58 protein-coding genes (1 of these 58 running past the window's edge) are annotated in these 54,287 nt (G+C 65.5%); 21 read left to right on the top strand and 37 right to left on the bottom strand.

Annotated features, from left to right (window positions below; genetic code table 11):
• Window positions 1-20 precede the first annotated feature (20 nt).
• Window positions 21-947 carry a LysR family transcriptional regulator gene (locus DNK34_RS15515; RefSeq protein WP_131175852.1) on the bottom strand — a complete coding sequence of 309 codons (927 nt, stop codon included), beginning with the start codon at window positions 945-947 and terminating at the stop codon, window positions 21-23.
• A 111-nt stretch (window positions 948-1,058) separates the two neighbouring features.
• Between DNK34_RS15515 and DNK34_RS15510 the strand changes: the two genes are divergently transcribed.
• Window positions 1,059-2,075, top strand: a complete 1,017-nt coding sequence (locus tag DNK34_RS15510; RefSeq protein WP_131175853.1) for a zinc-binding alcohol dehydrogenase family protein — start codon at window positions 1,059-1,061, stop codon at window positions 2,073-2,075.
• A 573-nt stretch (window positions 2,076-2,648) separates the two neighbouring features.
• Here the strand turns inward: DNK34_RS15510 and DNK34_RS15505 are convergent.
• The 5 genes from DNK34_RS15505 to DNK34_RS15485 form a co-directional block, all read right to left on the bottom strand.
• Entirely contained in the window at window positions 2,649-3,533 is an 885-nt protein-coding gene (locus DNK34_RS15505; protein ID WP_131175854.1) for a ChaN family lipoprotein, read from the bottom strand.
• Between the two features lie 11 nt (window positions 3,534-3,544).
• Window positions 3,545-4,312 (bottom strand): heme ABC transporter ATP-binding protein, encoded by a 768-nt coding sequence (locus DNK34_RS15500; protein ID WP_131175855.1) that lies wholly within the window; start codon window positions 4,310-4,312, stop codon window positions 3,545-3,547.
• Entirely contained in the window at window positions 4,312-5,349 is a 1,038-nt protein-coding gene (locus DNK34_RS15495; RefSeq protein ID WP_131175856.1) for a FecCD family ABC transporter permease, read from the bottom strand. Before DNK34_RS15495 ends, DNK34_RS15500 begins: the two co-directional genes overlap by 1 nt.
• Complete coding sequence (locus DNK34_RS15490; protein WP_131175857.1) at window positions 5,346-6,233, bottom strand: heme/hemin ABC transporter substrate-binding protein; 888 nt, start codon at window positions 6,231-6,233, stop codon at window positions 5,346-5,348. The genes DNK34_RS15495 and DNK34_RS15490 overlap by 4 nt, the downstream gene beginning before the upstream one ends.
• 130 nt (window positions 6,234-6,363) lie before the next feature.
• Window positions 6,364-7,431 carry a hemin-degrading factor gene (locus tag DNK34_RS15485; protein ID WP_278248879.1) on the bottom strand — a complete coding sequence of 356 codons (1,068 nt, stop codon included), beginning with the start codon at window positions 7,429-7,431 and terminating at the stop codon, window positions 6,364-6,366.
• Window positions 7,432-7,662: 231 nt separating this feature from the next.
• On the opposite strand from DNK34_RS15485, the gene DNK34_RS15480 reads away from it, so the two are divergent.
• A complete protein-coding gene (locus DNK34_RS15480) occupies window positions 7,663-7,980 on the top strand; it encodes a Rieske (2Fe-2S) protein (protein WP_131175859.1) in 318 nt (105 codons plus the stop codon).
• 204 nt (window positions 7,981-8,184) lie between these two features.
• Here DNK34_RS15480 and sfsA read toward each other — a convergent pair whose 3' ends face one another.
• Together sfsA and DNK34_RS15470 are read right to left on the bottom strand one after the other, a co-directional pair.
• Complete coding sequence (gene sfsA, locus DNK34_RS15475) at window positions 8,185-8,901, bottom strand: DNA/RNA nuclease SfsA (RefSeq protein WP_131175860.1); 717 nt, start codon at window positions 8,899-8,901, stop codon at window positions 8,185-8,187.
• The gene (locus tag DNK34_RS15470; RefSeq protein WP_131175861.1) at window positions 8,891-10,072 is read right to left on the bottom strand and encodes a pyridoxal phosphate-dependent aminotransferase; all 1,182 of its coding nucleotides are present in this window, start codon (window positions 10,070-10,072) and stop codon (window positions 8,891-8,893) included. Before DNK34_RS15470 ends, sfsA begins: the two co-directional genes overlap by 11 nt.
• A 312-nt stretch (window positions 10,073-10,384) precedes the next feature.
• On the opposite strand from DNK34_RS15470, the gene dksA reads away from it, so the two are divergent.
• From dksA to DNK34_RS15455, 3 genes are all read left to right on the top strand, one after another.
• Entirely contained in the window at window positions 10,385-10,828 is a 444-nt protein-coding gene (gene dksA / locus DNK34_RS15465; RefSeq protein ID WP_131175862.1) for an RNA polymerase-binding protein DksA, read from the top strand.
• Window positions 10,829-10,891: 63 nt separating this feature from the next.
• On the top strand, window positions 10,892-11,779 hold the full coding sequence (gene gluQRS / locus DNK34_RS15460) for a tRNA glutamyl-Q(34) synthetase GluQRS (RefSeq protein WP_131175863.1): 888 nt from the start codon (window positions 10,892-10,894) through the stop codon (window positions 11,777-11,779).
• Between the two features lie 51 nt (window positions 11,780-11,830).
• Window positions 11,831-12,364: a hypothetical protein gene (locus DNK34_RS15455; RefSeq protein WP_131175864.1), complete on the top strand. Its 534-nt coding sequence runs from the start codon at window positions 11,831-11,833 to the stop codon at window positions 12,362-12,364.
• Between the two features lie 269 nt (window positions 12,365-12,633).
• Here the strand turns inward: DNK34_RS15455 and DNK34_RS15450 are convergent, their stop codons facing one another.
• A complete protein-coding gene (locus DNK34_RS15450; RefSeq protein ID WP_242675216.1) occupies window positions 12,634-13,524 on the bottom strand; it encodes a lipase family alpha/beta hydrolase in 891 nt (296 codons plus the stop codon).
• 173 nt (window positions 13,525-13,697) lie between these two features.
• Here DNK34_RS15450 and DNK34_RS25870 point away from each other — a divergent pair, with 173 nt between their 5' ends.
• Window positions 13,698-13,829 carry a hypothetical protein gene (locus tag DNK34_RS25870; RefSeq protein ID WP_278248877.1) on the top strand — a complete coding sequence of 44 codons (132 nt, stop codon included), beginning with the start codon at window positions 13,698-13,700 and terminating at the stop codon, window positions 13,827-13,829.
• A gap of 159 nt (window positions 13,830-13,988) precedes the next feature.
• The gene (gene osmE / locus DNK34_RS15445) at window positions 13,989-14,342 is read left to right on the top strand and encodes an osmotically-inducible lipoprotein OsmE (protein ID WP_131175866.1); all 354 of its coding nucleotides are present in this window, start codon (window positions 13,989-13,991) and stop codon (window positions 14,340-14,342) included.
• Window positions 14,343-14,478: 136 nt separating this feature from the next.
• Here osmE and cysN read toward each other — a convergent pair whose 3' ends face one another.
• From cysN to DNK34_RS15425, 4 genes are all read right to left on the bottom strand, one after another.
• Window positions 14,479-16,377 carry a sulfate adenylyltransferase subunit CysN gene (gene cysN / locus DNK34_RS15440; protein ID WP_131175867.1) on the bottom strand — a complete coding sequence of 633 codons (1,899 nt, stop codon included), beginning with the start codon at window positions 16,375-16,377 and terminating at the stop codon, window positions 14,479-14,481.
• A gap of 70 nt (window positions 16,378-16,447) precedes the next feature.
• Window positions 16,448-16,792 carry a four helix bundle protein gene (locus DNK34_RS15435; protein WP_131175868.1) on the bottom strand — a complete coding sequence of 115 codons (345 nt, stop codon included), beginning with the start codon at window positions 16,790-16,792 and terminating at the stop codon, window positions 16,448-16,450.
• A 38-nt stretch (window positions 16,793-16,830) separates the two neighbouring features.
• The gene (gene cysD / locus DNK34_RS15430; protein WP_131175869.1) at window positions 16,831-17,748 is read right to left on the bottom strand and encodes a sulfate adenylyltransferase subunit CysD; all 918 of its coding nucleotides are present in this window, start codon (window positions 17,746-17,748) and stop codon (window positions 16,831-16,833) included.
• Between the two features lie 232 nt (window positions 17,749-17,980).
• Window positions 17,981-18,739, bottom strand: coding sequence for a Nif3-like dinuclear metal center hexameric protein (locus DNK34_RS15425; protein WP_131175870.1), 759 nt, complete (start codon window positions 18,737-18,739; stop codon window positions 17,981-17,983).
• A gap of 110 nt (window positions 18,740-18,849) precedes the next feature.
• On the opposite strand from DNK34_RS15425, the gene algW reads away from it, so the two are divergent.
• The gene (gene algW / locus DNK34_RS15420) at window positions 18,850-19,995 is read left to right on the top strand and encodes a Do family serine endopeptidase AlgW (protein ID WP_131175871.1); all 1,146 of its coding nucleotides are present in this window, start codon (window positions 18,850-18,852) and stop codon (window positions 19,993-19,995) included.
• Window positions 19,996-20,170: 175 nt separating this feature from the next.
• On the opposite strand, the gene hisC is transcribed toward algW, so the two are convergent.
• From hisC to DNK34_RS15370, 10 genes are all read right to left on the bottom strand, one after another.
• Window positions 20,171-21,223, bottom strand: a complete 1,053-nt coding sequence (gene hisC / locus DNK34_RS15415; RefSeq protein WP_131175872.1) for a histidinol-phosphate transaminase — start codon at window positions 21,221-21,223, stop codon at window positions 20,171-20,173.
• 109 nt (window positions 21,224-21,332) lie between these two features.
• The gene (gene hisD / locus DNK34_RS15410; protein WP_131175873.1) at window positions 21,333-22,643 is read right to left on the bottom strand and encodes a histidinol dehydrogenase; all 1,311 of its coding nucleotides are present in this window, start codon (window positions 22,641-22,643) and stop codon (window positions 21,333-21,335) included.
• 286 nt (window positions 22,644-22,929) lie between these two features.
• On the bottom strand, window positions 22,930-23,565 hold the full coding sequence (gene hisG, locus DNK34_RS15405) for an ATP phosphoribosyltransferase (protein WP_131175874.1): 636 nt from the start codon (window positions 23,563-23,565) through the stop codon (window positions 22,930-22,932).
• A 4-nt stretch (window positions 23,566-23,569) separates the two neighbouring features.
• Window positions 23,570-24,835: a UDP-N-acetylglucosamine 1-carboxyvinyltransferase gene (murA, locus tag DNK34_RS15400; RefSeq protein WP_131175875.1), complete on the bottom strand. Its 1,266-nt coding sequence runs from the start codon at window positions 24,833-24,835 to the stop codon at window positions 23,570-23,572.
• Between the two features lie 15 nt (window positions 24,836-24,850).
• Window positions 24,851-25,090 carry a BolA family protein gene (locus DNK34_RS15395; RefSeq protein WP_131175876.1) on the bottom strand — a complete coding sequence of 80 codons (240 nt, stop codon included), beginning with the start codon at window positions 25,088-25,090 and terminating at the stop codon, window positions 24,851-24,853.
• A gap of 317 nt (window positions 25,091-25,407) precedes the next feature.
• Window positions 25,408-25,719: an STAS domain-containing protein gene (locus DNK34_RS15390; protein WP_131175877.1), complete on the bottom strand. Its 312-nt coding sequence runs from the start codon at window positions 25,717-25,719 to the stop codon at window positions 25,408-25,410.
• On the bottom strand, window positions 25,716-26,348 hold the full coding sequence (locus DNK34_RS15385; RefSeq protein ID WP_131175878.1) for an MlaC/ttg2D family ABC transporter substrate-binding protein: 633 nt from the start codon (window positions 26,346-26,348) through the stop codon (window positions 25,716-25,718). The genes DNK34_RS15390 and DNK34_RS15385 overlap by 4 nt, the downstream gene beginning before the upstream one ends.
• 11 nt (window positions 26,349-26,359) lie before the next feature.
• On the bottom strand, window positions 26,360-26,833 hold the full coding sequence (gene mlaD, locus DNK34_RS15380) for an outer membrane lipid asymmetry maintenance protein MlaD (protein ID WP_131175879.1): 474 nt from the start codon (window positions 26,831-26,833) through the stop codon (window positions 26,360-26,362).
• Complete coding sequence (mlaE, locus tag DNK34_RS15375) at window positions 26,833-27,630, bottom strand: lipid asymmetry maintenance ABC transporter permease subunit MlaE (protein ID WP_131175880.1); 798 nt, start codon at window positions 27,628-27,630, stop codon at window positions 26,833-26,835. The genes mlaD and mlaE overlap by 1 nt, the downstream gene beginning before the upstream one ends.
• Window positions 27,630-28,439, bottom strand: a complete 810-nt coding sequence (locus DNK34_RS15370) for an ATP-binding cassette domain-containing protein (RefSeq protein WP_131175881.1) — start codon at window positions 28,437-28,439, stop codon at window positions 27,630-27,632. Before DNK34_RS15370 ends, mlaE begins: the two co-directional genes overlap by 1 nt.
• Before the next feature lie 247 nt (window positions 28,440-28,686).
• On the opposite strand from DNK34_RS15370, the gene DNK34_RS15365 reads away from it, so the two are divergent.
• From DNK34_RS15365 to DNK34_RS15320, 10 genes are all read left to right on the top strand, one after another.
• The gene (locus tag DNK34_RS15365; protein WP_131175882.1) at window positions 28,687-29,661 is read left to right on the top strand and encodes a KpsF/GutQ family sugar-phosphate isomerase; all 975 of its coding nucleotides are present in this window, start codon (window positions 28,687-28,689) and stop codon (window positions 29,659-29,661) included.
• The gene (locus DNK34_RS15360) at window positions 29,661-30,182 is read left to right on the top strand and encodes a KdsC family phosphatase (RefSeq protein ID WP_131175883.1); all 522 of its coding nucleotides are present in this window, start codon (window positions 29,661-29,663) and stop codon (window positions 30,180-30,182) included. Before DNK34_RS15365 ends, DNK34_RS15360 begins: the two co-directional genes overlap by 1 nt.
• Before the next feature lie 9 nt (window positions 30,183-30,191).
• A complete protein-coding gene (gene lptC, locus DNK34_RS15355; protein ID WP_131175884.1) occupies window positions 30,192-30,761 on the top strand; it encodes an LPS export ABC transporter periplasmic protein LptC in 570 nt (189 codons plus the stop codon).
• A complete protein-coding gene (gene lptA / locus DNK34_RS15350; RefSeq protein ID WP_131175885.1) occupies window positions 30,748-31,290 on the top strand; it encodes a lipopolysaccharide transport periplasmic protein LptA in 543 nt (180 codons plus the stop codon). Before lptC ends, lptA begins: the two co-directional genes overlap by 14 nt.
• A gap of 2 nt (window positions 31,291-31,292) precedes the next feature.
• Window positions 31,293-32,018 carry an LPS export ABC transporter ATP-binding protein gene (gene lptB / locus DNK34_RS15345; protein ID WP_131175886.1) on the top strand — a complete coding sequence of 242 codons (726 nt, stop codon included), beginning with the start codon at window positions 31,293-31,295 and terminating at the stop codon, window positions 32,016-32,018.
• Between the two features lie 176 nt (window positions 32,019-32,194).
• Window positions 32,195-33,703 (top strand): RNA polymerase factor sigma-54, encoded by a 1,509-nt coding sequence (locus DNK34_RS15340; RefSeq protein ID WP_131175887.1) that lies wholly within the window; start codon window positions 32,195-32,197, stop codon window positions 33,701-33,703.
• Window positions 33,704-33,825: 122 nt separating this feature from the next.
• On the top strand, window positions 33,826-34,134 hold the full coding sequence (gene hpf, locus DNK34_RS15335; protein ID WP_131175888.1) for a ribosome hibernation-promoting factor, HPF/YfiA family: 309 nt from the start codon (window positions 33,826-33,828) through the stop codon (window positions 34,132-34,134).
• A gap of 15 nt (window positions 34,135-34,149) precedes the next feature.
• Window positions 34,150-34,614, top strand: a complete 465-nt coding sequence (gene ptsN, locus DNK34_RS15330) for a PTS IIA-like nitrogen regulatory protein PtsN (protein ID WP_131175889.1) — start codon at window positions 34,150-34,152, stop codon at window positions 34,612-34,614.
• Between the two features lie 2 nt (window positions 34,615-34,616).
• Window positions 34,617-35,474, top strand: a complete 858-nt coding sequence (rapZ, locus tag DNK34_RS15325; RefSeq protein ID WP_131175890.1) for an RNase adapter RapZ — start codon at window positions 34,617-34,619, stop codon at window positions 35,472-35,474.
• Between the two features lie 12 nt (window positions 35,475-35,486).
• Window positions 35,487-35,759, top strand: a complete 273-nt coding sequence (locus DNK34_RS15320; RefSeq protein WP_131175891.1) for an HPr family phosphocarrier protein — start codon at window positions 35,487-35,489, stop codon at window positions 35,757-35,759.
• Window positions 35,760-35,777: 18 nt separating this feature from the next.
• On the opposite strand, the gene DNK34_RS15315 is transcribed toward DNK34_RS15320, so the two are convergent.
• The 6 genes from DNK34_RS15315 to pmbA all read right to left on the bottom strand — a co-directional run bounded on the left by DNK34_RS15315 (window position 35,778) and on the right by pmbA (window position 41,384).
• The gene (locus DNK34_RS15315) at window positions 35,778-36,671 is read right to left on the bottom strand and encodes a ZIP family metal transporter (RefSeq protein WP_131175892.1); all 894 of its coding nucleotides are present in this window, start codon (window positions 36,669-36,671) and stop codon (window positions 35,778-35,780) included.
• A gap of 34 nt (window positions 36,672-36,705) precedes the next feature.
• Window positions 36,706-37,317, bottom strand: a complete 612-nt coding sequence (locus DNK34_RS15310; protein WP_131175893.1) for a superoxide dismutase — start codon at window positions 37,315-37,317, stop codon at window positions 36,706-36,708.
• 17 nt (window positions 37,318-37,334) lie between these two features.
• Entirely contained in the window at window positions 37,335-37,784 is a 450-nt protein-coding gene (locus DNK34_RS15305; RefSeq protein WP_131175894.1) for a hypothetical protein, read from the bottom strand.
• A 63-nt stretch (window positions 37,785-37,847) separates the two neighbouring features.
• A complete protein-coding gene (fumC, locus tag DNK34_RS15300; protein ID WP_131175895.1) occupies window positions 37,848-39,224 on the bottom strand; it encodes a class II fumarate hydratase FumC in 1,377 nt (458 codons plus the stop codon).
• Window positions 39,217-39,612 (bottom strand): FagA protein, encoded by a 396-nt coding sequence (locus DNK34_RS25740; protein ID WP_242675217.1) that lies wholly within the window; start codon window positions 39,610-39,612, stop codon window positions 39,217-39,219. Before DNK34_RS25740 ends, fumC begins: the two co-directional genes overlap by 8 nt.
• A 425-nt stretch (window positions 39,613-40,037) precedes the next feature.
• Window positions 40,038-41,384: a metalloprotease PmbA gene (gene pmbA, locus DNK34_RS15290; protein ID WP_131175896.1), complete on the bottom strand. Its 1,347-nt coding sequence runs from the start codon at window positions 41,382-41,384 to the stop codon at window positions 40,038-40,040.
• Window positions 41,385-41,536: 152 nt separating this feature from the next.
• Here pmbA and yjgA point away from each other — a divergent pair, with 152 nt between their 5' ends.
• The gene (gene yjgA, locus DNK34_RS15285) at window positions 41,537-42,055 is read left to right on the top strand and encodes a ribosome biogenesis factor YjgA (RefSeq protein WP_131175897.1); all 519 of its coding nucleotides are present in this window, start codon (window positions 41,537-41,539) and stop codon (window positions 42,053-42,055) included.
• 79 nt (window positions 42,056-42,134) lie between these two features.
• Here yjgA and tldD read toward each other — a convergent pair whose 3' ends face one another.
• The 8 genes from tldD to mreB all read right to left on the bottom strand — a co-directional run bounded on the left by tldD (window position 42,135) and on the right by mreB (window position 53,091).
• Window positions 42,135-43,577, bottom strand: a complete 1,443-nt coding sequence (tldD, locus tag DNK34_RS15280; protein ID WP_131175898.1) for a metalloprotease TldD — start codon at window positions 43,575-43,577, stop codon at window positions 42,135-42,137.
• 2 nt (window positions 43,578-43,579) lie between these two features.
• Entirely contained in the window at window positions 43,580-44,428 is an 849-nt protein-coding gene (locus DNK34_RS15275) for a carbon-nitrogen hydrolase family protein (RefSeq protein ID WP_131175899.1), read from the bottom strand.
• A 43-nt stretch (window positions 44,429-44,471) separates the two neighbouring features.
• Entirely contained in the window at window positions 44,472-48,302 is a 3,831-nt protein-coding gene (locus DNK34_RS15270) for a YhdP family protein (RefSeq protein WP_131175900.1), read from the bottom strand.
• A 31-nt stretch (window positions 48,303-48,333) separates the two neighbouring features.
• A complete protein-coding gene (rng, locus tag DNK34_RS15265) occupies window positions 48,334-49,791 on the bottom strand; it encodes a ribonuclease G (protein WP_131175901.1) in 1,458 nt (485 codons plus the stop codon).
• A 49-nt stretch (window positions 49,792-49,840) separates the two neighbouring features.
• Window positions 49,841-50,476, bottom strand: a complete 636-nt coding sequence (locus tag DNK34_RS15260; RefSeq protein ID WP_131175902.1) for a Maf family protein — start codon at window positions 50,474-50,476, stop codon at window positions 49,841-49,843.
• A gap of 36 nt (window positions 50,477-50,512) precedes the next feature.
• A complete protein-coding gene (mreD, locus tag DNK34_RS15255; protein WP_131175903.1) occupies window positions 50,513-51,001 on the bottom strand; it encodes a rod shape-determining protein MreD in 489 nt (162 codons plus the stop codon).
• Window positions 50,998-51,969 carry a rod shape-determining protein MreC gene (gene mreC, locus DNK34_RS15250; protein WP_131175904.1) on the bottom strand — a complete coding sequence of 324 codons (972 nt, stop codon included), beginning with the start codon at window positions 51,967-51,969 and terminating at the stop codon, window positions 50,998-51,000. The genes mreD and mreC overlap by 4 nt, the downstream gene beginning before the upstream one ends.
• Before the next feature lie 84 nt (window positions 51,970-52,053).
• Entirely contained in the window at window positions 52,054-53,091 is a 1,038-nt protein-coding gene (mreB, locus tag DNK34_RS15245; protein ID WP_131175905.1) for a rod shape-determining protein MreB, read from the bottom strand.
• A 328-nt stretch (window positions 53,092-53,419) separates the two neighbouring features.
• Between mreB and gatC the strand changes: the two genes are divergently transcribed.
• Both gatC and gatA read left to right on the top strand, forming a co-directional pair.
• Entirely contained in the window at window positions 53,420-53,707 is a 288-nt protein-coding gene (gene gatC / locus DNK34_RS15240; protein WP_131175906.1) for an Asp-tRNA(Asn)/Glu-tRNA(Gln) amidotransferase subunit GatC, read from the top strand.
• Window positions 53,708-53,722: 15 nt separating this feature from the next.
• Window positions 53,723-54,287, top strand: partial view of an Asp-tRNA(Asn)/Glu-tRNA(Gln) amidotransferase subunit GatA gene (gatA, locus tag DNK34_RS15235; protein ID WP_131175907.1) — the 5' portion only. The gene runs 887 nt beyond the window's last position; 565 of the gene's 1,452 nt are visible here — the first part of the coding sequence; the start codon lies at window positions 53,723-53,725; its stop codon lies beyond the right edge, outside the window.

The raw sequence follows: 54,287 nt of genomic DNA, 5'->3' as shown, positions 1-54,287 counted from the left end.
AGCGCGACCGCGCCGGAGCGTCAACAGAGCCTAGCTCCCCAAGGAGCCTGCTCCAGCAGTTCGGCGCAGCGCGCGTGGACGAAGTCGCGCAACAGGTGCACCGGCTTGCTCAATTGCTCGCGGTGGGTGCAGATCAGATTGAGCGGTGTCGGCTCGCCCAGCACCTGCGGCAAGAGGATCTTCAAGCGCCCGGCGTGCACATCGCCGGCCACGTCCAGCCAGGACTTGTACACCACGCCCGCTCCTGCAACCGCCCAGCGGCGCACCACATCGGCATCGTCACTGAGCCGGTCGCCAGCGACCTGCAGGCTGTGCTCACCGCCATCATCGTGAAAGCGCCAACGCTCGTAGGCACGGCCACCGAGCATGTAGATGAGACAATTGTGCTCGCGCAGGTCACTGACCTGCTGCGGCTCGCCATGGCGCTGCAGATAGGCCGGCGCCGCGCACAGTACCCGGCGATTGTCGGGTGCCACAGGCAGCGCCACCAGGCTCGAGTCTTCCGGCGCGCCGTAGCGCAGGGCGATATCCACGGGCTCGCGAAACAGATCGGTAACCCGGTCGCCAAGCAGCAGCCGCAGTTGTACCTGCGGATGCGCCTGCATGAAGGTATCGAGCCACGGCAGCAAGGTATTGCGCCCGAAATCGGACGGCACCGAGAGCTGCAGCGGCCCGCTGATGGCGGATTTGCTCCCGGCCAACTGCTGGCGCCCAGCCTCCAGGCTCTGCAATGCCTGCCGGGCATGCAGCAGAAAGGCTTCGCCCTCGCCGGTCAGGCGCAGGCTGCGAGTCGAGCGGACAAACAGCCGCGCCTGCAGCTGCCGCTCCAGCCGTTTGAGTCCGGCGCTGGCCACCGCTGGCGAGATATCGAGCAGGCGCGCTGCGGCAGACAGACTGCCTTCCTGGGCGATACGCACGAACAGTTGCAGGTCGTCAAAACGCAGCATGGCGTCTGATCTTCAAAAAAATATTGAAAGAGACTCTACCTTCATCCTGTTTTTCCTGGCAATGGATTGGCGCAAGCTGCGTTCATTTCCGTCACCCGACAGGACACTCCCATGAAAGCCATCGCCTATCACCAGTCGCTCCCCATCGATAACCCCCAAGCCCTGCAGGACGTGCAGCTGGAGGCACCGACGCCGGGGCCGCGCGATCTGCTGGTGGAGGTCAGGGCCATTTCGGTGAACCCGGTGGACACCAAGATCCGCCGCAACGTGGCGCCGGAAGCCGGCCAGGCCAAGGTGCTCGGCTGGGACGCCGCCGGCGTGGTCAAGGCTGTCGGCAGCGAGGTGACCCTGTTCCAGCCCGGCGACGAGGTGTTCTACGCCGGCGCCCTCGACCGCGCCGGCGCCAACAGCGAACTGCATGTGGTGGACGAGCGTATCGTCGGGCGCAAGCCGAGCAGCCTGCCGTTCGCCGAAGCGGCGGCCCTGCCGCTGACCTCGATCACCGCCTGGGAGCTGCTGTTCGAGCGTCTGCAGGTGGCCAACGGCAACGCCGATCAGGGCCAGAGCCTGCTGATCGTCGGCGCGGCCGGTGGCGTCGGCTCGATGCTGGTGCAGTTGGCGCGGCAGCTCACCGGACTGACGGTGATCGGCACCGCCTCGCGCCCGGAAACCCAGGCCTGGGTGCGCGAACTCGGCGCCCACCACGTCATCGACCACAGCCAGCCATTGGTCGGAGAACTCGAGCGTATCGGCATCCCCCAGGTAACCCACGTGGCCAGCCTGACCCAGACCGACCAGCACTACGATCAACTGATCGAGGCCCTGGCACCACAAGGACGCCTGGCACTGATCGACGATCCGCTGCAACCGCTGGACGTGATGAAGCTCAAGCGCAAGAGCCTGTCCCTGCACTGGGAACTGATGTTCACCCGCTCGCTGTTCGCCACCGCCGACATGATCGAACAGCACCGCCTGCTCAACCGGGTCGCCGACCTGGTCGATGCCGGCACCCTGAAAACCACCCTCGGCGAGCACTACGGCACGATCAACGCCAGCAACCTGCGCCGCGCCCACGCCCTGCTGGAAAGCGGCACGGCCAAGGGCAAGATCGTACTGGAAGGGTTCTGAAATCCGGGTTGGCCAACGAACGTAACGCGCTGGACTCGCTCGTGGGAACCGTCTTGCCCCTTGGCCTGCAAGAGCCCGCTCGCAGTCAAGGTTCGCACGTAGGAGCGTCGACCCGGCGCGATGCGATGGCGGCCATCCCACAGAAGTCGCGGTATGGCCACGATTCGCCGCGAGGTCGCGGCTCCTACACGAATCGGGCAATTCTGCGCTTATTGTCGAATCCCGTAGCGCGTCGCTTTAGGACGTAGGGTGGGTGAGCAACGCCAGGCAGAGCAGTGTCAAGCACAGCCATCGTGGCGCGTCGCGTAACCCACCAGGCGATAGCCGCTGTCACACCCGGCGCGGCGGCAATCGCGCGCACCAGGTGCCTAACCCACCCTACGAAGGGCTCGCTGGTAAGGGCCGTCTTGCTCCTTGGCCTGCAAGAGCTCGTTGGGAGTCAGAGGGTTCACCTGTAGGAGCGTCGACCTCGGCGCGATGCGCTGGCGGTCATCCAGCAGAGCCTGCGGCGCGGCCGCCAGTTCGCTGCGAGGTCGCAACGCCTACACGAACGTGTCGCTCCAAGCCTTGCCGCTAGTGAAACCGCGCGCAGTGATCCTCGTCCGGCAGGGCGGCGGTGTACCACACATAGTCCGCCTGCCCCGCCGTCACCGGCTTGCCCACCTCGGCGAGGATCAGCACCTGAGCGCTATCGGGCGCGCCCAGATCGCGGAGGTGCAGCGGCACGCCCAGGTCACGCCGCACATGGAAGGCGCCAGCGAACAGCATCGCCGGCGGTGGCGCCGTGAGCAGGTGTTCGGCCATGCGCCGGTCACGCTGTTGCTGTACAGCGAGCATCGCCGGCAACTGGCTCTCTGGCAGCTTGTTGCAGTGGGATTCGCGAATCTGCGCCAGCAGCGGCTCACGCACCGTTGCGGCAGTCGACGCATGGCCCTGCAGAACGGGCTGTTCACGATAGATGGCCATGATTTCGGCACGCTCGAGATTCGCCGCCGTCAGCCCATAGTCCTGGCGCAAGGCATGGCCCACGATCGGCCCGTACAGCGACCAGTCCCAGCCCTTGTCCCAGGCCAGGGCCCTGGGCAGGTCTGCGACCGGCTGCCCCGTGCGCAGCCGCTGCCCTGCCGTGTCGGCCAGGGCCTGCTGGCCGGGCGTCAGCATCTCCAGCAGCAGGCTGCCTTGCGCCCGCTGCTGCTCCAGGGCACGCAGCAACCACAGCTGCAGGGCGTGGTGATCCGGGTTGTCATGCTGCTCGCCGACCAGCACACGGGGCGCCGCGGCCAGGCGTTCGACCAGTTGCGCCGGAGTCAGCCGCTCGCCACTGCGCAGATCGCGGATCTGCCCCAGCTCGGCCTGTTCACGGCCCAGCGGGCTCTGCCAGGCAGGCAACGGTGCCAGCACGTGCTGGCTTTGGCAGGCAGTCAGTACGAGCAGCATGGATAGCAGCACCGAACGCATGGTAATCCTCCTCAGCGGGCAACGATCAGCGGATGCCCCCGCTCGGGATGCCGCTGCACCAGCACCTCGAGGCCGAACACCGCCTGCAGCGGTTCGGCGCGCAGCACCTCGGCCGGCGCGCCGATGGCGTGGGCGCGCCCCTGCTCCAGCAGCAACAGGCGGTCGCAGTAGCGGGCGGCCAGGTTCAGGTCGTGCAGGATCACCAGCACCGCCGCGCCCTGCTCGGCGAAACGGCGCACCGCCTGGAGGGTGGTGTGCTGGTGCAAGGGATCGAGCATGGAGGTCGGCTCGTCGAGCAGCAGGCTCTGCGCCGCGCCGCCGGGCCAGAGCTGGGCCAGCACCCGGGCCAGGTGCACACGCTGGCGCTCGCCGCCGGACAGCTCCAGGTAGCTGCGTTCGGCCAGGTGCGCGGCATCGGCGGCCTGCAGCGCCTGCTGGATGATCTCGGCATCGCGCTGCCGGCCGCTGTCGTGGGGCATGCGCCCCATGGCCACCACATCGCTGACGCGAAAGGCGAAACTCAGGGTCGAGCTCTGCGGCAGCACCGCCAGGCGCCGGGCGCGCTCGACACCCGGCCAGTCGGCCAGAAGCTTATCGCCCAGATGAACGCTGCCCTGGGCCGGCGCCAGCTCGCCACACAGCGCGCCGAGCAAGGTACTCTTGCCGGCACCGTTGGGGCCGAGCACGCCCAGCACCTGGCCGGGAACCAGCTCGATATCGATATCGGCCAGCACCAGCTGGCTGCCCCGCAGGATCGACAGGCTCCGTGCACGCAGCATCAGGTTCGCCCCCGCAGCAGCAGATAGAGAAAGAACGGCGCGCCGATCAGCGCCGTGACGATGCCGATGGGCAGCTCGGCCGGCGACAGGATCAGGCGGGCGAACAGGTCGGCCAGCAGCAGCAGGCTGGCTCCGGCCAGCGCCGAGGCCGGTAGCAGCACGCGATGATCCGGGCCGACCAGCAGGCGCACCAGGTGCGGCACCACCAGGCCGATGAAACCGATCATCCCCGCCGCGGCCACGGCCGCGCCGACGCCCAGGGCGGTGCAGAACACCAGCTCGCGCTTGAGGCGTTCGACGGCGAAGCCCAGGTGCCGGGCCTCCGACTCGCCGAGCAGCAGCGCATTGAGTGCCTTGGCCCGACGCGGCAGCCACAGCGCCACGGCGACGGTCACCAGCAGCAAGGGCCACAGCCGGGCGTAGCTGGCGCCGTTGAGGCTGCCGAGGTTCCAGAAGGTCAGGGTACGCAGGGTGGCGTCATCGGCCAGGTAGGTGAACAGGCCGATGCAGGCGAACGCCAGGGCATTCAGGGCGATGCCGGCGAGCAGCATGGTGGTCACGCTGGTCTGCCCGTCGCGGCGGCCGAGGCGGTAGACCAGCGCCGTCACCCCGAGGCCGCCGATAAAGGCGCACAGCGACAGCAGGTAGGGCGCGATCAGTTCGGGAATACCGCCCAGTGCCGCCCCGCCGACGATGGCCACGGCGGCGCCCAGTGCCGCGCCACTGGACACGCCGACCAGGCCGGGGTCGGCCAGCGGGTTGCGGAACAAGCCCTGCATGGCCACGCCGCACAGCGCCAGCACCGCACCGACCGCCAGGCCCAGCAGGGTACGCGGCATGCGGATCTGCCCGAGAATGAGCTCGGCCTGTTGCAGCTCTTCTCTGCCCAGGTCCAGGCCCAGCAGACGCAGCGCGGCCTTCAGGGTATCGCCCAGCGGCAGGCTGACCGGCCCCAGGGCCAACGACAGCCAGAGCGCGAGCGCCAGCAGCAGGCTCAGTGCGATGAACAGTGAGCGCGGGCTGAGCAGCGGTTTCATGGGGCGGGCTGGGTCAGCGGCACGCTATCGGGATACAGGGCCGCCGACAGCTCGGCCAGCCCGTCGGGGATACGCGGGCCGAGACCGCCGACCAGCAGGGTCGGGTCGATCGCCACCAGGCGCCCGTCACGGCCGGCGCGGGTCGAGGCCAGCGCCGGATTCTGCTTGAGCAGCGCTTGCCTGGCTTCATCGCCCGTCAGACGCCGGTCGGCGAAGACCACCACCTCGGGGTCCAGGGCCAGCAACGCCTCGCTGGACAGCGCCTTGTAGCCACTGTGGGTGGTCAGGTTGCGGCCACCGGCCTGCTCGATCAGCCAGGCGGCGGCCGTATCCTTGCCACCGGCCATGGGGCTGCTGCCGGCATGGCCGAGCAACAGCAATACGCCAGGCGCCTGTTGTCCGGCCTGGGCCTTGGCGACCCAGTCGGCCTGGGCCTGCAGGCGCGCCTGATAGGCGGTGAACAGGGCTTCGGCTTGGGCTTCGGTCCCCAGCAGCGCGCCGATGCGCTGCAGGTTGTCCTGCAGCACCTGCAGATCGGCCCTGGCCGACAGGCTCACGACCTGTACCCCGGCGGCGCTCAGTTGCGCCAGCACCGGCGGCGGGCCCATTTCCTCGGTGCCCAGCAGCACCTGAGGACGCAGCGCCAGGATGCCCTCGGCCGCCAGTTGGCGCTGATAGCCGATACTCGGCAGCGTCTGCAATGAGGCCGGGTGCAGGCTGGTGGTATCGACCCCCACCAGCTTGCTTTCAGCGCCCAGCGCCACCACCCACTCGCTCAAGGAACCACCGGCGCTGACCCAGCGTTGTGGCAAGGTGTCGGCACTCGTCAGCAATGGGCAGAGCAGGCTGGCGAACAGGGCGAATGCGGCAATACGGCGCGTCATGGGTTGGGCTCCAGCAAAAATCGGTGATCCTGGCCAGGTCGGCATGGCGACCCGTCGGTGTATGCGTCGGTAGTGGCCAAAGCCTGGCAGTGTAGCCGCAGCGCTGGCCCAGGTGTGCAGCGCGATCCGTTCAGCGTGCCAGCGCCGGCACGCTCTCGGCCAGACGCCGCCAGTCGTCACGCTCGGCAATCCCCGGCTTGCGGGCGCCGAACAGTTGCAGGATCAGCTCGCCGTCGGCATCGAACGCTTCCCAGCTGGTGATCACACCATCGCTGCTGGGCTTGCGCACGCGCCACAACTCACGGATCTCGTGCGCCTTGAGGTGCAGATTGAACAGGGGATCGAGCACGTTGAACCAGTCGCCCATCCAGCGCAGGGTGTGCAGCGGGCCAGTATGGATCTGGATGCAGTGCCGGTTGCCGACGAATACCATCACCGGCACCTCACTGGCCGCGATCTGCTCCAGCAATACCGGCAGGGCGGCGGGTTCCAGCGCTTCGGCCCACTCGCGACCGGCCAGGCGCAAGGCCTGGGTGCGCGTGGCGCCGTGGCTCTTCAGCAAGGCGAAGAAATGGTGGGTGTCCTTGAGCGTCGACCAGCCCACCCGCAGGGCATTCACGTCGATCAGATCGTCGTGCCGCGGCGCCTCGCGCACGGGCAAGGGCTGCAGCTCCAGCTCGGCGCTCTGCGGCTCGGCGCGGAAACGCTCGACCAGCGGCGCCCAGGCCGACACCTCGCTGTGCTCGGTGAGATAGACCTTGTGCACCGCGACACCCTGGGCATCGAAGACCTGGATGCTGCGCTGCACGCCGCGCGCGCCCGCCTCCTCGACGGCGAACACGCTGGCCCAGCCGGCGAGGAACAGGCGCAGGTCGATATCGGCGGACACCACCAGCCCCATCTGCCCATTGGCGGTCACGGTGACCTCGCGATAGACCCCTTTGCGCTCATGCACGCAGTGCTCGTTGCGCGTCAGCGCCATGACCTGCCCCAGCTCGCCGAGCGCCGGTAACAGCGCCGCCCAGGCCGGCTGCAGGCGCACGGCATCGATACCGAGCCGGCTGGCGGTCAGCTGCGCCTCACTGACCGCCAGTTGCCGCGCGGCATCCCGGGCACGCAGTTGCGGTTGCTCGGCACGCAGGTCCTGCCAGGCCTGATACAGCGGGCTGGCGCCAGGGGTTGGGGACGGGTCGGGCATGGTCATGGCAATTCCTTCAGGATCAGGGGGCGGGTTACGCAACGGATCGCCCTGCGCCGGGGCAACGACACGCAACGCTGCAAGGTCGCAAGATTACCGCAAAGAGCAGCAAAGCCCAATATTGTTGATAATGATTTTCGTTCAGTTAATCTATCGATCTGGCGCTCCGCGCGCCCCTGTCCCAGCGCCCTGTGCATGCGGGATAATCCAGGCCTTGGCCTGGAGATCGCGATGATTCGATTATGCGCCCCGCATGAACTGCCCGAGGCGCAGAGTCGGGGCTTCGTTGTTGCAGGAACGCAGCTGTTCGCCGTGCGCAAGGACGGCGACGTGTTCGTTTACCGCAATCGCTGTCCGCACCGGGGCGTACCGCTGGAGTGGCACGCCGAACAGTTTCTCGACCCCAGCGCCAGCCTGATCCGCTGCGCCCGCCATGGCGCGCTGTTTCTCATCGACTCCGGCGAATGCGTGGCGGGCCCCTGCGAAGGCCAGTCGCTCAGCGCCGTCGCCAGCCGGGAAACCGACGACGGCATCTGGGTCGAGCCCTAGGGTCTGCAACAATCCCTAGGGTGGACGACGCTTTACCTACGCGGCCCGACCCGTCCACCGCTCCGCAATCGCAAGGGTGGATGAAAAAAGCGTCATCCACCCTACGCGCTACAAGTTAAAAGCGGCTCGGAGCGCTCTATTGCTCTTGCTTCTATCTTGCAGCTTGAAGCTTGTGGCTTGCAGCTCAAACGCCGAGGTAGTTTTTCAACAGCCTTGGAGCATCACCTCCAGGCGCCGCACCACACGAATCCCCTGCGGCGCGATATCCACGCCATAGGCCAGCACCTCGACCCCGGCGCTCACCGCTTCGCGCAGCGCGGCGGCGTAGGCCGGGTCGATCTCTTCGGCAGGGCGCACCGCTTCGATGCCCGACAGGTTCACACAGTACAGTTGCACCGCCCGCACCCCGCTGCGGGCCAACGCCGCCAGCTCCCTCAGGTGCTTGGCGCCCCGCTCGGTGCGGGCATCGGGAAAGGCGGCCACGGCGCTGTCGGCGAAGCCCAGGGTGACGCTCTTCACCTCGACGAAGGCCACGCCGCTGGCGTACTCCAGGCAGAAATCCACACGACTGCGCTCCTGGCCGTAGGGCACCTCGCGACGCAGCCCGGTGAAACCGGCCAGCTCGCCGATCGAGCCGGCGCGCAGCGCTTCCTCGACCAGGCCATTGGCCCGCGCCGTGTTGATACAGGCCAGCCGGCCGTGAGGCGTTTCGCCGATCTCCCAGGTCCCCGGCAGCTTGCGCCTGGGGTCGTTGGAACGGCTGAACCAGACCCGACAGCCTTCGCTCATGCAATTGAGCATCGACCCCGTGTTGGGGCAATGAATGGTCAGCCGCTCGCCGGAGGCGGTTTCGACATCGGCCAGGAAGCGTTTGTAGCGGCGCAGCAGACGGGCCTCCTCCAGCGGCGGATCAAACTGCATCGGCCCTCCAGCGCTTCAGGCCACGGGCGATACGTTCGACGGCCTGCTGCAGGCGCGGCAGGCTCTGGGTATAGGCGAAACGCACATGGTGGCCGGCCTGGTGGCGACCGAAATCCAGGCCCGGGGTGAAGGCCACGTGCTCATGCTCGAGAAAGTGCTGGCAGAAGGCGAAGGCATCGTTGCCGAAGGCGCTGATGTCGGCATATAGATAGAAGGCCCCTTGCGGCTCCACGGCGATGCCGAAGCCCAACTCGCGCAACGCCGGCAGCAGGAAGTCGCGGCGCTGGCCGAACGCCGCGCGACGCTCCTCGAGAATGGCCAGGGTCTGCGGCTCGAAGCAGGCCAGGGCGGCATGCTGGGCCATGCTCGGCGCACTGATGTAGAGGTTCTGCGCCAGCTTCTCCAGATCGGCGACGGCGGCCGGTGGCGCCACCAGCCAACCCAGGCGCCAGCCGGTCATGCCGAAATACTTGGAAAAACTGTTGAGCACGAAGGCCTCGTCGTCCACTTCCAGGACGCTGCTGGCCTCCACGCCGTAGGTCAGGCCATGGTAGATCTCGTCGACGACCAGGTGCCCGCCCCGCGCTTTCAGGGCAACGGACAGGGCGCTCAGCTCGGCGCGCGTCAGCAGGGTCCCGGTGGGGTTGGCCGGCGAGGCGAGCAAGGCGCCGACGCTGTCGGCGTTCCAGTGGCTGGCCACGGCCTGAGGGGTCAGTTGATAACGCTCCTGTGGGCCGACCGGCACCAGTTGCGCGGCCCCTTCCACCAGGCGCAGGAAGTGCCGGTTGCACGGGTAGCCCGGGTCGGCGAGCAGCCAGTGCCTGCCCGGGTCGACCAGCAGGCTGGCCGCCAGCAGCAGCGCCCCGGAACCACCCGGCGTGATGAGGATGCGTTGCGGGTCGATGTCGAGGCCGTAACGCTGGGCATAGAACCCGGCAATCGCCTCACGCAGCGCCGGCAGCCCGCGGGCGGCGGTATAGCGGGTATGGCCGGCAGCCAGCGCCGCCTGCCCGGCGGCGACGATGGGGGCCGCGGTGGTGAAATCCGGCTCGCCGATTTCCAGGTGGATCACATCGTGGCCATCGGCCTGCAACTGGTTGGCCCGCGCCAGCAACGCCATGACGTGGAAGGGTTCGATCGCGCGACTGCGGGCACTGTAGGACTGGGCCATGCTCTTGCCTTGCTGAAAAGCAGAAAGTCTAACCTGCCAGGCGCTGCCGAAATACGCCTTTACACTGCGGCCGATGGCGGTCGCCCGCGGGCGGAGCCAGACCGGCTAGGCTTCTCGAGCGGCCGCCAGGATTATTTCAAGCGCCGCGCAGACGGCCTGCGGCACAAACGCGCGTAAGCGCGACAACCGGGAGTGGCGCGGCTCGAACCGATCTGGTAAGTTCGCCCGCTTGCAGCCGCAGGGCCGTTGTTGTAAACGGCAATGGACACAGATCCTGCGCAGTGGATTAGAGAGAGTGAGAGGCGGTCATCCATGCCCACCAAAGCAAAAGCAACAAGCAGCCAACTGATTCGTGGCTTCGAACCCTACCAGGAAACCAAGGGCGAGGAGTACATGAGCGAGGCGATGCGCGCCCACTTCACCAGCATCCTCAACAAGTGGAAGCTGGAGCTCATGCAGGAAGTCGACCGTACCGTGCACCACATGCAGGACGAAGCGGCCAACTTCCCTGATCCCGCCGACCGCGCCAGCCAGGAAGAGGAATTCAGCCTGGAACTGCGCGCCCGTGATCGCGAGCGCAAGCTGATCAAGAAGATCGACGAAACGCTGCAGCTGATCGAAGACGAAGACTACGGCTGGTGCGACTCCTGCGGTGTCGAGATCGGCATCCGTCGCCTGGAAGCCCGCCCCACCGCGACCCTGTGCATCGACTGCAAGACGCTGGCGGAAATCAAGGAAAAGCAGATCGGCTCCTGAGCCGGTCGAACGGGGCGCTCAGGCGCCCCGTTGCATTTTCACCACCCGATAACACGCCCCGCCATGCCCAGCTCCGATTACATCGGCCGCTTCGCTCCCACGCCCAGTGGTTACCTGCATTTCGGCTCGCTGGTCGCCGCCCTGGCCTCCTACCTCGATGCCCGCGCCGTCGGCGGACGCTGGCTGCTGCGCATGGAAGACCTCGACCCGCCCCGTGAAGCCCCTGGCGCCCAGGCGGCGATTCTGCAGACTCTGGAGCGTTATGGCCTGCACTGGGACGGCCAGCTGGTGCGCCAGAGCGAGCGCCACGACGCCTACCAGGCCCTGGTGCAGCGTCTGTTCGACCAGGGCCTGGCCTACGCCTGCATCTGCTCGCGCAAGCAGCTCGAAGGCTGCGGCGGCATCTATCCCGGCACCTGCCGCAATGCCGGCCATGGCTGCGACGATGCGGCGATCCGCCTGCGCGTGCCGCAGCTCACCTACCGTTTCAACGACCGGGTGCAGGGCGAGTACCAGCAGCACCTCGGCCGGGACGTCGGTGATTTCGTCATCCGCCGGCGCGACGGCCTGTATGCCTACCAACTGGCCGTGGTGCTCGACGATGCCTGGCAAGGCGTGACCGACGTGGTACGCGGCGCCGATCTGCTCGACTCCACGCCGCGACAGCTGTACCTGCAGGAATTGCTCGGGCTGGCGCAGCCGCGCTACCTGCACGTGCCGCTGATCATCCAGCCCGACGGCCACAAGCTCGGCAAGTCCTACCGCTCGCCGCCACTCCCTGGTGACCAGGCCACGCCGCTGCTGATCCGCGCCCTGCGCGCCCTGGGCCAGCCGGCGCCGGCCGAACTGGACGATGCCACGCCGGAGGCATTACTGGCCTGGAGCGCACGCCACTGGGATGCCACGCTGATTCCACGCAGCCGCACCCTGGCGGAAAGCCAGTTGCGCTGAGCCGCCGTAACGGGCAGCCTTGCCCTCCCGTTTTTCTCTCAGGATCGCCCCATGAAAGCCCAGCTCGAAGAACTGATCGAAAAAATAAGCTCGGGCTGCCTGCCGCAGGACGAAATCGCCCGCATCGCCGACGAAGCCGCCCAGGCCTATGCCGACCCCCAGGCGTTCCTGGCAGCCAATCCGGACATCAACTACGATGACAGCTTCCCCATTCCCCTGGGCGAATGGGTGGTGGTCGGCAGCCTGCCGGATACCGTGCTGTTCCAGGCCGACGGCTACGACGAACTGTTCAGCCAGATCGTCGCCTCCTTCGGCCCCCAGGTCAGCTTCGTGCTCACGCCCAAGCAGTTGCACAAGGTCGAGGCGCTCAAGGCGCTGAACCGCATCCAGGTGCAGCTCAGCAGCCTGTCCAGGGAAACCCGGGGCTATGTACTGCTCGATTTCAGCGAGCCGCTGGACGACGCCCTGCAGGCCGTGCTGGTGTACAGCACCGACCTGCCGCGGGTGATGGAGCTGGCCGTCGCCGTGGGCATCTACGCCGCACCGGCCCTTGAAGCGCTCAAGGCGGCGCAATCCGGGCAATGAGCCCAGGCGTCCCGTGGATACCGTCTTGACCCTTGCAAGAGCCCGTTCGCAGTCAAAGGGTTCACACGTAGGAGCGTCGCCCCCGGCGCGATTCGACGGCGGCCATGCTGCAAGAAGCGCGGTATGGCCACGATTCGCCGCGAGGTTGCCGCTCCTACGCACCTGTGGCCATTCCGCGCGCTTGTTGCTGAATGCCGCTCCACCGATGGCGACCGTCCTTCCCGGGTATCGCTTCGCTCGACCCGGGCTACGCCTGCAACGCGCGCCAGCTACAGGCCCGCCTCGTGCAGCCGACGCAGGTGCTCGATGTACAGGCTGACCGGATTGACCCCCTCGCCCGCACGACCGAAGTGCTGGTTGACGATATCCAGGTGATCCAGCGGGTAGTCGTCGCGGATCACCTTGCCCAGGTGCGAGCTGATGCGGCCGACCATGCCATCGTTCTGTCCGGCCTCGCGCACGAAGGTACGGGCGAAGCGGCGGCAGAACCAGTTCGAGGGATCGCGACGATTGCCGCCCTGGTCGGTGATGCCGGGCTGCAGGGTGCCGGACCAGGAGTAGTAGCGCACGCCGTTGACCTCTTCCGGCCCGTCCTCGCCCCACGCCAGGGGCAAGCCCTGGGGATACTGGTGGTTGAAGATGCCCACGCCCTCGGAGGTCAGCGAGCGATGGGCGGCCACGGCGTCGATCGGCATGGTCGCGCCCCGCGCCCCGCTATCCAGCAGCGTCAACAGCCGCCCCAGCATATGCACGCCCAGTCGCAGCAGCGTATGGCGCAGACTGCCTGGCGCGGCCCTGCGCTCCACATGATCGGCCAGCTCCGAACCCTGGTGCGGGCCGGCCAGAGAGGTAACCGACGCGATCCACGCCGGCCGGTGCGCGGCGGCATAGCGGCATACCAGGGCACCTTGGCTGTGACCGATCAAATGGACCTTTTCCGCACCGCTGCGCCGGCGCGCCTCGGCGATCTGCAATAGCAACTGTTCGCCACGCAGCTCCGTGGCATGCACTGGCGACAAGCGCGCCGGGTAGACATCGACCCCCTGATTGCGCAAAGCGGTAACGATGCCATACCAGTATTCGAAACCGAGCAGGCTGACGAAGCCCAGGAAGCCGGGAACCAGCACCAGCGGATACCGGGGAACTGCACGATGACCCATTTCAGTCTCCATGGAGGGGCGTCGCCTGGCCAACGGCAGGCATCAGGCGAGCAGCAGGGAAAGCACATCATGATCGTCGATGGCCACTATCGAGGCAGTCGACTTCATCCCTGACTGCCTCGCCCTTAGCATGGTTCCGTGAAACACCGAACGCACACGAACGAGGTGCACCCATGAAAGCCTTGACCATCGCCCTGGCCCTCAGCCTCTTCAGCGCCCATGTGCTCGCCCTGCCCAGCAGAGACCCGCCGCCCATACTCGGCGAAGCCAGGGACAGCCTGCAGCCGCTACAGAACGAGTGCTGATACTGCGCCGCCTGCGCGCATGACCACCCTGCTTGCCAGTGGAAGAACCCACAGAGCGGCGGCGCCAGTCGGCCGGCGCCACGCACGAGATTTAGGGCGAACTAATCCAGCCCCGCCCAACTCGAAAAACTGTCAGGTTCATCACAAGGAAAAACCACCATGTTCAAGCAAAGCCTGGGTGCCGTTTGCGCACTGACCGTGCTCGTCGGCTGTGCCGGCAAGCCGGAAAACCCGGTCGACCACTTCACCTACCGCAACGAGCCGCTGGTCAAGCAGGTCGAGAAGGACATGAGCAAGTCGACCGTGCTCGAACTCGGTGGCCCACCCTCCTCGGAGATCAACCGTACGGTCAGTCCGGGCACCTGCAACAACTACGTACTCAACAAGGACGGCAAGCAGCAGCCCTACTACGTGTCGTTCAACTCCGCCGATCGCGTCGATGGCAAAGGCTTCCTGAGCTGTGAGCAGATGGAGATCAACGAGCGCGAGCGCGCCCGTGGTCACGGCATCTGATTAGCCGCCACATCGAACGAAAAATGCCCGCCTCGTGAGAGAGCGGGCATTTTTATTAACCTTCAAGCTTCAAGCCATAAGCAAAGGCAAGATCGACGCCATGCTTTTCACTTGCAGCTTGCAGCTTGTCGCTAAGTCAGATCGCGCCTCGGCTGCGCAGCAAAGCGAGTACCTGCTTCACGCCCTCTTCCACCGACAGGTTCTGGGTATCCAGCACCAGATCGGCATTGAGCGGCACATCGTAGGGGAACGACTCGCCGGGGATGTTATCGCCACCGGCGGCGTACAGGCCTTGCGGGTCACGCTCGGCGCACACCTGCGGCGATGCCTGCACGTAGACGGTGATCAGGCGTTCGCTGCCGATCAGTGCCCGGGCCTGCTCACGGCCTTCGGCATCCGGCGCGACGAAGGCCGCCAGGGTCAGCAGGCCGGCTTCGTTGAACTGCCGCGCCACATGGGCGGCACGTCGCCAGTTCTCGGTACGCCCGGCGCGGTCCTGCGGCAGGCCCTTGTTCAGGTCGTGGCGCAGGTTCTGCCCGTCGAGCACGTAGACCGCCCGGCCCATGTCGAACAGCTTGCGCTCCACGGCATAGGCCAGGGTGCTCTTGCCGGCGCCGGACAGGCCGCTGAACAGCACGGTGGCCGGCTGCTGGCCGAAGCGTGACGCCCGCTCCTCGGTCGAGACGTGGGCGGACGGGCCATGATGGCCGCCGGTTGCGCCGTCACGGGGGGCGGCGACGATCATGCCGGCGCCGACCGTGCCGTTGGTCAGGCGGTCGATGACGATAAAGGCGCCCGTGGTGCGATTGTGGGCGTAGCCATCCAGGGCGATGGGCGCATCCAGGGCGACCTTCACCTTGCCGATCTCGTTCAGTTGCAGGCTGCTCGCCGCACCTTCCTCGAGGGTGTTGACGTCGATCCGGTGGGCAATGCTGGCAATCGAGCCGGGCACGTAGCTGGTGGCGCGCTTGATGTCGTACTTCTTGCCCGGCAGCATCGGCTCTTCGGCCATCCATACCAGCATGGCGTCGAAGCTGTCGGCCACCTGCGGACGGTTGTCGGCATGCACCAGCATGTCGCCGCGCGACACGTCGATTTCGTCTTCCAGGGTCAGGGTGATCGCCTGGCCCGGACCGGCCTGCTCCAGCTCGCCCTCGAAGGTGACGATGGATTTGACCTTGCTGCCCTTGCCCGACGGCAACGCCACGACTTCGTCGCCCTTGCGCACGATGCCGCTGGCCAGGGTGCCGGCGAAACCGCGGAAGTTGAGGTTGGGACGGTTGACGTACTGCACCGGGAAGCGCAGGTCGGTGAAATTGCGATCGCCGGCGACCTCGACCGTCTCGAGGATTTCCATCAGCGACTGCCCGCTGTACCACGGCGAACGCTCGCTGCGGTTGACCACGTTGTCGCCCTTGAGCGCCGACATCGGCACGAAATGCAGCGAGCTCGGCTTGAGGGCGATGCCCTCGGCGAACTTCAGGTAGTCGGCCTTGATCTGCTCGAAGACGCCTTCGTCGAAGTCCTTGAGATCCATCTTGTTGATGGCCACGACGATGTGCTTGATACCCAGCAGCGAGGCGATGAAGCTGTGCCGCTTGGTCTGGGTCTGCACGCCGTAGCGGGCATCGATGAGGATGATCGCCAGGTCGCAGGTCGAAGCGCCGGTGGCCATGTTGCGCGTGTACTGCTCGTGGCCGGGGGTGTCGGCGATGATGAACTTGCGCTTGGCCGTGGAGAAATAGCGGTAGGCGACATCGATGGTGATGCCCTGCTCGCGCTCGGCCTGCAGGCCGTCGACCAACAGCGCCAGATCGACCTCCTCGCCGGTGGTGCCGCTCTTCTTCGAGTCGCGGGTGATGGCCTCCAGATGATCCTCGTAGATCATCTTGGAGTCGTGCAGCAGACGCCCGATCAGGGTGCTCTTGCCGTCATCGACGTTGCCGCAGGTGAGGAAGCGCAGCAGCTCCTTGCGCTCGTGCTGGGCCAGGTAGGCGAGGATGTCTTCGGAAATCAAATCGGACTGGTGAGACATGGTTTTCTCTAATCGCTAAAGGCTTGAAGCTGGAGGCTGAACGAAAAAGCACACCGAGCAAGCCGATAATTCATGGACGCTGAAGCAACCTGAGCAGACCGGAGAGCATCGCCGCGATGCGCTTGCAGCGGTCAATCCAGTCCCGACCGATCTCGGTCGAAATAAAGCCGACCTCAACACCTATATAAATCTGAGTTCTCAACTCCGAGCACGACCCTTTGGCCATGCTCAGAAAGTAACGTTTTTCCTTGTCACCATCGCGCGTCATGCCTTCGGCAATGTTGCTGGGAACGGACAAGGCCGAGCGGGTTATCTGATCCTTGAAGCCGAAATCCCGGCAACCAGTCAGCTCTCGATATACATCCACCGAAAGTCTTGCGGAGAGTTTCCATACGTCGAGTCGCTCGAAATCCATTTCGTTCGGCCTCCAACCTTCCAGCGCTTTTATCGGCTTTAAAAGTACCCCTGGCGTTTCTTCTCTTCCATCGACCCGGCCCCGTCGTGATCGATCACGCGGCCCTGGCGTTCGGAAGTCCGGGTCAGGAGCATTTCCTGGATGATGTCGGTGAGGCTGGTGGCCTGGGACTCCACCGCGCCGGTCAGCGGGTAGCAGCCCAGGGTGCGGAAGCGCACCATCTTCTTCTGGATACGGGCCTTCTCGTCGTCCGACAGGTGCTCGAGGATGCGCTCGTCGTCGATCATGATCAGCGTGCCGTTCTTCTCGATCACGTCGCGCTCGGCGGCGAAGTACAGCGGCACGATGGGGATCTGCTCCAGGTAGATGTATTGCCAGATATCCAGCTCGGTCCAGTTGGACAGCGGGAACACGCGGATCGATTCGCCCTTCTTGACCTTGCCGTTGTAGACGTTCCACAGCTCCGGGCGCTGGTTCTTCGGGTCCCAGCGGTGCTTGCTGTCACGGAACGAGTAGACACGCTCCTTGGCCCGGGATTTTTCTTCGTCACGCCGTGCGCCGCCGAACGCGGCGTCGAAGCCGTACTTGTCCAGTGCCTGCTTGAGGCCCTCGGTCTTCATGATGTCGGTGTGCTTGGCACTGCCGTGGGTGAAGGGGTTGATGCCCTGCGCCACGCCGTCCGGGTTGACGTGGGTGATCAGATCCAGGCCGAGGTCGGCGACCATCTGGTCGCGAAAGCGGTACATTTCCTGGAACTTCCAGCGCGTGTCGACGTGCATCACCGGGAACGGCAGCTTGCCGGGAAAGAACGCCTTGCGCGCGAGGTGCAGCATCACGGCGGAATCCTTGCCGATGGAGTAGAGCATCACCGGGTTATCGAATTCGGCGGCCACCTCACGAATGATGTGGATGCTTTCCGCCTCGAGCTGTTTCAGGTGCGTCAGTTTGTCGAGCATGGCTACTCACGGGATAACGGTATTTTATTCAGGCCGGCGGGCCTTGGACGAGCGCGCACTCTAGCACAGCGCCTCATTCTATTCAGGAAGGCACTTAGATCGAAACGGTCTAGCATTATGCCGATGAAAAAGGCCGCCAGACATCGCGCCGCCCCAAGCGTCAGGTGCGCGCATCGAGCTGCAGCCGTTGCCGACCGACCGGCGCCCCGGTTCGCACGCAGAGCTCCGTCACTCAGATCGGATTCGGGCAGTCGATGAACAGATGCTCGATGGCGAAACGCCTGCCCAGGTAGTCACCCAAGGCCTGCACGCCATAGCGTTCAGTGGCATGGTGCCCGGCCGCGATGAAGCTGATGCCGTTTTCCCTGGCGCTGTGGTAGGTCTGCTCGGACGCCTCGCCGGTCAGGTAGAGGTCGACACCCGCGGCAATGGCCTGGTCGATATAGCCTTGCCCGCCGCCCGTGCACCAGCCGATACGGCTGACCATGCGCTCGCCCTCCACCAGCAGCGGCTCACGTCCCAGCGTGTCGTGCACACGCCTGGCGAAATCCCGCGCGCTCATCGGCTGTGCCAGCGAGCCGACCAGGCCGACGGTACGCGGGTTGTCCGGCTCCAGCGGCCCCTCGACGGTGATCTCCAACTGCTGGGCGAGCTGCACGTTGTTGCCCACCTCGGCATGCACGTCCAGGGGCAGGTGATAGGCCAGCAGGCTGATGTCGTTGGCCAGCAGGGCTTTCAGCCGGCGCTGCTTCATCCCGGTGACACAGGGATTCTCGCCCTTCCAGAAGTAGCCATGGTGCACCAGCAGCACATCCGCCCGGGCCTCCACGGCCGCTTCGATCAACGCCAGGCTGGCGGTCACCCCGCTGACGATGCGCAGCACCTGGGGGCGACCCTCGACCTGCAGGCCGTTGGGGCAGTAATCGCTGATGCGCGCGGCGCCCAGATAGCGCTCGGCCTCCGCCACCAGGGTTGTCAAGGCAATGGCCATAGAGATTCCTCACGAGCTGTTGCAGACCGCTGCTTTATTGCCGAACGGCCCTCTATAATGGCGCACCTTAAGGGGCTCATCAGGCCCTCGCAACTCTCAGGATCGTATCCATGCTCAAGGCCCTGCGTTTCTTCGGTTGGCCATTACTGGTCGGCGTTCTGCTGTCGCTGCTGATCATGCAGCACTACCCGCAGTGGGTCGGCCTGCCCGCGCAGGATGTGCAACTGCGTCAGGCACCGGCCTATAACCGTACGCAGGAAGGCCCGGTGTCCTACGCCACGGCGGTGAATACCGCGTCGCCGGCGGTGGCCAACCTGTACACCACCAAGTACGTCAGCAAGCCGAATCATCCGCTGTTCGAGGACCCGCAGTTCCGCAAGTTCTTCGGCGACAACCTGCCCAGGCAGCGGCGCATGGAGTCCAGCCTGGGGTCGGCGGTGATCATGAGCCCCGAAGGCTACCTGCTGACCAACAACCACGTGACCGCCGATGCCGACCAGATCGTGGTGGCGCTCAAGGATGGCCGCGAAACCCTCGCCCGGGTCATCGGCAGCGATCCGGAAACCGATCTCGCGGTACTCAAGATAGACCTCAAGGACCTGCCCTCGATCACCCTCGGGCGCCCCGACAACATCAAGATCGGCGATGTCACCCTGGCCATCGGCAACCCTTTCGGCGTCGGCCAGACCGTGACCATGGGCATCATCAGCGCCACCGGGCGCAACCAGCTGGGCCTCAACACCTACGAAGACTTCATCCAGACCGACGCGGCGATCAACCCCGGCAACTCCGGCGGGGCCCTGGTCGATGCCTATGGCGACCTGGTCGGCATCAATACGGCGATCTTCTCCAAGTCCGGCGGCTCGCAGGGCATCGGCTTCGCCATCCCGGTGAAGCTGGCGCTGGAGGTAATGCAGGCGATCATCGAGCACGGCCAGGTAATCCGCGGCTGGCTGGGCATCGAAGTGCAACCGCTGACCCCGGAGCTGGCCGAATCCTTCGGCCTGGAGGGCCGCCAGGGCATCATCGTCGCCGGCATCTACCGCAACGGCCCGGCGCAGAAGGCCGGGCTGCAGCCCAACGACCTGATCCTCAAGATCGACGGCGAGCCGGCCGGCGACGCGCGCCGCTCGATGAACCAGGTCGCCCGCGCCAAACCCGGCGAGTCGATTCGCATCGAGATTATGCGCAACGGCAAGATGATGGAGCTGAAGGCCGAAATCGGCGTGCGTCCGCCAGTCGCCACCAGCAATTAGCAGGGGCGCCTACAGCAGAGCGGCAAACAGCCGCCCGTGTAGGAGCCCCGACCTCGACGCGAGGCGATGGCGGCCATCGAAACAAATCCGTGGTGCGGCCAGCAATCGCCGCGGGGGCGCGGCTCCTACAGGGCCAAGGCAAACCGCCGTCTTGGGCCAAATCGGCGGCTGTCGCTCAGAGCGTCGCCAGGGCGTCCAGCAGGGCCTGGTTCTGCTCCGGCGTGCCGATGCTGATACGCAGGAACTGGGCGATCCGCGGCTGCTTGAAGTGCCGCACGATCACCCCCTGTTCGCGCAGGCCGGCGGCCAGCCCGGCGGCATCGCGCTGCGGGTGGCGGGCGAAGACGAAGTTGGCCGCCGACGGCAGCACCTCGAAGCCCAGCGCCCGCAAGCCGGCCGTGACCTGCTCGCGGCTGGCGATCACCGCCGCGCAGGTCTGCTCGAAATAGGCACGATCCTCGAAGGCAGCGGCGGCACCGGCAATGGCGACGCGATCCAGCGGGTAGGAGTTGAAGCTGTTCTTGATCCGCTCCAGGGCCTCGATCAGATCCACATGGCCCACCGCCAGACCGACCCGCAGACCGGCCAGGGAACGGGACTTGGACAGGGTCTGGGTCACCAGCAGGTTCGGGTACTTGTCGACCAGGCCGATGGCCGAGACACCACCGAAGTCGATATAGGCCTCGTCCACCAGCACCACGCTGTCGGGATTGGCCCGCAGCAGGGTTTCGATGGCATCCAGCGCCAGCAGGCAGCCGGTCGGCGCGTTGGGATTGGGAAAGACGATGCCGCCATTGGGGCGCACGTAATCCTCGACGCGGATCCGGTAGTGCTCGTCCAGCGCCAGCGGTTCGGCCTGAATGCCGTAAAGCCCGCAGTAGACCGGGTAGAAACTGTAGCTGATATCGGGGAACAACAGCGGCTTGCCGTGCTGGAACAGCCCGTGGAAGGCATGGGCCAGCACTTCGTCGGAACCGTTGCCGACGAACACCTGGGCCGGCTGCACGCCGTGGAAATCGGCGACCGCCTGCTTGAGCCGGTCGCCGTTCGGGTCCGGGTACAGGCGCAGGTCGTCGCCCAGTTGCGCCTGCATCGCCGCAATCGCCCGGGGCGACGGGCCGTAGGGGTTTTCGTTGGTGTTGAGCTTGACCAGCTTGCTCAGCTTGGGCTGCTCACCCGGCACGTAAGGCACCAGGTCTTTGACGAAGGGGCTCCAGAATTTACTCATTGCCCTTCTCTCCTCTAAAAAATCGCTGGAGGCCGGAGGCTGGAGGGCTGGACGAAAAGCAGCACGTGCCCCGTCCAGCCTTCAGCCTCCAGCGCATTTAATCGGCCGTTCAGTCCTTGATCCGATACTCGGCACTGCGCGCGTGGGCGGTCAGCGACTCGCCGCGCGCCAGCACCGAGGCCACCTTGCCCAGCTCCGAGGCGCCCTCGGCCGAGCACTGGATGATCGACGAGCGCTTCTGGAAGTCGTAGACGCCCAACGGCGAGGAAAAACGCGCGGTACCGGAGGTCGGCAGCACGTGATTCGGCCCGGCGCAGTAATCGCCCAATGCCTCGGCGGTGTAGCGGCCCATGAAGATGGCGCCGGCGTGACGGATCTGCGCCAGGTACTGCTCGGGGTTTTCCACCGACAGTTCCAGGTGCTCCGGGGCGATGCGGTTGGCCACTTCGATGGCCTGGGCCATGTCCGTCACCTGGATCAGCGCGCCGCGCCCTTCCAGCGAGGTACGGGCGATGCTTTCGCGCTCCAGGCTCGGCAGCAGGCGGGCGATACTGTCGGCAACCTTGTCGAGGAAAGCCGCATCGGGGCTGACCAGGATCGACTGGGCGTCCTCGTCGTGCTCGGCCTGGGAGAACAGGTCCATGGCGATCCAGTCCGGATCGGTCTGGCCGTCGCAGACCACGAGGATTTCCGAGGGGCCGGCGATCATGTCGATGCCGACCTTGCCGAACACGTGGCGCTTGGCGGTGGCCACGTAGATATTGCCCGGGCCGACGATCTTGTCCACCGGCGGCACGCTCTCGGTGCCGTAGGCCAGCGCGGCGACGGCCTGGGCGCCGCCGATGGTGAATACCCGGTCGACGCCGGCAATGGCGGCGGCGGCCAGGACGAGCTCGTTGATCTCGCCACGCGGCGTCGGCACCACCATCACCACTTCCAGCACCCCGGCGACCTTGGCCGGGATGGCGTTCATCAGCACCGACGACGGATAGGAGGCCTTGCCCCCCGGCACGTACAAGCCGGCACGATCCAGCGGCGTGACCTTCTGCCCCAGCACCGTGCCATCGGCCTCGGTGTAGGTCCAGGAATCCTGCTTCTGCTTCTCGTGGTAGCTGCGCACGCGCTCGGCGGCGGTTTCCAGCGCCTGGCGCTGCTCGGCGGTGATACGCGTGAGGGCCAGCTCCAGGCGCTCGCGCGGCAGGATCAGGTCGGCCATGGCGGCCACGTCCAGGCCGTCGAAACGCTGGGTGAACTCGACCAGCGCCGCATCGCCGCGCTCGCGTACGGCCTTGATGATCTCCAGCACACGCTGATTGACGCCGTCGTCCGAGACGCTTTCCCAGCTCAGCAGATGATCCAGATGGCGCGCGAAATCCGGGTCGGTGGCGTTGAGTCGGCGGATGGCAACGGGAGCGGTCATGGCTAAGGCCTCATCTGGATGGCGTGTTCTCAGAGCCTGTTTCTAGGTCTCGCGAGCTAGAGCAATGCAAGGACTGGGCGTCCCCGCAAAAACAGGCGAGCAAGCGGAGTTTACTGCAGTAAATGAGCATTCCGAGCCTGTTTTTAACGCCGCAGGGCCGAAGCGCGGCAGACGTTGAACAGGCTCTCAGGCGCCGCTAGCGTAGCAAGCCCACCGTGCGGGCACCTGAGAATTTGGCTATGACCCGGATAGGCGTTGCGCGACCCGGAAGTCGCGCGAGGCACGATCAATGCGGATGATGCGACTCGACCGCTTCGCGCAGGGTGTCGATCAGCGCCTGGATGCGGCCATGCTGCATCTTCATCGACGCCTTGTTGACGATCAGCCGCGAGCTGATGTGGGCGATCAGTTCCTGCGCCTCCAGGCCATTGGCCCTGAGGGTGTTGCCGGTATCGACCACGTCGATGATCTTGTCGGCCAGGCCCACCAGCGGCGCCAGCTCCATGGAGCCGTACAGCTTGATGATGTCGACCTGGCGGCCCTGCTCGGCATAGTAACGCTTGGCCACATTGACGAACTTGGTGGCGACCCGCAGGCGGCCCTTGGGTTCGGCGGCGCCAACCGCGCCGGCGGTCATCAGCTTGCACCTGGCGATGCGCAGATCCAGCGGCTCGTACAGGCCCTGGCCGCCGTACTCCAGCAGCACGTCCTTGCCGGCCACGCCGAGATCGGCGGCGCCGTGCTCGACATAGGTCGGCACGTCGGTGGCGCGCACGATCAGCAGGCGCACGTCGTCCTGGGTGGTGGGGATGATCAGCTTGCGGCTCTTGTCCGGATTCTCGGTCGGCACGATGCCCGCCGCGGCGAGCAGTGGCAGGGTGTCATCGAGAATGCGGCCTTTGGACAGGGCGATAGTCAGCATGTGATCAACCCGGCACCCGGCGAATCTTCGCCCCCAGCAGTTGCAGCTTCTCTTCGATGCATTCGTAGCCACGGTCGATGTGGTAGATGCGGTCGATCAGCGTATCGCCTTCGGCGACCAGCGCGGCGATCACCAGGCTGGCCGAAGCACGCAGGTCGGTCGCCATCACCGGCGCGCCCTTGAGCTGCTCGGTGCCGGTGACGATGGCGGTGTTGCCCTCGACCTGGATCTGCGCGCCCATGCGGCTCATCTCGTAGACGTGCATGAAACGGTTCTCGAACACCGTTTCGATCACCGTGCCGGTGCCTTCGGCAATGGCGTTGAGGGCGATGAACTGCGCCTGCATGTCGGTGGGGAACGCCGGATAAGGCGCGGTGCGCAGGTTCACGGCCTTGGGCCGCTTACCCTTCATGTCCAGCTCGATCCAGTCGCTGCCGCAGGTGATCTCGGCGCCAGCCTCCTGGAGCTTCGCCAGGACGGCTTCCAGGGTGGACGGATCGGCGTCCTTGACCTTGACCCGGCCACCGGTGGCGGCGGCGGCCACCAGGTAGGTGCCGGTCTCGATGCGGTCGGGCATCACGCTGAAACGCGCACCGCCCAGGCGCTCGACGCCATCGATGGTGATGGTGTCGGTGCCGGCGCCCTCGATCTTAGCGCCCATGGCGATCAGGCAGTTGGCCAGGTCCACCACTTCCGGCTCGCGGGCGGCGTTTTCCAGCACGCTGCGGCCCCTGGCCAGGGTCGCGGCCATCATGATGTTCTCGGTACCGGTGACGCTGACGGTATCGAAGAAGAAGTGCGCGCCACGCAAACCGCCTTCCGGCGCCCTGGCCTTGATATAGCCACCTTCCACGTCGATGAGCGCGCCCATGGCTTCGAGGCCGCGGATGTGCAGATCGACCGGACGCGAACCGATGGCGCAGCCGCCGGGCAGCGCCACTTCGGCTTCGCCGAAACGCGCCACCATCGGCCCCAGCACCAGGATCGAGGCACGCATGGTCTTGACCAGTTCGTATGGCGCCACCAGCGTCTTGATGGCCCGCGCATCGACTTCCACGCTGAGCTTCTCGTCGATGATCGGCTCGATGCCCATGCGCCCGAACAGCTCGATCATCGTGGTGATGTCGTGCAGGTGCGGCAGGTTGCAGATGGTGATCGGCGCGTCGCCGAGCAAGGTGGCTGCCAGGATCGGCAGTGCGGAGTTCTTCGCGCCGGAGATGCGGATTTCGCCATCGAGGCGCACACCACCGGTAATGATCAGTTTATCCATAGCTAGTTCGTCGCCTTAGGAACGCGCGGCCCAATCGGCACGGCTGAAGAATTTCATGCTCACGGCGTGGATGCTGCCATCGGCGATCCAGGGATTCAGGTGAGCGTAGATCTGCTGCTGGCGCTTGACCGGGCTGAGGCCGGCCAGCTCGTCACTGATCAGATGCAGCTGGAAGTTGCAGCCTTCGCCGTCGACCTCCACCTGGGTGTCCGGCAGTTTAGCCTCCAAGAAACGTTTTACCTCAAGGGCCTGCATGCTCAACCTCGATCAGCCAAATTCATTAGCGTGTCTCAGCGCCTATCGCATCGCCCCGGGGTCGGGGCTCCTACAGGAGCCGCGCCCGCGCGGCGATTGGCGGCCGCAACGCGGCATGGCGTGAAACAACGTACCTTTCATCTTCCGGGGCGGTATCAGCCACCATGACCATTAGCGTGGGCGTCGCTCGGCGATGTCCGTTTACTACCTCGAGCATCCACCGCCGGGACATTCGCGGGCGAGCGATTCATCGGCGGCACGAGGCACAGGCCTGTAGACGCGGGGCCAGCATCATAGCAAAAAAGCGGCTGCAGGCGTCATCGGGACTCCAGCGACAGCACCTCGTGCAACTCGCACACCTTGGCGATCCCGCTCATGTCGGCCGGCAGATCGCGGATGCTCAGGCGCTTGCCCGCCGCCCTGGCGTCGCGCATGAAGGCCAGCAGCAACGACAGGCCGACGCTGCTGGACTTCTCCACCGCCGCACAGTCGATCACACAGGCTTCGCCGACCGTGGCCCGGATCAGTCGCCCGCCCTGCTCGCGCAAGGCCGGCCCGCTGCGGTAGTCGAGCACGCCGGACAGCGCCAGCTCGCCTGGCGCCTGCTCGACGATCAGCGCTCGACTCACGAATCACCCCGGGCCTGGCGCGCTCTGGCGACGGTATTGGCCCAGTTGTCGATGACCTTGTCCAGGTTGTTGCCATTGGCCTGCATCGACTGGGCGAACTGATCGCGGAACAGCTTGCCGACGTTGATGCCGTTGATCACCACGTTGCGCAGCTTCCAGGTATCGTCCTGGGCGACCATGGTGTAGGACAGCGGATAGACCACGCCCTTGCCATCCCTGATCTCCATGTTGACCGAGGTGCGTTGCGGGTCCTGCTTGCCCGAAGCGGGGATCACGCGGATGTCCTGGTTGTTGTATTCCAGCAGGGCGTTGCCGTAGAACTGCATCAGGCTGCGCTTGAAGTTCTCCTGGAAACGGCTCATCTGCTCGGGGGTCGCCTGGCGCGAGTAGCGCACGGTCATCACCCCGCGGGAAATGCCATCGACATCCACCACCGGGCCGAGAATGTCGTTGAGCGAGACGTAGAAGTCGTCGGGGTTGTTGCGGTACCGCTCCTTGTTGGCCTTGAGGTCGGCCAGCAGGGTGTCGGTGGTCTCCTGCACCACTTCGTGGGCGGCCGGCGCGGCCACTGCCAGCAGCGGCAAGGCGGTCAGCAGGGCGATCAGGCTGTTGCGCAGCATCTTGGTCATCGTCGCGTCCCTCATTGATTGTCCTGGTCCCGGTTGACCGAATTGAGCAGGAACTTGCCAATCAGGTCTTCGAGCACCAGCGAAGACTGGGTATCGTGGATGGTGCCGCCGTCGGTCAGCAGCTCTTCGTCGCCACCGACGCTGATACCCACGTATTTCTCGCCGAGCAGGCCGGCGGTCAGGATCGAGGCCGTGGAATCCAGCGGCAGGTTGTTCACGCTGTTGTCCAACTCCATGGTCACGCGCCCGGTGTAGCTGTCGCGATCGAGGTCGATCGCCGTCACCTTGCCGATGTTGACGCCGGCCATGGTCACCTTGGCACGCACGGTTAGACCGGCGATATTGTCGAAGTGCGCATAGACCTTGTAGGTGTCGACGCTGGTGCCCGGCGCCAGGCCGCTGACGCGCAGGGCCAGCAGCAGCAAGGCCAACAAGCCGGCCAGCAGGAACAGGCCGACACCGATCTCCAGGGTGCGGTTTTGCATCAGAAATCTCCAAACATCAAAGCGGTCAGAATAAAGTCCAGCCCCAGCACGGCCAGCGAGGCATAGACCACCGTGCGGGTGGTCGCGCGGCTGATGCCTTCCGAGGTCGGCTCACAGTCGTAGCCCTGGAACACGGCGATCCAGGTGACGACGAAGGCGAAGACCAGGCTTTTGATGACCCCGTTGAGAACGTCTTCGCGGAACGAAACACTGTTTTGCATGTTGGCCCAGAACGAGCCTTCGTAGACGCCCAGCCAGTCGATGGCGACCATGGCGCCACCCCAGATGCCGACCACGCTGAAGATCATCGCCAGCAGCGGCATGGAAATGAAGCCGGCCCACAGCCGCGGGGCGACGATGTGCTTGAGCGGGTCGACGCCGATCATGGCCAGGCTGGACAACTGCTCGGTGGACTTCATGTTGCCGATCTCGGCGGTCAGCGCCGAGCCCGCGCGGCCGGCGAACAGCAGCGCGGTGACCACCGGACCCAGCTCGCGCAGCAGGGTCAGGGCGACCATCTGCCCGACCGCCTGCTCGGAACCGTAGCTGGAGAGAATGTTGAACCCCTGCAGCGACAGCACCATGCCGATGAAGATGCCCGAGACGACGATGATCGCCAGGGACATCACGCCCACGGAATAGAGCTGCTTGATCAGCAGTTGCAGCGAATTGCCCGAGGTGCCGCGGCCGAACAGGGCGTGCAGCAGAAAGATCGTCGAACGCCCCAGTGTGGCGACCACATCGATACCGGCACGTCCGAACAGTCGTATCCGTTCGAGCGGAGATGTTCTGCGCATCAGCGCCCTCCCAATAGATCGTCGCGGTAGCTGGGTGCCGGAAAGTGAAACGGCACCGGCCCGTCCGGCGTTCCCTGCATGAATTGGCGCACCCGAGGGTTTTCTGAGTCCCTCAGTTCGGCCGGTGTTCCCTGACCCAGCACCTGACTGTCGCCGACCACGTAGATGTAGTCGGCGATGCTGGCGGTTTCCGCCAGGTCATGGGAAACCACGATGCTGGTGATGCCCAGGGCGTCGTTGAGCAAGCGGATCAGGCGAACCAGCACGCCCATGGCGATGGGGTCCTGCCCGACGAACGGTTCGTCATACATGAGGATCTGCGGGTCCAGGGCAATCGCCCGCGCCAGTGCGACGCGGCGCTTCATGCCGCCGGAGAGTTCATCGGGCATCAATTCGATGGCGCCGCGCAAGCCGACCGCCTGCAATTTCATCAGGACAATGTCACGAATCATTTCCTCCGGCAGTTGCGTGTGCACCCGCAGCGGAAACGCGACGTTCTCGAACACGTCCAGATCGGTGAACAGGGCACCGCTCTGGAACAGCACGCCCATCTGCTTGCGCATATCGAACAGCTCGCTGCGCGACAGGGTCGGCAGGTTCACGCCATTGACCCACACTTCGCCGCTGCTCGGCCTGAGTTCGGCGGCGATCAGGCGCAGCAGCGTGGTCTTGCCACAGCCGGACGGCCCCATGATCCCGGTAACCTTGCCGCGCGGGATACGTATGTCGACGTTGTTGAAGATGTCCCGCTCGCCGCGCTTGAAGCTCACGCTTTTCAGCTCGACCGCGTACTGATTTTCGGCGCTCATCGGAACTCCATTGCGTACTGTCGTCCTAATCAGATGCCCCGCATCGGGATAAGGGCACGATGTTCGTCCGTGCGGGTCGAAAAAGGGCTGCGGACTATAGCATTTGCCCCGTTGCCACCAAAGCCCGGCAACCTTGACGTTCAGCCTTGCGACAGCTTTGCCGTTGGTCCGGCGCCATGGATGATGAGTCCCGTGGCCTTTCCCGCTATAATCGCCGCCTTTTACTCGGCACGCCTACTCTGACGCTATGAGCCAACCCAACGATCTGATCCAATCCGCCCAACGTACCATTCGCCTGGAAATCGAGGCGATCAACGATCTTCTCCCGCGGATCGATGCCGGCTTCGTGCGTGCCTGCGAACTGATTCTCGCCAGCAAGGGCCGCGTGGTGGTGGTCGGCATGGGCAAGTCCGGGCACGTCGGCAACAAGATCGCCGCGACCCTGGCCAGCACCGGCACCACGGCCTTCTTCGTCCACCCCGCCGAGGCCAGCCATGGCGACATGGGCATGATCACCCGCGATGACGTGGTGCTGGCCCTGTCCAACTCCGGCTCGACGGCGGAAATCGTCACCCTGCTGCCGCTGATCAAACGCCTGGGCATCACCCTGATCAGCATGACCGGAAACCCCGACTCGCCGCTGGCCCAGGCCGCCGAGGTCAACCTGGACGCCCGCGTGGCCAAGGAAGCCTGCCCGCTCAACCTGGCGCCGACCTCCTCCACCACCGCCTCGCTGGTGCTCGGCGACGCCCTCGCCATCGCCCTGCTCGAGGCCCGCGGCTTCACCGCGGAAGACTTCGCCTTCTCCCACCCCGGCGGCGCCCTCGGCCGACGCCTGCTGCTCAAGGTCGAGAACGTGATGCACGCCGGCAGCAGCCTGCCCCAGGTTCGCCGCGGCACCAGCCTGCGCGAGGCGCTGCTGGAAATGACCCAGAAAGGCCTGGGCATGACCGCCGTACTGGAAACCGATGGCCGGCTTGCCGGGGTCTTCACCGATGGCGACCTGCGCCGCGCGCTGGATAAAGGCGTCGACGTGCGTGATGCGCGCATCGACGATGTCATGACCCCGCACGGCAAAACCGCCCGTGCGGAAATGCTCGCTGCCGAGGCCCTGAAGATCATGGAAGACAACAAGATCAGCGCACTGGTCGTGGTAGATGACAGCGAGCGCCCGATCGGCGCCTTCAACCTCGGCGACCTGCTGCGCGCGGGGGTGATGTGATGAGCGACCTGCTGCAGCGCGCGCGCGCCATCAAGCTGGCGATCTTCGATGTCGACGGCGTGCTCACCGACGGCAAGCTGTATTTCCTGGTCGACGGCAGCGAATTCAAGACCTTCAACACCCTCGACGGCCAGGGCATCAAGATGCTGATCAACTCTGGCGTGCGCACCGCGATCATCAGCGGGCGCAAGACCCCGGTGGTCGAGCGCCGGGCGCAGAACCTGGGTATCCAGCACCTGTACCAGGGCCGCGAGGACAAACTCGACGTGCTCGACGAATTGCTCGCCGAGCTGGGCCTGAGCTACGCACAGGTCGCCTACCTCGGCGACGACCTGCCCGACCTGCCGGTGATCCGCCGGGTCGGTCTGGGCATGGCGGTGGCCAGCGCCGACGCTTTCGTCCGCGAACACGCCCACGGCGTGACCCGGGCTCGTGGCGGCGAAGGCGCCGCGCGGGAGTTCTGCGAACTGATCATGCGCGCCCAGGGCAGCCTCGACGCTGCCCAAGCCGCCTACCTCTAGGGCCTGCCGATGCTGCGCAAACTGCTCACCCCCGTCCTGCTGACCTTCGCCGCCCTGCTGCTGGTCGCCGCCGGCTACTGGAACATCAACCCGGACAGTTTCTCCAGCCCCCCCAGCCAGACGCGCAACGAAAACCCCGTGGACTTCTACGCGGTCAATGCCAGGAGCGTGCAGTATCAGGCCGACGGCAAGCTGCAGTACGACATGACCAGCAGCCTGCTCGAGCACGTGCAGAGCTCCGACATCACCCTGCTGAGCGACCCGAGGATGAATCTGTACCGGGGCACCGAGCAGCCCTGGAAGGTGCGCAGCGAGCGCGCCGAGGTCGGTCCCGACGGCATCGAAGTGGAGTTGATCGACCAGGTCCGCGTCGAACGCACGGACGCCAAGGGCCGGCCCACTATACTGACCACCAGCCGCCTGACCGTATTCCCGCAGAAGGAATATGCGCAGACCCAGCAAGCCGTTAGAATCGACGCGGCCAATGGGGTGACCACGGCACAAGGAATGAAAGCGTACTTGAATGACGGCAGGATGCTCCTGCAGTCCAACGTAAGAGGCCAGCATGAGGTTCGTTAAAACCTTCCCCCTTCTCCTCAGCCTCGGCGCCATGCTCGGAAGCACAAGCGCCTGGGCGCTGCCAACCGACCGTGAGCAGCCGATCCGTGTGCAGGCCGACAGCGCTGAACTGGACGACAAGCAGGGCGTCGCCGTGTACCGCGGCGATGTCGTCATCACCCAGGGCACCCTGAAGATCACCGGCGACACCGTCACCATCACCCAGAATGCCCAGGGCGATATCGATGTATTCACCTCGGTGGGCAAGCCCGCCTACTACGAACAGAAACCTGCGGCGGACAAGCAGATCGTCAAGGCCTACGGCCTGACCATCCAGTACTTCGCCAGCAACGAACGCATCGTGCTGCTCGACCAGGCCAAGGTCGTCCAGGAAGGCAACACCTTCGAAGGCGAGAAGATCGTTTACGACACCCAGCGCCAGATCGTCAACGCGGGCCGCGCCACCGGCAGCAACGTGACCACGCCACGCCCGCGCATCGACATGGTGATCCAGCCGAAGAACAAACCTGCCGACCAGCAGGACCAATGACGATGGCCACTCTGAAAGCCCAGCACCTGGCGAAAAGCTACAAAGGCCGCCAGGTCGTCCGCGATGTCAGCCTGAGCATCGACAGCGGTCAGATCGTCGGCCTGCTCGGCCCCAACGGCGCCGGCAAGACCACCTGCTTCTACATGATCGTCGGCCTGGTGCAGGCCGACCAGGGCCGCGTGCTGATCGACGACCTGGACGTCAGCCACCAGCCGATGCACGGCCGCGCCCGCGCCGGCATCGGCTACCTGCCGCAGGAGGCCTCGATCTTCCGCAAGCTCAGCGTGACGGACAACATCATGGCCATCCTGGAAACGCGCAAGGACCTCGACCGCGCCGCGCGCCATCAGGAGCTGGAAAGCCTGCTGCAGGAATTCCACATCACCCATATCCGCGACAACCTGGGCATGAGCCTGTCGGGGGGCGAGCGCCGCCGCGTGGAAATCGCCCGCGCCCTGGCCACCGCGCCGAAATTCATTCTCCTCGATGAACCCTTCGCCGGTGTCGACCCGATCTCGGTCGGCGACATCAAACAGATCATCCATCACCTCAAGGCCAAGGGCATCGGCGTTCTGATCACCGATCACAACGTACGTGAAACGCTGGACATCTGCGAGACCGCCTACATCGTCAGTGACGGCCAGCTGATCGCCGAAGGCGACTCGGCCGCCATCCTGGCCAACCAGGTAGTCAAGGAAGTCTATCTGGGTCACGAATTCCGCCTGTAGCGGCCGCGCAGGCTCGCCCGGCAGCGCCGGGCAGCCGGGCCGCGACACAGAAGCGGGAAATAATTGATGGTACGCCCTAGGCAAATCACTCAGGGTCAGGCATATAATTTGCTTCCTAGTGGCGCTTCGACGCCCTGTAGTGGATTGCGCACAGACGCCGGTAGATAAGGTCTGCAATGAAACCATCGCTAGTCCTGAAAATGGGCCAGCAGCTGACGATGACACCGCAGCTGCAACAAGCCATTCGCCTGCTCCAATTGTCGACCCTGGATCTGCAGCAGGAGATCCAGGAGGCGCTGGAGTCCAACCCCATGCTCGAGCGGCAGGAAGAAGGCGACGACTTCGACAACTCGGATCCGTTGGCCGACGGCGCGGAAAGTGCGCCCGCCACCCCCGCCCAGGAAGAAACCTTTCAGGAACCCAGCTACCAGGAAAACGCGCAGACCGTCGACAACCTGGAAGAAGGCGAATGGGGCGAACGCATCCCCAGCGAACTGCCCGTCGACACGGCCTGGGAAGACGTCTACCAGACCAGCGCCAGCAGCCTGCCCAGCAGCGATGACGACGAGTGGGACTTCACCACCCGCACCTCGGCCGGCGAAAGCCTGCAGAGCCACATGCTCTGGCAGCTCAACCTGGCGCCGATGTCCGACAAGGATCGCCTGATCGCGGTGACCCTGATCGACTGCATCAACAATCAGGGCTACCTGGAAGAAACCCTCGAAGAGATCGTCGACTCCTTCGACCCGGAGCTCGATGTCGAACTCGACGAGGTCGAAGCCGTGCTGCACCGCATCCAGCAGTTCGAGCCGTCCGGCATCGCCGCGCGCGATCTGCGCGAGTGCCTGCTGCTGCAACTGCGCCAATTGCCCGCCAGCACGCCCTGGCTCGCCGAAGCCCAGCGCCTGGCCGGCGACTACCTCGACCTGCTCGGCAGCCGCGACTACAACCAGTTGATGCGGCGCATGAAGCTCAAGGAAGACGAACTGCGCCACGTCATCGAACTGATCCAGAGCCTCAATCCACGCCCGGGCTCGCAGATCGAGTCCAGCGAGCCGGAATACGTGGTGCCCGACGTCATCGTGCGCAAGCACAACGACCGCTGGCTGGTGGAACTGAACCAGGACGCCATGCCGCGCCTGCGCGTCAACGCCCAGTACGCCGGCTTCGTCAAACGCGCCGACTCCAGCGCCGACAACACCTTCATGCGCAACCAGTTGCAGGAAGCGCGCTGGTTCATCAAGAGCCTGCAGAGCCGCAACGAAACCCTGATGAAGGTCGCCACCCAGATCGTCGAGCACCAGCGCGGTTTCCTCGACTATGGCGACGAAGCCATGAAGCCCCTGGTCCTGCACGATATCGCCGAGGCGGTGGGCATGCACGAATCGACCATCTCACGCGTGACCACGCAGAAATTCATGCACACGCCACGCGGCATTTACGAGCTGAAATACTTCTTTTCCAGCCACGTCAGCACCTCCGAAGGCGGCGAATGTTCGTCCACCGCGATCCGCGCGATCATCAAGAAACTGGTTGCCGCGGAAAATGCTAAAAAGCCGTTGAGTGACAGCAAGATCGCTGGTTTACTGGAGGCACAGGGCATTCAAGTGGCACGCCGCACAGTCGCCAAATACCGTGAATCCCTCGGTATAGCGCCTTCGAGCGAACGCAAGCGACTGATGTAACGCGCCCTTGTAGCGCAAGAGCTGGCGAACCGGAGGACACTCGCCAGTCCCTTGCAAGCCAAAGTGTTCCGGCGGCAGGCCCGATAGCCTGTCTCTCACACACGGCAACAAGGAGAAGCGGTATGCAAGTCAACATCAGTGGACACCAGCTGGATGTGACAGACGCACTACGCAGCTATATCGAAGAGAAGCTCGAGCGCCTCGAGCGACATTTCGACAAGATCACCAATGTGCAAGTCATCATGGAGGTCGAGAAGCTCAAGCAGAAAATCGAAGCCACCCTGCACATCGCGGGCGGCGAAGTGGTCGCCAACGCCGAGCATGACGACATGTACGCAGCCATCGATCTGCTGACCGACAAACTCGACCGTCAACTCATCAAGCACAAGGAAAAACAGCTCGACCGCCAGCAGGGTGCAATGGCCCGCTGACCTCGTCTATCTCCTATGATCCGACTTGAAGCCATACTGACCCCCGGCCGTTCCCTCGTGGACGTGCCGGGAGGCAGCAAGAAACGCATTCTCGAACAGATAGCCAGCGTGATCGCGCGCGACCTGCCCGATCTCGACGGCCAGACCATTTACGAAAGCCTGATCGCCCGTGAAAAACTCGGCTCGACCGGTTTCGGCAATGGCATCGCCATCCCCCACTGTCGCCTGCCCGGTTGCAACACGCCGATCAGCGCCCTGCTGAAGCTGAGCAGCGCAGTCGACTTCGATGCGATAGACGGGGCTCCCGTCGATCTGCTCTTCGTCCTGCTGGTACCCGAAGCCGCCACCGACGAACACCTGGAATTGTTGCGCCAGGTCGCCAGCATGTTCGACCGCGGCGACGTCCGCGAACGGCTGCGCCAGGCCACCAGCAGCGAAGCGCTTTACCAGGTCGTGGTGGACGTACAGAACGGTCAATAAACATGCGCCTGATCATCGTCAGCGGTCGTTCCGGTTCGGGCAAGAGCACAGCCCTCGACGTACTCGAGGACAACGGCTTCTACTGCATCGACAACTTGCCCGCCGGCCTGCTGCCGGAACTGGCGGAACGTGCGCTGCTGCATACCGAACTGCTGCAGCCGCAGGTCGCGGTATCCATCGATGCACGCAACCTGCCCAGCCAGCTCAAGCGCTTCTCCGAACTGCTGGATGAAGTGCGCTCGCGGAATATCCGGTGCGACGTGCTGTACCTGGACGCCACCGAGGAAACGCTGCTCAAGCGTTTTTCGGAAACCCGCCGGCGCCATCCTCTGACCAACGACGAACGCTCGCTGGCCGAAGCCATCGCCGATGAAAGCCTGCTGCTGGGCCCGATCATCGACCGGGCCGACCTGAAGATCGACACCACCCACCTGAATCTCTACCAGTTGCGCGACACCCTGAAGCTGCGCCTGCTCAACCAGCCGGAGCCGGGCACCGCCTACCTGGTGGAATCGTTCGGCTTCAAGCGTGGCATGCCGGTGGATGCGGATCTGGTATTCGACGTGCGCTGCCTGCCCAATCCCTACTGGAAACCGGAGCTGCGCGATTTTTCAGGCTTGCAGCAACCGGTGATCGACTACCTGGCGGCCCAGGCGGACGTCGAAGACATGTACCAGGACATATTCGCCTACCTGCACAAATGGCTGCCGCGATTCGCCGCCAGCAACCGCGCCTATGTCACCGTGGCGATCGGCTGTACCGGCGGCCATCACCGTTCGGTGTACCTGGCCAACCGCCTGGGCAATGCCCTCAAACCGCTGCTGAAGAACGTTCAGATCCGCCACCGCGACCTCAGTTAAGGAAACGCCGCGATGCCCGCCTGCGAAATCACCATCATCAACAAGCTCGGCCTGCATGCGCGCGCCGCTGCCAAGTTCGTCGGCGTCGCGGGGCGATTCCCGTGCCAGGTCAGGATCGGCAGAAGCGCGGAGAGTCTCGTCGATGGCAAGAGCATCATGGCGGTGATGATGCTCGCCGCCGGAAAAGGTACCGTCGTGCACCTGCTCACCGAAGGCGAACGCGAAGAGGAAGCGCTGAAGGCGCTTGTCGAACTGATCAACAACTACTTCGACGAAGGCGAATAATAAAGCGTCGCGTTCGGCTCAGGCCCGTCCCAGCGCGTTATCCAGCAGCATCATCAGGCAGAATCCCAGGGCAAAACCCAGTATCGCGAGCGTGACGTTGTCACGTCGATGCAGCTCGGGAATGATCGCGCGAACCACTACGAAGATCATCGCCCCCGCCGCCAGGCTCAGCCCCCAGGGCAGCAAGTGCTGGGAAACACCGACCAGCCAGGCGCACAGTATGGCGAACAGCGGCTCGACCAGGCCCGAAGCCGCGCCGAAAGCCACCGCCTTCAGCCGGGGCATGCCGGCTCCCGCCAGCAGCAACGCGATCACCAGCCCTTCCGGCACATCCTGCAGGGCGATACCCAGCGTCAGGCCGTCGGCATCCGCCAGACCGGCGGCAGCGGAGACGCCCACCGCCATGCCCTCGGGAATGTTGTGCAGCACGATGGCGATGACGAACAGCCAGACCCCGACGCCTGGCGATGACGAACCGATGGCCAGCGAACGATGCGCCAGACGCCGGCCCAGCAGAAACAGGGCGCTGGCGCCCAGCAGCAGGCCGGCACTGACCAGAAAGCCGCCACCCCAGCGACCGAAACCCTGCTCCTGCGTCACCTGCAAGGCCGGCACCAGCAGGGAGAAGCAGCTGGCAGCCAGCATCATCCCCCCGCCGAACCCCAGCATGGCATCGTTGACCCGCGCCGGGATGCTGCGCATGAACAGCACGGGCAACGCCCCGAGCGCGGTGCCCAGGGCGCACAGCAGCCCGCCTTGCAGGGCGTACCAGAGCTCCGGCGCCAGACGACTCTGCAGGCCACCCCAGACCTTGAGGGCGAGAAGCGTCCCGCCCCCTACCAGCAGCATCACGCCCAATGCATAGCGCAAGGAACGGGCGTTGACGGCTACCAGCTCGTGCAACGGGCTCATGCCAGGGCGCGGCTCGGCGGAGAGGCCGGAAATGTCACGCCAGGGCAGCCTGGTAGCGACGCGCGACCTCGGCCCAGTCGACCACGTTGTAGAAAGCGCCAATGTATTCCGGACGGCGGTTCTGATAACGCAGGTAGTAGGCGTGCTCCCAGACGTCGAGGCCGAGAATCGGCGTGTTGCCGTTCATCAGCGGGCTATCCTGGTTGCCGGTGCTCTCGACCACCAGCGTCTTCTGCGGGGTTACGCTGAGCCAGGCCCAGCCACTGCCGAAACGGGTCAGGGCGGCTTTGGTGAAGGCCTCCTTGAAGCTGGCGAAACCGCCCAGCTGCGCGTCGATGGCGGCCTTCAGCTCGCCTTGGGGCTCGCCGCCGCCATGGGTGCTCATGACCGTCCAGAACAGCGAATGGTTGGCATGGCCGCCACCGTTGTTGATCACGGCGCCACGTTTGTCTTCCGGCACCTCGGCCAGACGGGTCAGCAGCTCTTCGACCGGCAGTTCGCCCAACGGATTGCCCTCCAGGGCGGCGTTGAGGTTGTTGACGTAGGTCTGGTGATGCTTGCTGTGGTGGATTTCCATGGTTTGCGCATCGATGTGCGGCTCCAGGGCATCGTAGGCATAGGGCAGATCAGGCAGGCTATACGGCATGGTATTGCTCCTCTTGATTAATGGTACTGACGGACGGCAGACGCAGCGCGCGCCACCGGTGACGCATCGCCAGGCGAGTCGACGCCCAGCAACCGATCTGTACGGGGGTAGGCCCCGTGCTCGGCGATAAAGTTCAACAGACTGGTATAGGTGCGACGGCTGTGATTCAGCGCAGCCTGGCGCAGCGCTGGCGCGAGGCGCTGGTTGGCCATGCTCCGCAGCAAATGCTCGTGGCAGGCGCACAGGTGCTCGGCCGCCTCCTCGGGGTGACCCAGCATCAGTTGCAGGTCGGCCAGGTTGTGCTGGGAAACGACCAGTGCAGCGACGGCCGCATCGGCATCGCGCCAGCGCTCGAACAGTACCTGGGCCAACGCCAGCGCCTGCAGGTACTGCTCCCGCGCCTCGACCCAGGAGCCTTCGGCGAAGTAGCGGTTGCCGGCTTCAATGGTTCGTTGCCAATGCTCCATCGGATTCGCCTCCTCGCCCTCGCGGGCGACCAACACGCAGGCCCCATGGCCTGCGCCTGACAGTTACAGGCCGCCCTCGGTGAGGCGTTCCGGGTTGAGCAGTTGCTCCAGCTCGGCACGTCCCAGGTCGGTCATTTCCTCGGCCACATCGATGATCGGCCGACCTTCGCGGTAGGCCTTCTTGGCGATTTCCGCCGCCTTCTGGTAACCGATCAGCGGGTTCAGCGCGGTCACCAGGATCGGGTTGCGGCCCAGGGCCTCCTTGAGTTTCGGCTCGTTGACCTTGAAGCTGGCGATGGCCCGATCGGCCAGCAGGCGGCTGACATTGGCCAGCAGCTCGATACTGCCCAGCAGGTTGTGGGCGATCACCGGGAGCATCACGTTCAGCTCGAAGTTGCCCGACTGCCCGGCGACGGCAATGGTCGCATCGTTGCCGATCACTTGGGCGGCGACCATGGCGGTGGCCTCGGGGATCACCGGGTTGACCTTGCCCGGCATGATCGACGAACCGGGCTGCAGCGCTTCCAGTTCGATCTCGCTGAGGCCGGCCAGGGGGCCCGAGTTCATCCAGCGCAGGTCGTTGGCGATCTTCATCAACGACACCGCCGTGGTCTTCAATTGCCCGGACAGCGCCACCGCGGTGTCCTGGGAACCGATCAGGGCGAAGAAGTTGGCACCCGGTGCGAACTGCTGTCCGGTCAGCGTATTGAGTTCCTGGCAGAAGCGCTCGGCGAAACGCACGTGGGCATTGATCCCGGTGCCGACGGCGGTGCCGCCCTGGGCCAGCCCCTGCAGCGCCGGCAACAGGCCGCTGAGCAACTGGATATTGGCCTGGATCTGCTGCGCCCAGCCGTCGAGTACCTGGCTCATGCGCACCGGCATGGCGTCCATCAGGTGGGTACGGCCGGTTTTCACGTAGGGCTGCACCTCCAGGGATTTCTCGCAGAGCACCTGCAGCAGGTGGCCGAGTGCCGGCAACAGTCGCTCGCTCAGCTCGATGGCGGCGCTGACGTGGATGGTGGTCGGGATGATGTCGTTGCTGCTCTGCCCACAGTTGACATGGTCGTTGGGGTTGATCGGCTCGCCGAGAATGCGCGTGGCCAGGGTGGCGATCACCTCGTTGGCATTCATGTTGGAACTGGTACCGGAGCCGGTCTGGAACACGTCGACGGGGAAATGCTGCATGAAGTCGTCCGCCAGCAGTTGCTGGCAGGCGGCGACGATGGCATCGCCCTGGGCCGGCAGGATCTGCTCCAGATCGACGTTGGCCCGCGCCGCGGCGGCCTTGGCCAGTACCAGCGCACGAATGAACGCCTTGGGCATGGCCAGCCCCGATACCGGGAAGTTGTTCACCGCACGCTGGGTCTGGGCACCGTAGAGGGCTTCGGCGGGCACCGCCAGCTCGCCCATGCTGTCGCGTTCGATACGGGTGTTACTCATAGGGATTTCCTTCTGCCAATTCGGACATCGAAAGAGAGGGCTGCAGGCGCAAGGTGGCCAGGCGATTGCGCGCTTGATTGAGGCTGTGCTGCTGATCGCGGCGGGCGGCCAGGTGCTGCAGCGCGTAGAGGGAGCGATAGGCGTGATCCAGGCAGACGCTGCGCCAGTGCCAGGGCAGGGCCGTATCGCAGGCGGTATCCATGAGCAGGTTCAGCGTGGTCAGCGACATGCGCCAGGGGCACAGACGGCCATGCTCGACCAGTTGCCGGCCCTGCGCCCAATGCAGCTCGAGCAGGCGCGGTTCGTCGGGAAGCAGGGCGCAGCGGATGCGGAAACCCTGCCAGTACCAGCAGTCCAGGCAAGGCGTGTTGCTTGAGCGAAATCTCATGGTCTGCCCTCAAAAGCGAATAATATTAATTCCTATATAGAAAGAATAATCAATACTGGATTGTATCGAAATACCGGTCGCCCATTGATACACCCAGCCGGGCACGGCAGAGCACGCGGACAAGTACGGGCCAAAGGAAGCCAAGATGCAGTCATCGCCCGCCATCGGCTTCGATCAGGGTGAACCCGGGATGCGCGCAGGAAGCGCTGCTCGACCGGGAAAATGAGCCACAGGCCGATGAAAGATACGCTGGGAGCGATGAGCAAGGATTCGCCCGGGAGAAGACGGCCGATAGGAGCGCTAGAGGCTGGAGGCTGAACGACAAGCAAACCCATGGGCTCTTTCGTCCAGCTTTCCAGCCTCGAGCGTTTTTGATCGAAGGCCGAAGGCCGCTTAGGATTGCCCTGGCCGACACTTGACCGTTGCTAGCTACCTGCCACGGTCATTTTCTCGATCAGCACCGAGCCGGTGCGGATATTGCTGCGCAGTTCCAGATCACTGCCCACGGCGACGATCTGCTTGAGCATGTCGCGCAGGTTGCCGGCGATGGTCACCTCCTGCACGGCGAACTGGATCTCGCCGTTCTCCACCCAGTAGCCACCGGCGCCACGGGAATAGTCGCCGGTGACCATGTTCAGGCCATGACCCATCAGCTCGGTGACCAGCAGGCCGCGGCCCATGCGCTTGAGCAGCGCCTGCTGATCCTCGTCGCCATGGCTGACGAACAGATTGTGCACGCCGCCGGCATTGGCGGTGCTGGGCATGCCCAGCTTGCGCCCGGCATAGGTGCCGAGCACATAGGACACCAGCCTGCCGCCCTCGACGAAGGGCTTGGCATAGGTGGCCAGCCCGTCGCCGTCGAATGCGGCACTGCCCAGGGCCCGCGGGATGTGCGGACGCTCATCGAGGTTCAGCCACTCGGGGAACAGTTGCTGGCCAAGGCTGCCTTCCAGGAACGACGACTTGCGGTACAGGGCCCCGCCGGAGATGGCGCCGAGAAAGCTGCCGAACAGCCCGGTGGCCAGTTCCGCGGAGAACAGCACCGGCACTTCGCAGGTGGGCACGGGCCGCGCGCCCAGGCGGCTGACGGCACGCTGGGCGGCACGCCGGCCGATGCTGGCGGGGTCGGCGAGCAGTTGCCCCTGGCGGTTGACGTCGTACCAGTAATCGCGCTGCATCTGGCCATCGCTCTCGGCGATCATCACGCAACTGAGGCTATGCCGGGTGCCGGCGTAACCGCCGAGGAAGCCATGGCTGTTGCCATAGACCCGGCAGCTCTGGTGGGTGCTGAGGCTGGTGCCGTCGGCATTGCGGATGCGCGGATCGGCGTCGAAGGCCGCGGCCTCGCATTCCAGCGCGCGCTCGATGGCCTGCTCCGGACTGATGTCCCAGGCGTGGTAGAGATCCAGCTGCGGCAGGTCGCGGGCCATCAGCGCGGCCTCGGCAAGGCCGGCGCAGTCGTCCTCGGAGGCGTGCCTGGCGATGGCCAGCGCGGCGGCCACGGTTTCCCGGATCGCCGCATCACCGCTGGCCGACGTGCTGGCCGAGCCCTTGCGCTGGCCGACATAGAGGGTGATGCCGAAGCCCTGGTCGCGGTTGAACTCGACGGTTTCCACCTCGCGCTGGCGCACCGTGGTGGACAGCCCCTGCTCCACCGAGACGGCGACTTCACAGGCGGTGGCGCCCTGCTTCCTGGCCTCGGCGACGATCTGCTCGACCTGCGCCTGCAGGTGCGGCACGGCGGCCGGTCCGACTACTTCCACTTCACTCATAACGACTCCACATTCCTAGAAGCAGCTGCAAGCTGCAAGCTTCAAGCTGCAAGTAACAGCCTAAAGCCCTGCCTTCGCTCTTCGCTTGAAGCTTGAAGCTTGAAGCTTGAAGCTGCTGTTATCATGGCGGCGTTTTCCATTGGATCACCCCCATGTCTGATAATTACGACGACTTCTCCGGTGAGAAGAGCAAAACCCAGGTCAAGCGCGAGCTGCATGCGCTTCAGGATCTGGGGCAGCGCCTGGCCGCCCTGAAACCCGACCTGCAGAACAAACTACCGCTGACCGATGCCCTGCGTCGTGCCCTGGAAGAGGCTCCCAAGCACACGGCCAATGCGGCGAAAAAACGCCATGTACAGTTCATTGGCAAGCTGATGCGCGAACAGGACATCGACGCCATCCTGGTCTTGCTCGATCAGCTCGACGCCTCCACGCGCCAATACAACGAACGCTTCCACAACCTCGAACGCTGGCGTGATCGCCTGATCGGCGGCAGCGACGACCTGCTCGAGCAGTTCGTCGGCGACTACCCCGACGCCGACCGCCAGCACCTGCGCCAGCTGATCCGCCAGGCCCAGCACGAGACGGCACAGAACAAACCGCCAGCCGCATCGCGCAAACTCTTCAAGTACATCCGCGAGCTGGACGAAACCCAGCGCGGGTTACGCTAGGAGCACGATCAAAGCGCTTGAGGCTAAAGGCTGAACGTGAAAATACGACCTTATCCAGCCTCCAGCGCTTCCTTCGGTCTTATGCTCCTGTCCCCCCCACGGTGATCGCGTCGATCTTCAGCGTCGGCTGGCCGACGCCTACCGGTACCGACTGGCCGTCCTTGCCGCAGGTGCCGACACCGCTGTCCAGGGCCAGGTCGTTGCCGACCATCGACACCTTGCCCATGGCTTCCGGGCCGTTGCCGATCAGGGTCGCGCCCTTGACCGGCGCGGTGATCCTGCCGTCCTCGATGAGGTAGGCCTCGCTGGTGGAAAAGACGAACTTGCCGCTGGTGATGTCGACCTGACCGCCGCCGAGGTTGGCGCAGTAGATGCCTTTCTTCACCGAGCGGATGATCTCTTCGGGGTCGCTCTCGCCGGCCAGCATGTAGGTATTGGTCATGCGCGGCATCGGCAGGTGCGCATAGGACTCGCGGCGACCGTTGCCGGTGCGAGCCACGCCCATCAGGCGCGCGTTGAGCTTGTCCTGCATGTAGCCCTTGAGCACGCCGTTCTCGATCAGCGTGGTGCACTGGGTCGGTGTGCCTTCATCGTCCATGCTCAGCGAGCCGCGGCGCTCGGCCAGGGTGCCGTCGTCGACGATGGTGCACAGCCTGGACGCCACCTGCTGGCCGATCTTGCCGCTGTAGTTGGAACTGCCCTTGCGGTTGAAGTCGCCCTCTAGGCCATGGCCCACGGCTTCGTGCAGCAGCACGCCGGACCAGCCGGCGCCCATCACCACCGGCAGTGTGCCCGCCGGCGCCGGAATCGCCTCCAGGTTGACCAGGGCTTGGCGCAGCGCCTCGCGGGCATAGCCCATGGCGCGATCTTCGCTCATGAAATAGCGGTAGTCGGTACGCCCGCCACCGCCATGGCCACCGCGCTCGCGGCGACCGTTGTGCTCGACGATGACACTGACGTTGAAGCGCACCAGCGGTCGGATGTCAGCGCCCAGGCTGCCATCGGCGGCGGCCACCAGCACGCGGTCCCAGACCCCGGCGAGGCTCACCGTGACCTGCTTGATACGCGGGTCCAGGGCGCGGGTGGCCTGATCGACCTGCTTGAGCAGCTCGACCTTCTGCGCCCGGTCGAGCACGTCCAGCGGATTGTCACGGCCGTACAGCGGCGTCACCTGGCTGGCGGCGAACGCCTGCACGCGCCCCTGCTGCCCGGCCCGGGCGATGGAGCGCGCGGCACGGGCCGCCTGGCTCAGGGCCTCGGCGGTGATGGCATTGCTGTAGGCGAAGCCGGTCTTCTCGCCGGACTGGGCACGCACGCCCACGCCCTGGTCGAGGTTGAAACTGCCTTCCTTGACGATGCCGTCTTCCAGCACCCAGGTTTCCGAAACCTGGCTCTGGAAATACAGATCGGCGGCATCGATGCCCGGGCCGGCCAATTCGCCGAGCACACCGGCCAGGTGATCCAGGCTCAGGCCGCCGGGACTCAACACCTGCTCGCTGACGGATATCAACATCTCGCTCATAACTACTCCAAGCCTGGCAGCCGCGGTTCGGCCGCTGCAAAAAATCGTTTGTGCCGCGCCACCGGCATGCGCTCGCGGATCAGAGCCTGTTCGGCGGCGTCACGCCCGGCCAGCAAAGCCGCCTCGCCTTCGTCCTGCTGCACCAGGGTACGCCCCCAGGGATCGATGATGGCGGAGTGGCCGAAGGTCTCGCGACCACCGGGGTGAAGGCCGCCCTGGGCGGCCGCCAGCAGGTAGCACTGGGTCTCGATGGCCCGGGCGCGGATCAGCACCTCCCAGTGCGCCGCGCCGGTGACCCGGGTAAAGGCCGACGGGGCGCTGATCAGTTCCGCCCCGGCATCGCGCAAGGCGCCATAGAGCTCAGCAAAGCGCAGGTCGTAGCATACGGTCAAACCCAGCCGCCCGACGGGTGTATCGGCGACCACCACCCGGGCGCCATGGGCATAGTCGTCCGACTCCCGGTAACGGCCACGGCTGTCGCTCACGTCCACATCGAACAGGTGCAGCTTGTCATACCGCGCGACCCGCTCGCCGTGTTCGTCGAGCAGCAATGAACAGGCGTGGGCCTTGGCTTCGGGCTGGCCATCCGGCGGCAGCGGCAGCGTGCCGGCGACTATCCATAAGCTGAGGTCGCGGGCGGTCCGTTTCAACCAGGGCAGCACCGGGCCTTCGCCGCGCGCTTCCTGGCGCGCCAGTTGCGCGCTGTCGCGGCGCCCCAGGGCGGCGAAATTCTCCGGCAGCACGGCCAGCCTCGCGCCCTGCGTCGCCGCGCGCTCCAGCAACCGATGCGCCTGGGCCAGGTTGGCGGCGATATCGTCCTGACTGACCATCTGAATCACGGCGAACGTCATAATCGGGTCTCCTGGCATAAAGCTGGAGGCTTCACACCCTTCTTCAATTCGGCTTCTCGAAGGGTTTGTCGAAGGTAATCTGCGGATCGTGCAACGACCCGCGGACGTCGTACTGCACGCTGGCGAAACGCGCCACCCGGTCACCCAGCAGCTTGTCGGCGATGAACAAGGCGCCACCGATGGCCGGTGCTCCGACGATCAATGCCGCCAGCGGCAGGTTGTTGGTCACCGGCAGGGTCACCAGCAACTTGGCGTCGATGCCCTGGTTGACCATGTTCAGGGTGCCATTGAGCTCCAGGTTGCTCGACGGGCCGGTCATGGTGATCGGTTCCTGGGTGACGAACACGCCATTGGTCGCCGTCAGGTTGCCCTTGACCCGGTCATAGCTCAGGCCCTTGTCCAGCAGATCGGAAAAGTCCAGGCGCAGACGGCGGCCGATGGAGTTGAAATTGAGCAGACCGAACACCCGCAGCGCCGACGCCGAGCCCTGAACCTCGACGAACTGACCTTTGCGCAACGAGGCATCCAGGCTGCCCGAATAACGCTTGAGGCTGAACCAGGCCGGCGACCCCGGCCAGTGACCGTCGGCGTCCAGGTGGAAGGTTTCGCTGGTCGCCGTGGGCGCATAGCCCCAGGCCTTGAGGACATTGGACAACTGCTTGCCCTGCATGCGCCCCTTGTACCAGCTGCGCGTCTGCCCGGCCCCCCCCTGCCAGCCGACGGAGCCGGTCATCTGCAGCCCCTTGAGGTTGATGTCCAGCGCACTGAACAGCACGCCCTGGGCATCGGGCCGAGCCTTGAGCGACCAGGCGCCCATGTCGTCCGGCCCCTGGAAGACATGGGCGATGCGCAGATCCAGAGCGGGAATCTGCCGTGGATCGAAGTCGGCCAGGGGATCCGGGGTATCCTCGTCCACCGCGTCTTCGCTCTTCGGCTGCATCGCCGGCAGGCGCAGGTACTCCAGGTCGGCGACGATCGGCACCCCGTCCTTCTGCGGCAGGTCGATACGGCCCTTGAGCAGCGCGCTGTCGAGGTTCAGCGTCCAGGCGCCATTCGCCGGCTTGAGCCCCACCTCGAGATCGTCGAGGGTCTGCCCCAGGCCGCTGAAACGGCCGATACGCAACTGGGCATCGCTGAACAGTTGCTGGGCGTCGTCGCGCGGCAGCGAGGTATAGGGCTTGATGGCCTCCTGCCAGGCCGACAGATCCAGTTCGGCCACCCGCCCCCTGAGGCGAACGCCCCGCGTGCCGGGCAGAATCGCCGGGCCATCGCCCAGGCGCAGTTCGCCACGTCCCTGCCCGAGCTGCCCCGGCGGCGCCACGAAGGCGAAGCTCGCCAGGTCGGCATAGTCCAGCCAGTAGCGCTGCTCGCGGCCACCGAGACTCATGCGCCAGTCGGTATAACGCTCGTCGCCGCTGGCCTTGCCGAAAGGCGCCGGCAGGCGGATGGCCAGCCCCTTGAGGTTGGAATCGACGCGCAACTGGCTGTCGGCTCCCTCCAGGCTCAGGCGCAGACGATAAGGGATGCTGCCGCTGGCCGGCAGCGGCTGGGTCACCCCCAGCCAGCGCGTCAGATTGGCCAGTGGCACCACGCCGTTGGCTTCGATGCGGCTGCGCGCCTTGCCGCGCTGACCATCGGCGACGGCCTTGCCGCGCAGCGCATGGCCCAGCGCTTCGGCGCGGATGGACGGCGCACTGAGGCCCGAGCGGGTGTCGTAGCGAAAGTCGCCGCTCAGCTTGGTCAGCGCCAGTGCCGGATCGCTCAACGACAACGTGGCGTCCTTGGCGCTGAAATCCACCACCACATCGGCCGGCATGCCCTGCTGCAGCGGCAGGTCGAGCGTGAGGGCGCCAGTCAGGGCGCCCTCGCCCTTCCAGCCGGTAAAGGTGTCGGCGAGGCCCAGCGGTGCGTCCTGGAGAATCTTCAGGGCGTCGCCGACACTGCTCTGCAACTGCCCCTGCAGCTTCAGGCGCGGCACCTTGCCAGCATCGACATGGGCGATATCGGCCTGGGCATCGCTCACCCGGCTATCGAGGATATGGCCTTCGGCGACCCGCACCCGCACCCCGCTGTCCTCGATCAGCACCTCGCCACGGGCATCGCGCAGCGCCGGCCAGCCGGGCTGGAAGGCCAGCTCGGCATCGCGCACGCCGAAGAACAGGCTGATGCTGCGCACGCTGGGATCGGGATTGCGGTTGATCGAACCCTGGTACTGGAAATAGCCCTCGTCGACCGTGCCAGCGCGGATGGCGGTCTTCAGCCAGTCGTCCAGCGCCGGACTGAGAACCGGCGTCGGCAGGTATTTCTCGGTGAAGCGCGCATCGCCGTCGCGCATGCCGACGCGCAGATCCATGTAGTCCTCGGCGGCCGGGTCCTTGAGCAGGCGAATCAGGAAATCACCGGCGAGCCTGCCCTCTTCCCCCACCACCTGCAGGTAGGGCGCACGCAGGGTGAAACCCTCATCGTTCAACGTCCAGGTCAGCCGGCCCTTGGCCTGCCGATAGTTCCAGGCCTGGGGGAACAGGGTTTCCAGGTGCAGGGAAAAGTCTTCGCTGTCGACTTTCAGCTCGCCCTGCCCCAGGTCGCCGCTGATGCTGCCGCTGCCGTTCTCCACCGCGGGCGAGGCATGCCATGCCGAAAAGCCGATGCGCTCCAGGTTGGCGGAGAACTGCAGGCGCTCCGGCCCGTCGACCTGCGGGCGGAAACGCGCGTTGAGATTACGCAATGCGCCATGGGGTTGCAGTTCGTGCAGCACGTCCATGGCAGTGTCCGGCAAGGGCGCCAGGGCTTCGGTCAGCGGCACCAGCGGGCCCAGGTCGAGGCGATCGGCGGCGATGCTCCAGCGCTGTGCGTCGGCGTCTTCGCCCGGCGCACGATAGCCCAGCGCGATGCGCGATTCGCCCCAGCGGGTATCGCCACGGCTGAAGGCCAGATCGTCCAGCAGCACATCGAAGCCCTGGTCGACGCGGTCGACATAGGCATTGACGGCCAGATTCTCGAGCGCCACGGCCTCACGCTCGGCATAACGTCCGGCGAGCTGCGGAACCTGCAGGCGAGTGACCGCACGCTGCAGGCTCTTGTCGCCCCAACGGGCCCATAGCTCGCCGCCCAGTTGCAGGTGCTCGAGGCGCCAGTCGCGGGTCAGGCCCGGCGGCAGCCAGGTCGCCCAATCGCTCTGCGGCAGGTTCAGGTAGAGCTCGGCGCTGGCGTCCTGCCAATGCTCGGCCTGCAGGCGTGTGCGCAACTGCAGCGCCAGTGGCTGGCCATCGGGCAGTTGCAGGCGGGCATCCAGGCGCTGACGCGCGCTGCCATTGCGCAGGCTCAGGTTGATCGCCTGCAGGATCAGCGGCTCCTGCCCGTGGACCGCAACGGAAATCTGGCTGTCGAACAGCGATACGCGGGCGACCCTCTGCGACTGGCGCAGCACCTCGGCGATATCCAGCGGCGGCTGATCGGCGCGTTGCGGCAAACCTTCGACCGACCAGCCGCCCTGTTCGTCTTGGCGCACGGCCAGGCGCACGCCATCGAGCTGCAGGTCGGCGATCCGCGGTTGCCACGCCAGCAGGCTGGCGAGCAGATCCGGCACCACCCTGACCTGCTGCAGACGCAGAGCGTCCGCGCCGTCGCCGAGTTGCAGGTCACGCACGATCAGCCAGGGCGAGAACCCGCGCCAGTGCCCTTCCAGCGCGCCGATGCGCACCGGCAGGCCCAGTGCCTCGCTGGCCCTGGCCTCGGCCTCTTCACGGTATTCGGCGACCAGGGGCGCCAGTTCGCGGCCCAGGCTGACGTACAGCGCGGCCAGCACCAGGCCGAAGGCGCAGAGGCCCAGGCTCCAGCGCAACAGCGCCGCGAGAGCCAGCAGCAGACGCTCCACTCAGTTCACTCCCCGGCCGCGCCGGGCCGGTTCACAGCAGCACCACATCGTATTGTTCCTGGGAATACATGGTTTCGACCTGGAACTTGATGGTTCGTCCGATGAACGCCTCGAGGTCGGCGACATTGCCCGACTCCTCATCGAGCAGGCGGTCGACCACCTTCTGATTGGCCAGCACGCGGTAGCCCTCGGGCTGATAGGCCCGGGCCTCGCGCAGGATCTCGCGGAAGATTTCGTAACAGGTGGTTTCCGCGGTCTTCAGCTTGCCGCGCCCCTGGCAGTGGCTGCAGGGCTCGCAGAGCACCTGCTCGAGGCTCTCGCGGGTGCGCTTGCGGGTCATCTGCACCAGGCCGAGTTCGGTGATGCCGATGATGTTGGTCTTGGCGTGGTCGCGCTCCAGCTGCTTCTCCAGGGTGCGCAACACCTGGCGCTGGTGCTCCTCGTCCTCCATGTCGATGAAGTCGATGATGATGATGCCGCCGAGGTTGCGCAGGCGCAGTTGCCGGGCAATGGCGGTGGCCGCCTCGAGGTTGGTCTTGAAGATGGTCTCTTCGAGGGTGCGATGACCGACGAAGGCGCCGGTATTGACGTCGATGGTGCTCATCGCCTCGGCCGGGTCGATGATCAGGTAGCCACCGGACTTGAGCGGCACCTTGCGCTCCAGCGCCTTCTGCATCTCGTCCTCGATGCCGTGCAGGTCGAAGATCGGCCGTTCGCCGGGGTAATGTTCGAGGCGGTCGGCGATTTCCGGCATCAGCTCGGCGACGAACTGGGTGATCTTCTGGAAGGTCTCCCGCGAGTCGACGCGGATCTTCTCGCTGCGCGGGCCGACCAGGTCGCGCAGGGTGCGCAGGGCCAGGCTGAGATCCTCGTAGATCACCGACGGCGTGGGCGCGACCTTCATCTGTTCGCCGATCTGATCCCACAAGCGGCGCAGGTAACGGATATCGACCAGGATCTCGTCGGCCCGCGCACCCTCGGCGGCGGTCCGCAGGATGAAACCGCCGGCTTCCTCGATGCCTTCGGCGGCGACGCAATCGGCCACCACCTGCTTGAGGCGCTCGCGCTCGCCTTCGTCCTCGATCTTCAGGGAGATGCCGACATGGCTGGTGCGTGGCATGTACACCAGGTAACGCGAGGGGATCGACAACTGGGTGGTCAGGCGCGCGCCCTTGCTGCCGATCGGGTCCTTGGTGACCTGCACCACCAGGCTCTGCCCTTCGTGCACCAGGGCGCTGATGGTTTCCACCGCCGAGCCTTCACGGCTGGAGATTTCCGAGGCGTGAATGAAGGCCGCGCGCTCCAGGCCGATGTCGACGAAGGCCGCCTGCATGCCGGGCAGCACGCGCACCACCTTGCCCTTGTAGATGTTGCCGACGATGCCGCGGCGCTGGGTGCGCTCGACGTGCACCTCCTGCAGGACACCGTTCTCCACCACCGCCACGCGCGACTCCATCGGCGTGATGTTGATCAGGATTTCTTCACTCATGCGCCCATCTCTTGTTGAGATGAAGCTGAAAGCAGCGGCACCGGCGGGCTCAGTTCGAGCCCCGGCCGTCGCGGCCTGCAACCTCTGGATTGTGCGCTGGCAGCACCTGCCAGCACGGAATCGCGAATTCTGCGAGCAGCTCTGCAGTCTCGCACAGCGGCAGCCCCACCACCGCGGAATAACTGCCCTGCAACTGGCTGACGAACACCGCCGCCAGTCCTTGAATACCATAGCTGCCGGCTTTGTCGCACGCCTCCCCGCTGGCCCAGTAGGCTTCGATCTGGACGGGCGACAGGGTCGTGAAGCGCACCTGGGTGGTGACCACCCGCGCCACCCGCCGCTGCGCCGTCGCCAGCGCGATGGCCGTGAGCACCTGATGCTCACGACCGGACAAGGCGCGCAGGGTGGCCAGGGCGTCGTCGCGGTCGACGGGCTTGCCGAGGATGTGGCCGTCGAGCACCACGGCGGTATCGGCGCCGAGCACCACGCCGGCGTCGCCCGCCGGCAGCGTCGCCAGCACCGCGCCGGCCTTGGCCCGGGCCAGGCGTTCGACATAGGCGTGCGGCGCCTCGTCCGCCAGCGGCGTTTCGTCGATGGCCGCGACGCGGGTGACGAAAGGCACGCCGATCTGCGTCAGCAGTTCGCGGCGCCGCGGCGAGGCGGAGGCCAGGTAGAGCGTTGGCATGTGGACATCTCCCTGTCTAGCGCCGGCGCGGCCGGCTCAGTTGACGCCGAGGCGCTGGTGCACGGCGCGCAGCAACATGCACACCCATGGCCAGAGCAGCGCACTGACCAGCGCCGGCAGCACGAAGGCCAGCGTCGGCGGGCGGCTGCCGGTCAGGGCATTGAGCCACAGCTGCACCAGTTGGGCCAGGCCGAACACCACCAGCAGGACCATGCTCTGCTGCCACATGGGGAACATGCGCAGGCGCTGGTGCAGGCTCAGCACGAGAAAGGTGATCAGGGTCAGGATCAGCGCGTTCTGCCCAAGCAGGGTGCCGTTGAGCACATCCGCCAGCAGGCCGACGCACCAGGCGCTGGTCATGCCCACGCGGTGCGGCAGGGCCAGCACCCAGTAGGTGAGGAACAGCGCCAGCCACAGCGGCCGGCCGATCTCCATGAAACGTGGCAGCGTCGACACGCTGAGCAGCAAGGCCAGCGCCATGCTGATCCAGACCACCCAGACATTGCGCGAACGGGTTGCGATCATTGGCCTGGCTCCTGAGCGGCGGCGGCGGGCTCGGCCGGCGCGGCCGGGGTTTCGCCGTCAGCCGGCGCGGCAGGTGGCTGCTCGCGGGCCTGGCGGTCCATCGCTTCTTCGGCTTCGGCCGACTCGGTGGCGCGCTGCTCCGGCGTACGCGGATCGGTGAACACCAGCAACATGTAGCGGGTGCGGTTGAGGTTCGCCGTCGGCACCGCCCGCACGATGGCGAATGGCTGACCGGAGTCGTGCACCACTTCGGTCACCGTGGCCACCGGGTAGCCGGCGGGAAAGCGCTGGCCCAGGCCGGAGCTGACCAGCAGATCGCCTTCCTTGATATCGGCGGTATCGGCCACATGACGCAGCTCCAGGCGTTCCGGGTTGCCGGTGCCGCTGGCGATGGCGCGCAGGCCGTTGCGGTTGACCTGCACCGGAATGCTGTGGGTGCTATCGGTGAGCAACAGTACCCGCGAGGTATAGGGCATCACTTCGACCACCTGGCCCATCAGGCCGCGGGCGTCGAGCACCGGCTGGCCGAGCAGTACGCCGTCCTTCGCGCCCTTGTCGATGAGGATGCGATGGGTGAAGGGATTGGGGTCGATACCGATCAGTTCGGTGGCCAGCACCTCGTCGTCGACCAGGGCCGAGGAGTTGAGCAGCTCGCGCAGGCGCACGTTCTGCTCGGTCAGCGCCGCCAGCTTCTGCAGGCGCCGCTGCATCATCAGTTGTTCGGCCTTGAGCTTCTCGTTCTCGGCGGCCAGCTCGTTGCGCGAGCTGAACTCCTGGGTCGCGCTTTCCCACAGGGTCACGGGCAGGCGCCCGATCCAGTAGACCGGCTCGACGATCAGGCCGAGCTGGCTGCGCACCGACTGCAAAGCGGTCATGCGCGCGTCGACGACCATCAGCGCAGCCGACAGCACGGCGAACACCAGCAGGCGCACACCCAGCGAAGGACCTTTGGCAAATAGCGGCTTTATGGCGATTACCTCGCAGCTGCCAGCCCCGAAGCTGCAGGCGCCACCTGGGTAGCGTGCGGGCAGCTGCAGCGTGAGGCGTGCGACTTATTCGGTGGACAACAGATCCATGGTGTGACGATCCATCATTTCCAGCGCCTTGCCGCCGCCACGGGCCACGCAGGTCAGCGGATCCTCGGCGACGATCACCGGCAGGCCGGTTTCCTGGGACAGCAGCTTGTCCAGGTCGCGCAGCAACGCACCACCACCGGTGAGCACCAGGCCGCGCTCGGCGATGTCGGACGCCAGCTCCGGCGGCGACTGCTCCAGGGCGCTCTTGACCGCCTGGACGATGGTCGCCAGGGACTCCTGCAGCGCTTCGAGCACTTCGTTGGAGTTGAGGGTGAAGCTGCGCGGCACGCCTTCGGCCAGGTTGCGGCCGCGCACGTCGACCTCACGCAGCTCGCCACCGGCGTAGGCGGTACCGATTTCCTGCTTGATGCGCTCGGCGGTGGACTCGCCGATCAGGCTGCCGTAGTTGCGGCGTACGTAGGTGATGATGGCTTCGTCGAAACGGTCGCCACCGACCCGCACGGATTCGGCGTAGACCACGCCGTTGAGGGAGATAAGCGCGATTTCCGTGGTACCGCCGCCGATATCGACGACCATCGAACCACGGGCTTCTTCCACCGGCAGGCCGGCGCCGATGGCGGCGGCCATCGGCTCTTCGATCAGGAACACTTCGCGGGCGCCGGCGCCCAGGGCGGATTCGCGGATGGCACGGCGCTCGACCTGGGTCGATTTGCACGGCACGCAGATCAGCACGCGCGGCGACGGCTGCAGGAAGCTGTTTTCATGAACCTTGTTGATGAAGTACTGCAGCATCTTCTCGCAGACGCTGAAGTCGGCGATCACGCCGTCCTTCATCGGGCGGATGGCGGCGATGTTGCCGGGAGTACGACCGAGCATGCGCTTGGCCTCGGTGCCGACGGCCACAACGCTTTTCTGATTGCCATGGGTACGGATGGCGACGACCGACGGCTCGTTCAGGACGATGCCGCGCTCGCGAACATAAATAAGGGTATTGGCAGTGCCCAGGTCAATGGAAAGATCACTGGAAAACATGCCACGCAGTTTTTTGAACATGGGATAGGGACCCTAGGCAACGCGTGGGTAAAGATACAGCGTGAGAAAACACGCAGGTAAAAAGTGCGGCAAACTCTAACAACGGCAGGGATTTTGAGCAAGGCACCAATATGTTAGATTGCCTGTTTTTCCGCGGCTTTGGGGCCTGATCGACACTGCTAGCCACACGGTCGAAACGCCAGCATGCAACGCCTGTCAGGCCCCCTGGCCTTTCAACGCCGCCTTTGACCGCCGTACCGACGCATCCGTTCCCCGGCCCCCGTGCACGGCAACCGCGCGTATTGACACCAGGCCGCCCCCGTTGGCTGCCTTTTATATGGAGAATCCGATGGCGCTTGAACGCTCCGAGGTGGAAAAGATCGCGCACCTGGCCCGACTGGGCCTCAGTGACAGCGAACTGCCCCACACCACCGAAACCCTGAACAGCATCCTCGGCCTGGTCGACCAGATGCAGGCGGTCGACACCGATGGCGTCGAACCCCTGGCCCACCCCTTGGAAACCACCCAGCGCCTGCGCGCCGACGCGGTCACCGAAGAAAACCGCCGCGAGGCCTACCAGGCTATCGCCCCGGCCGTGGAAAGCGGCCTGTACCTGGTTCCGAAAGTCATCGAGTAAGGAATGCTTCCTGCCATGCATCAATTGACCCTGGCCGAGATCGCCCGCGGACTCGCCGACAAGCAGTTTTCCGCCGAAGAGCTGAGCCGCGACCTGCTGGCGCGCATCCAGCGCCTCGACCCGCAGCTCAACAGCTTCATCACCGTCACCGAAGAACTTGCCCTCGAGCAGGCCAGGGCCGCCGACGCGCGCCGCGCCGCCGGCGACAGCGGCGCCCTGCTCGGCGCGCCGATCGGCCACAAGGACCTGTTCTGCACCGAAGGCGTGCTGACCAGCTGCGCCTCGAAGATCCTCACCGGCTTCAAGGCGCCCTATGACGCCACCGTGGTGGAGAAGCTGGCCGCCGCCGGCACCGTCACCCTGGGCAAGCTGAACATGGACGAGTTCGCCATGGGCTCGGCCAACGAATCCAGCCACTATGGCGCGGTGAAGAACCCCTGGGACCTGAGCCGCGTACCGGGCGGCTCCAGCGGTGGTAGCGCCGCAGCCGTGGCGGCGCGGCTGCTGCCCGCCGCCACCGGCACCGACACCGGCGGCTCGATCCGCCAGCCGGCGGCGCTGACCAACCTCACCGGCATCA

Origin of the sequence: Phytopseudomonas dryadis, from assembly GCF_004327355.1 — a bacterium.
In the GTDB taxonomy this organism is placed as follows: Bacteria; Pseudomonadota; Gammaproteobacteria; order Pseudomonadales; family Pseudomonadaceae; genus Aquipseudomonas; species Aquipseudomonas dryadis.
The sequence above is the reverse complement of the archived record's forward strand: the minus strand, read 5'-3'. Positions and strand labels throughout refer to the sequence as shown.

What these genes read in the sequence shown, in the direction of transcription:
- DNK34_RS15515 (WP_131175852.1), bottom strand. Translation starts at nt 947, where the DNA reads ATGCTGCGTTTTGACGACCTGCAACTGTTCGTGCGTATCGCCCAGGAA.
- DNK34_RS15510 (WP_131175853.1), top strand. Translation starts at nt 1,059, where the DNA reads ATGAAAGCCATCGCCTATCACCAGTCGCTCCCCATCGATAACCCCCAA.
- DNK34_RS15505 (WP_131175854.1), bottom strand. Translation starts at nt 3,533, where the DNA reads ATGCGTTCGGTGCTGCTATCCATGCTGCTCGTACTGACTGCCTGCCAA.
- DNK34_RS15500 (WP_131175855.1), bottom strand. Translation starts at nt 4,312, where the DNA reads ATGCTGCGTGCACGGAGCCTGTCGATCCTGCGGGGCAGCCAGCTGGTG.
- DNK34_RS15495 (WP_131175856.1), bottom strand. Translation starts at nt 5,349, where the DNA reads ATGAAACCGCTGCTCAGCCCGCGCTCACTGTTCATCGCACTGAGCCTG.
- DNK34_RS15490 (WP_131175857.1), bottom strand. Translation starts at nt 6,233, where the DNA reads ATGACGCGCCGTATTGCCGCATTCGCCCTGTTCGCCAGCCTGCTCTGC.
- DNK34_RS15485 (WP_278248879.1), bottom strand. Translation starts at nt 7,431, where the DNA reads ATGCCCGACCCGTCCCCAACCCCTGGCGCCAGCCCGCTGTATCAGGCC.
- DNK34_RS15480 (WP_131175859.1), top strand. Translation starts at nt 7,663, where the DNA reads ATGATTCGATTATGCGCCCCGCATGAACTGCCCGAGGCGCAGAGTCGG.
- sfsA (WP_131175860.1), bottom strand. Translation starts at nt 8,901, where the DNA reads ATGCAGTTTGATCCGCCGCTGGAGGAGGCCCGTCTGCTGCGCCGCTAC.
- DNK34_RS15470 (WP_131175861.1), bottom strand. Translation starts at nt 10,072, where the DNA reads ATGGCCCAGTCCTACAGTGCCCGCAGTCGCGCGATCGAACCCTTCCAC.
- dksA (WP_131175862.1), top strand. Translation starts at nt 10,385, where the DNA reads ATGCCCACCAAAGCAAAAGCAACAAGCAGCCAACTGATTCGTGGCTTC.
- gluQRS (WP_131175863.1), top strand. Translation starts at nt 10,892, where the DNA reads ATGCCCAGCTCCGATTACATCGGCCGCTTCGCTCCCACGCCCAGTGGT.
- DNK34_RS15455 (WP_131175864.1), top strand. Translation starts at nt 11,831, where the DNA reads ATGAAAGCCCAGCTCGAAGAACTGATCGAAAAAATAAGCTCGGGCTGC.
- DNK34_RS15450 (WP_242675216.1), bottom strand. Translation starts at nt 13,524, where the DNA reads ATGGGTCATCGTGCAGTTCCCCGGTATCCGCTGGTGCTGGTTCCCGGC.
- DNK34_RS25870 (WP_278248877.1), top strand. Translation starts at nt 13,698, where the DNA reads ATGAAAGCCTTGACCATCGCCCTGGCCCTCAGCCTCTTCAGCGCCCAT.
- osmE (WP_131175866.1), top strand. Translation starts at nt 13,989, where the DNA reads ATGTTCAAGCAAAGCCTGGGTGCCGTTTGCGCACTGACCGTGCTCGTC.
- cysN (WP_131175867.1), bottom strand. Translation starts at nt 16,377, where the DNA reads ATGTCTCACCAGTCCGATTTGATTTCCGAAGACATCCTCGCCTACCTG.
- DNK34_RS15435 (WP_131175868.1), bottom strand. Translation starts at nt 16,792, where the DNA reads ATGGATTTCGAGCGACTCGACGTATGGAAACTCTCCGCAAGACTTTCG.
- cysD (WP_131175869.1), bottom strand. Translation starts at nt 17,748, where the DNA reads ATGCTCGACAAACTGACGCACCTGAAACAGCTCGAGGCGGAAAGCATC.
- DNK34_RS15425 (WP_131175870.1), bottom strand. Translation starts at nt 18,739, where the DNA reads ATGGCCATTGCCTTGACAACCCTGGTGGCGGAGGCCGAGCGCTATCTG.
- algW (WP_131175871.1), top strand. Translation starts at nt 18,850, where the DNA reads ATGCTCAAGGCCCTGCGTTTCTTCGGTTGGCCATTACTGGTCGGCGTT.
- hisC (WP_131175872.1), bottom strand. Translation starts at nt 21,223, where the DNA reads ATGAGTAAATTCTGGAGCCCCTTCGTCAAAGACCTGGTGCCTTACGTG.
- hisD (WP_131175873.1), bottom strand. Translation starts at nt 22,643, where the DNA reads ATGACCGCTCCCGTTGCCATCCGCCGACTCAACGCCACCGACCCGGAT.
- hisG (WP_131175874.1), bottom strand. Translation starts at nt 23,565, where the DNA reads ATGCTGACTATCGCCCTGTCCAAAGGCCGCATTCTCGATGACACCCTG.
- murA (WP_131175875.1), bottom strand. Translation starts at nt 24,835, where the DNA reads ATGGATAAACTGATCATTACCGGTGGTGTGCGCCTCGATGGCGAAATC.
- DNK34_RS15395 (WP_131175876.1), bottom strand. Translation starts at nt 25,090, where the DNA reads ATGCAGGCCCTTGAGGTAAAACGTTTCTTGGAGGCTAAACTGCCGGAC.
- DNK34_RS15385 (WP_131175878.1), bottom strand. Translation starts at nt 26,348, where the DNA reads ATGACCAAGATGCTGCGCAACAGCCTGATCGCCCTGCTGACCGCCTTG.
- mlaD (WP_131175879.1), bottom strand. Translation starts at nt 26,833, where the DNA reads ATGCAAAACCGCACCCTGGAGATCGGTGTCGGCCTGTTCCTGCTGGCC.
- mlaE (WP_131175880.1), bottom strand. Translation starts at nt 27,630, where the DNA reads ATGCGCAGAACATCTCCGCTCGAACGGATACGACTGTTCGGACGTGCC.
- DNK34_RS15370 (WP_131175881.1), bottom strand. Translation starts at nt 28,439, where the DNA reads ATGAGCGCCGAAAATCAGTACGCGGTCGAGCTGAAAAGCGTGAGCTTC.
- DNK34_RS15365 (WP_131175882.1), top strand. Translation starts at nt 28,687, where the DNA reads ATGAGCCAACCCAACGATCTGATCCAATCCGCCCAACGTACCATTCGC.
- DNK34_RS15360 (WP_131175883.1), top strand. Translation starts at nt 29,661, where the DNA reads ATGAGCGACCTGCTGCAGCGCGCGCGCGCCATCAAGCTGGCGATCTTC.
- lptC (WP_131175884.1), top strand. Translation starts at nt 30,192, where the DNA reads ATGCTGCGCAAACTGCTCACCCCCGTCCTGCTGACCTTCGCCGCCCTG.
- lptA (WP_131175885.1), top strand. Translation starts at nt 30,748, where the DNA reads ATGAGGTTCGTTAAAACCTTCCCCCTTCTCCTCAGCCTCGGCGCCATG.
- lptB (WP_131175886.1), top strand. Translation starts at nt 31,293, where the DNA reads ATGGCCACTCTGAAAGCCCAGCACCTGGCGAAAAGCTACAAAGGCCGC.
- DNK34_RS15340 (WP_131175887.1), top strand. Translation starts at nt 32,195, where the DNA reads ATGAAACCATCGCTAGTCCTGAAAATGGGCCAGCAGCTGACGATGACA.
- hpf (WP_131175888.1), top strand. Translation starts at nt 33,826, where the DNA reads ATGCAAGTCAACATCAGTGGACACCAGCTGGATGTGACAGACGCACTA.
- ptsN (WP_131175889.1), top strand. Translation starts at nt 34,150, where the DNA reads ATGATCCGACTTGAAGCCATACTGACCCCCGGCCGTTCCCTCGTGGAC.
- rapZ (WP_131175890.1), top strand. Translation starts at nt 34,617, where the DNA reads ATGCGCCTGATCATCGTCAGCGGTCGTTCCGGTTCGGGCAAGAGCACA.
- DNK34_RS15320 (WP_131175891.1), top strand. Translation starts at nt 35,487, where the DNA reads ATGCCCGCCTGCGAAATCACCATCATCAACAAGCTCGGCCTGCATGCG.
- DNK34_RS15315 (WP_131175892.1), bottom strand. Translation starts at nt 36,671, where the DNA reads ATGAGCCCGTTGCACGAGCTGGTAGCCGTCAACGCCCGTTCCTTGCGC.
- DNK34_RS15310 (WP_131175893.1), bottom strand. Translation starts at nt 37,317, where the DNA reads ATGCCGTATAGCCTGCCTGATCTGCCCTATGCCTACGATGCCCTGGAG.
- DNK34_RS15305 (WP_131175894.1), bottom strand. Translation starts at nt 37,784, where the DNA reads ATGGAGCATTGGCAACGAACCATTGAAGCCGGCAACCGCTACTTCGCC.
- fumC (WP_131175895.1), bottom strand. Translation starts at nt 39,224, where the DNA reads ATGAGTAACACCCGTATCGAACGCGACAGCATGGGCGAGCTGGCGGTG.
- DNK34_RS25740 (WP_242675217.1), bottom strand. Translation starts at nt 39,612, where the DNA reads ATGAGATTTCGCTCAAGCAACACGCCTTGCCTGGACTGCTGGTACTGG.
- pmbA (WP_131175896.1), bottom strand. Translation starts at nt 41,384, where the DNA reads ATGAGTGAAGTGGAAGTAGTCGGACCGGCCGCCGTGCCGCACCTGCAG.
- yjgA (WP_131175897.1), top strand. Translation starts at nt 41,537, where the DNA reads ATGTCTGATAATTACGACGACTTCTCCGGTGAGAAGAGCAAAACCCAG.
- tldD (WP_131175898.1), bottom strand. Translation starts at nt 43,577, where the DNA reads ATGAGCGAGATGTTGATATCCGTCAGCGAGCAGGTGTTGAGTCCCGGC.
- DNK34_RS15275 (WP_131175899.1), bottom strand. Translation starts at nt 44,428, where the DNA reads ATGACGTTCGCCGTGATTCAGATGGTCAGTCAGGACGATATCGCCGCC.
- rng (WP_131175901.1), bottom strand. Translation starts at nt 49,791, where the DNA reads ATGAGTGAAGAAATCCTGATCAACATCACGCCGATGGAGTCGCGCGTG.
- DNK34_RS15260 (WP_131175902.1), bottom strand. Translation starts at nt 50,476, where the DNA reads ATGCCAACGCTCTACCTGGCCTCCGCCTCGCCGCGGCGCCGCGAACTG.
- mreD (WP_131175903.1), bottom strand. Translation starts at nt 51,001, where the DNA reads ATGATCGCAACCCGTTCGCGCAATGTCTGGGTGGTCTGGATCAGCATG.
- mreB (WP_131175905.1), bottom strand. Translation starts at nt 53,091, where the DNA reads ATGTTCAAAAAACTGCGTGGCATGTTTTCCAGTGATCTTTCCATTGAC.
- gatC (WP_131175906.1), top strand. Translation starts at nt 53,420, where the DNA reads ATGGCGCTTGAACGCTCCGAGGTGGAAAAGATCGCGCACCTGGCCCGA.